We start from the raw sequence: 56,617 nt of genomic DNA, 5'->3' as shown, positions 1-56,617 counted from the left end.
CGCCTGGTCCGGCGGCATCGTGGAGCGTCTCCGGCTGCTCGGCGAGATCCTCACCGCCTCCGTGATGCGCCAGCGGGCGGACAGCGCGGCCCGCGAGGGCGAGATCCTCAATCAGGCGGTCTTGGCGTCGCTGACCGGCGCGGTCGCGGTGGTCGATCGACACGGCAGCATCCTCCGGGTCAACGACGCCTGGTCCAGTCAGGCCCGCGCCCACGCGGGCGCGCTCCTGACCGAGCTGCTCGTAGGCGGCAACTACCTCGAGGCCTGCCGCGGGGTGGCCCGGCTGGGCATCCCGGAAGGCCAGGTCGCGCTCGAGGGCCTGCAGCCGCTGCTCGCCGGGACCAGCCGGGGCTTCTCGATCGAGTACGTCTGGCCGCGCGGCCAGGAGAGCGGCTGGTCCGAGATGCTGGCGGTGCCGCTGGAGCGGCCGGCGGGGGGCGCGGTCATCACGCATCACGACATCACCCGGCGCAAGCGCAGCGAGCTGGAAGCCCAGCAGCACCGGCAGAGCCTCGCCCACGCGGCGCGGGTGCTCGCGGTCGGTGAGCTGGCCGGCTCGATCGGACACGAGCTGAACCAGCCACTCACCGCGATCGTGAGCAACGCGCAGGCCGCGCAGCGGCTGCTCGACCGCGGGAACGCGGACCTGGCCGAGCTGCACGAGATCCTCGGCGACATCGCCAAGGACGGCAAGCGCGGTGGCGACGTGATCCGGGGGCTGCGGAGCCTGCTCAAGCGCAGCGAGTCCCAGCCGGTGGCGGTGGACATGCGCACCGTGGTCGGCGAGGTCGTCGCGCTCCTTCGCAGCGACGCGATCGCCAAGTCCATCGCGGTCCGGCTCGACGTCAGTCCGGTCGCGCCCTTGGTCTCCGGCGATCGGGTGCAGCTGCAGCAGGTCGTCCTCAATCTCTTCATGAACGCCTACGACGCCATGGCCGGCGCGGCGAGCCCGCACGAGCTGCTCGTCCGCATCCAGCCCTGCCCGGTCGGCCTGGAGCTGCTGGTCTGCGACACCGGCCCGATGCTGTCGGAGGGGGCGCTGGAGCGGATGTTCGAGCCCTTCTTCACCACCAAGCCGGAAGGCCTCGGGATGGGCCTCTCGATCAGCCGCACGATCGTGCGCGCCCACGGAGGCGAGATCCGGGCCGCGCGCAATCCGGAGCGCGGCATCACGATGTGCGTGACCTTGCCCGGCTCGGACGGCCGGGCCCCCGCCCGGCCGTGACGCCGGCTCGACGCTGACCGGCCCGTGCGCTCGCGCGCGTGGTCGATCGCGCTGCTGCTCGCGGCGACGCTGGCCCCTCCGGCCGCAGCCGCGGACATCGACGCCGCGCCCGGCCAATCGATCCTCCTCTTGCTCGGCGGACCGATCGGCCAGCCCTCCTCGACCCGGGTGGCCACCGCGGCCCGCGCCGCCCTCGTGGCCGACGAGCCGATCCGGACCACCGTCGAGACGGAGCACGTCGATCTCGCGCGATTCAACCTGACCGACGAGGAGAATCACCTGCGCGAGATGCTGCGCCTCAAGCACACGCGACGACTCGACGCCATCCTCGCGGTGGGGCCCGAGGCCCTCTACTTCCTGCTTCGATCGCGCGACAGCCTGTGGCCGGGCGTCCCGGTCGTCGCGTGCGACGTGGAGGAGCGCACCGTGGCCGGTCTCCGCCTGCTCCCGGGCATGCACGCGACGACCGTCCGGTTCGATTTCGAGGGCACGCTGCGCGCCGCGCTCGATCTGTTGCCCGGCACCCGACACGTCGCCCTGATCGGCGGCACCCACGCCCGCGACCAGCGGAACAACGACCGCGGCCGGCAGGCGGTGTCGTCCTATCGCGATCGGCTCGACCTCATCGATCTGACCGGACTGCCCCTCCAGGCCACGCTGGCCCGTCTCGCCGCGCTGCCGGATCACACCGTCGTGCTGGCGTCGAGCGTCCTCGCCGACGGCGCCGGTCGGCGCTTCTTCGGAGCGGAGAGCACGGCGTCCCTGTCCGCCGCCCGCGTTCCCGTCTTCACCGTCTTCGGCTCGCACATCGGCGGCGGCGCGGTGGGCGGGTCGGTGGTGGACTACGAGGAGATGGGCCGCGAGGCGGGCGCGCTCACGCTGCGGCTCGTGCGCGGGGAGCCGATGCCCCCGGACCCGACGCGGAGCCAGGCCTCCGGCGTGCCCACCTTCGACTGGCGCCAGCTTCGCCGCTGGCATCTCGACGAGGCGCGGCTGCCCGCGGGGAGCCGGGTGCTCTACCGCCAGCCGACGCTCTGGGCACAGTACGGGTGGCAGGTCGCGATCGCGGGCGCCGTGCTCGCCGCGCAGACGGTCCTGATCGCCGGGCTGCTGCTCGAGCGTCGGCGCCGCCGTCGGGCCCAGGCGGATCAGGCGGAGCGCCTGCGCTTCGAGATGCTGCTGGCCGAGGTCTCGACCCTGATCGGAAGCCAGACGCGGGTCGGCCTCGACGAGGAGGTCCAGAACGCGCTCCGTCGCATCGCCACGTTTCTCGACGTGGACCGGGCGACGCTCTGGGAGGTCTCACCCAGCACCCGGTCCATCGTACCCGCGCACATCTGGACCAGGTCGGGCACCGAGGGGCCCCCGTCGGTGCTGCTGCTCGACGCGTTTCCCTTCCTGCGGCGGCTCTGGGAGGCCGGGGAAGTCTACAGCCTGTCCAGCCTGGACGACCTGCCGGCCGAGGCCGCGGACGATCGCCGGGGCCTCGAGCAGATCGGCGTGCAGTCCCTGATCGTGATCCCGCTCGCGCGGGGCCGGCAGATGCTGGGCGCGCTGATGTTCGTGACCGTTCGCGATCCGCGGGCGTGGCCGAAGGATCTGGTGCGCCGGCTGCAGCTCCTGGCCGAGCCCTTCGCGGGCGTGCTGGCCCGCCAGCAGGCGGCGACCGCGCTCGAGACCAGCGAGGCGTTCACCCGCGCCGTCCTCGCCGCGCCGCCCGGAGAGACCGCCATCATCGACGGCGACGGGCGCATCGTGCAGGTCAACGACGCCTGGGCGGCCGCGACCCACCCACTCACCGCGGTGCCGGCCGGCGCCAGCTACGTGGAGACCTGCCGCTCCCTGATCGAGGCGGGCGACCCCGACGCGCCGGCGATGCTCGCGCTGGTCGGCTCGGTCCTGGACGGGCAGCAGCGCGAGGGCTCGCTCGAGCACCCGTCGCGCCAGGTCTACGAGGATCGCTGGTTCGAGATCCGGGTGCGCCGGCTCCAGCAGCCCGCGGCCGGCGCGGCCATCACCCGCCTCGAGATCACCGCGCGCAAGCGGGCCGAGGCGAGGGCCAAGCGTCATCTCGACGAGATCGCCCACATGGACCGGGTCGCCGCGATGGGCGAGCTGGCGTCGTCGTTCGCCCACGAGCTGAATCAACCGCTCGCGGCCATTCTCAGCAACGCACAGGCCGCCGAGCGGTTCCTCGCCTTCGCGCCCCCCGACCTGGCCGAGCTGCGGGCATGCCTGCACGACATCATCGAGGATGATCGGCGCGCCGGCGAGGTGATCCATCGCGTGCGCCGGCTGCTCCGCAAGGAGCCGGCGGAGCTGCAGCCGGTCGACCTCAACGATCTGGCCCGGTACGTGGTCGCCCTGATCCGCAACGACGCGCTCCTGCGCAACGTCACCCTCGAGCTGCGCCCCGCGGTGCCGTTGCCCGCGGCGCTGGGCGATCCCATCCAGCTCCAGCAGGTGATGCTGAACCTGCTCGCGAACGGGATCACCGCGGCCGCGAACGGACCCGCGCAGGTCCGCAAGGTCGCGATGTGGACCGCGGCCCACGACGGCCACGTGGAATTCGGCATCCACGACAGCGGCAAGGGCATCGCGGCAGATCAGCTGTCGCGGCTCTTCGAGCCCTTCTTCACCACGAAGTCCGAGGGGCTCGGCATGGGGCTCACGATCAGCCGCTCGATCGTCGAGGCACACGGCGGCGACATCTCGGCCGAGAACCATCCCCACGGCGGCGCCACGTTTCGCGTGTGGCTGCCCGCCGGCCGGGCCGCCTGACCGGCTCCGCGGTGCGTCTCGATCTCGTGCGCCGCGAGCTGGCCCAGGGCGCGGAGACCATCGCGGCGCTCGTGGCCGGAGTGACGGCGGAGGAGGCGCGTCGGCGACCGGCGCCCGACGCCTGGTCGCTGCTCGAGGTGGTGTGCCATCTCCACGACGAGGAGCGCGAGGACTTCCGGCCGCGGCTCGACGTCGTGCTGCATCGGCCGCAGGAGGCCTGGGTGCGCATCGATCCGGGCGGCTGGGTCACCGCGCGGCGCTACAACGAGCGGGACCTCGCGGAAGCGCTCCCGGGATTCCTGCTCGAGCGGGAGCGCTCGCTGGCCTGGCTCGGCGGACTGATCGCGCCCGACTGGAGCCGTGAGTACCAGGCCTCGTTCGGCCCCATCACCGCCGGGGACCTGCTCGCCTCGTGGGCCGCGCACGACCTGCTCCACACGCGCCAGCTGGTGGAGCTGCGGCGTGCGCGCCTCCTCGCGCAGACCGCGCCGCATCGCACCCAGTACGCGGGTGACTGGTAGCGCGCGGCGCGGCCGGGCCGCCTTCCTGGGCCCGCCGGGCGATCGGTGGCACACTCGGAGTCATGGCTGAGCACAAGGCGGCGATCCGCTGGGCCCTGCAGGGCGACGGCTTCCTCCGTGGCCGCTACTCGCGCGAGCACACCTGGGCCTTCGACGGCGGCGTCACCGTCACGGCCTCCCCCTCCCCCTCGGTGATCCCGGCGCCCTACTCCAATCCGGCCGGCGTCGATCCCGAGGAGGCCTTCGTGGCCGCGATCGCCAGCTGCCACATGCTGACGTTCCTCCACGTGGCCATGAAAGCGGGGTTCGTGGTGGAGCGGTACGAGGACGACGCGGTCGGGGTGCTGCGCAAGAACGACCGCGGCGCGGTCTGGGTGAGCCGGGTGACGCTCCGTCCTCGCATCGCCTACGGGGGAGAGACGCATCCGAGCGCGGAGGAGATCGACCACCTCCACCAGCTGGCCCACGAGCACTGCTTCATCGCCAACTCGGTGAAGACCGAGATCTCGATCGAGGGCGAGTAGCCGCGCCCATGCGCCCCCGGCCGACCGTGCTGTTCGATCTCGACGGCACCTTGACCGACTCGCGCCCGGGCATCACCGCCTGCATCCGGCACGCGCTCGATCGGCTGGGTCACGCGTGTCCGGACGACGAGGCCCTCGCCGTCTACATCGGGCCGCCCCTCCGCGGCACGCTCTCTACCCTGCTGGACACGAGCGACCCCGCGCTCATCGAGACCGCGCTCGGCCACTACCGCCGCCGCTACGACACGGTCGGGCTGTTCGAGAACCGCGTGTACGATGAGATCCCCGCGATGCTCGACGCCCTCGCGCGACGCGGACATGCCATGGCGGTGGCCACCGCCAAGACGCGCCACGCGGCCACCCGCATCGTGGAGCACTTCGGGCTGGCCGGGCATTTCACCGCCGTGTACGGGGCGGAGCCGGGTGGCCGCTTCGACGCCAAGATCGATCTGCTCGCCCATCTGATCGAGTCGGGCGTCATCCGGGCCGAGCAGGCGGTCATGGTCGGCGACCGGGCCAGCGACATCGTGGCCGCGAAGATCAACGGCATCCGATCGATCGGGGCGCTCTGGGGCTATGGCGAGCCGGGTGAGCTGGCGGCCGCGGGCGCCGACGTGCTCTGCGAGACTCCGCCGGCGCTCCTGGACTTCCTCACGCGCGACTGAGTGCGATGCGCGGGAGCCGCGCCGCGCCGATCCCCCGCCACACCCGCTCGGAACACGATTGACACACTGCGAAGCCGCTCCTATCATACCGGCCACCGCTCCCCGCCGGAGGCACGCTCACTCGACGAAGAGGAGGCCACATCCATGGATCGTCGGTCATTTCTAGCAACCACCGCGGCCGGTGCCGCCGCTCTGTCCTTTCCCGCGATCCTGCGCGCGCAGAGCAAGGATCCGCTGCGGATCGGCTTCCCGCTGCCGTTGACCGGGCCGTTCGCCGCGCTGGCCGCCGACCAGCAGCGCGGCGCAACCCTGGCCATGGAGGAGCTGAACGCTCAGGGCGGCGTCCTCGGTCGCAAAGTCGAGGTACTCTTCCGCGACGATCAGCTCAAGCCGGCGGTCGGCGCGCAGCGCACCAAGGAGCTGATCGAGAACGAGAAGGTGCAGTTCATCGTGGGCGGGCTGGCGGCGCACGTGCAGATGGCCATCAACGAGCAGACCAAGAAGTCCAAGGTGCTCTTCATCTCGGTGAGCCAGTCCGACGAGATCAGCGCCAAGCCGGATACGAGTCCGCTGACCTTCCACGAGGCGCTCAATCCGACCATCACCAGCCGCGCGGTCGGCAACTGGATCGCCCAGAACCTCGGCAAGAAGTGGTGGATCATCTACGCCGACTACGCGTGGGGCAAGCAGAACAACATGGTGCTCCAGGAGGTGATCGGCAAGCAGGGCGGCACCGTCCTCGGGTCGACGCCCTATCCACTCGGCAGCGCCGAGTTCTCCGCGCACCTTCCGAAGATCCAGGCCGCCAAGCCCGAGGTCCTGGTCTCCATGACCCCGGGCGCCGACAACATCGCGTTCCTCAAGCAGGTGCAGAGCTTCGGAATGAAAAAGACCATGCGGATCGCCCAGCCCCTGCACTGGTTGCCCCAGCTCAAGGAGGGCGGACCCGAGCTCTACGCGGAGATCTACGGCGGCACCAGCTTCTACTGGGAGCTCGCGGACACCGTGCCGTCCGCCAAGAAGTACGTCGAGGTGTATCGGAAGAAGTACAACGCCCCTCCCGGAGACTACGGGGCCTATGCGTTCAGCGGGGTCATGGAGATCGCGCGCGGCTGCACGCTCGCCAAGTCGCTCGACTCCGAGGCGGTGGCCGACACGCTTCGGAAGAACCCGACCTACGACCACTACAAGGGCAAGCAGTGGTGGCGCACCTGTGACAACAAGTCGTTCCAGGACCTGTGGATCGTGAAGGGCCGCGAGCCCGGGAAGCTGAACGGGGAATGGGGACTCGCCGAAATCGTCGCGAAGATCCCGGCCAACGAAGAGATGGATCGCACCTGCAGGGAGAAGGGCCTAGCCTAGCTCGTGCCCGAGCTGTCGACGCTCCTGGCCCAGGTCTTCACCGGCCTCGTGCTGGGGATGATCTACGTGCTGCTCGCCATCGGCCTGTCGCTCATCTTCGGGCTGATGACGGTGGTCAACTTCGCCCACGGGGCGCTGTTCATGCTGGGCGCGTACTTCGGCGTGTTCCTGCTGTCCTACACCAAGAGCTTCTGGGTGGCGCTGATCGTGGCGCCCCTCATGGTCGGCGCCCTCGGGCTCTTGATGGAGCGCTTCCTGATCCGGCGGCTGTACGGCCGCTCGCCGGACGATCCGCTGCTGCTCACCTTCGGCCTCTCGCTGATGCTCGTCGAGGGCGTGAAGGTGATCTGGGGAAAGATCGGCCTCACGCTGGATCCGCCGCGGGCGCTCGCCGGCGCGGTCAACCTCGGATTCATGTCGTTCCCGGCCTACCGGATCTTCCTGATCGGCGTCACGGTGGCGGTGCTGGTCGGTCTCTACTTCTTCCTCGGGCGCACCAACATCGGCCTGATCATCCGCGCGGGCTCGCGCGATCCGTTGATGGTCCGCGCCCTCGGCATCGACCTGTCGCGCGTCTGGCTCGTGGTCTTCGGCATCGGCACCGCGCTGGCCGGGCTGGCCGGCATCCTGGCCGGGCCCATGCGCGGGGCCTACGCCGAGATGGGCGTGACCATGGTCATCGAGTCCTTCGTGGTCATCGTGGTCGGCGGCATGGGCAGCCTGCTCGGCGCGGTGGTGGCCGGCCTGCTCATCGGGCAGGTGGTGGGGCTGACCACCCTGTTCATCCCCAAGGCCGCCGAGATCATGGTCTTCATGGTGATGGCGGTGGTGCTGCTGGTGCGGCCGAGCGGCCTCTTCGGCGAGGCGGGGCTGGCCGAATGAGCGCGCGGCGCGGGATCGCGGCCCGGATCGCCGCGCACCCGGTGCTCGCGTTCTGGATCGTCTTCGCCGTCTTCCCGTTCATCGTGCCCAACCGCACCATGGCGACCCAGGTGCTGATCTTCGGCCTCCTCGCCATGGGCTTCAACCTCCTCTACGGCTACACCGGCCTGCTCTCGTTCGGCCACGCCGCCTACTACGGCCTCGGCGCGTACGGCTGCGGCATCGCGCTGGCCAAGCTGCACGTGGGCTCGCTCTGGCTCGGCCTCGTCGCAGGCCTCCTGCTCGCCGGACTGGGGGGGTTGATCATCGGCTTCTTCTGCCTGCGCCGGCGCGGCATCTACTTCGCGATGCTGACGCTGGCGTTCGCCCAGATGCTCTACTTCATCGGCTTCCACCTGGCCGACTGGACCGGCGGCGACGACGGCCTACGGGGCATCCCGCAGCTCGCCCTCGGCGTCGGGCCGTGGCACTACCAGATCGACACCACGATCGCCTTCTACTACTTCGCCTACGTCCTGGTGGGCGTCGCGGTGCTGGCCCTCAGGCGCATCCTCAACTCGCCGTTCGGAGCGGTGCTGCAGGCGATTCGCGAGAACAGCAGCCGCGCGGTGGCCTGCGGCTACGACGTCAACCGGGTCAAGCACCTCTCGTTCGTCTTCTCCGCCGGCTTCGCCGGGCTGGCCGGATCGCTCGACGCGCTGCGGCTCACCGTGGTGCCGGTCGAGTCGCTGTACTGGACCACCTCGGGGCAGGTGGTCATGATGACGCTCCTCGGCGGCGCCGGGACCTTCTTCGGTCCGTTCGTCGGCGCCGCCACGTTCCTGGTCCTGGAGGAGCGCCTGAGCCTCGTGCTGGAGTCGTGGCCCCTCGTCATCGGCGCGATCTTCTCGGCGTTCGTCCTCTTTCTCCCCAGGGGGATCTGGGGCACGCTCACTGGAGGTATCCATGGCCGTCAAAGTGCTTGAGCTGCATCACCACGGCATCCGCGTCGGGCCGTCGCCCGCCGACGTCAAGAAAGCCTACGGCTTCTACCACGACGTGCTCGGGCTCAGCGCCGACCAGGGCCGCCCGGTCATCCCGACCATCGACGGCTTCTGGATGGACGTGGGGGGTACCGCGCAGATCCACCTCATGGGCGTGGACGGGCAATCCAAGTTCGCCCAGGGGCCGGACAAGGATCCCTCGCGACCGCACGTGGCCCTCGCGGTGGCCGACATCCAGGAGGCCAAGGCCGAGCTGGACCGCATGGGCATCGAGCACTGGGTGACCCGCGGCGTGGTGGGCCCCGAGTCGCAGCAGATCTTCATGTACGACCCCTTCGGCAACATGATCGAGCTGCACCAGGCGGGCACCTGCCGGTGCGTCACCGCCAACCGCACGCCGGCGGGAGGCATGAGCTAGGCTCGATGCCGGGCTCGGCCCAGCACGCCATCCTCGACCGGGTCGCCCGTCTCACGCACGAGGCGATCGCCCCGCGCGCGGCCGAGTACGACGCGGCCGGCGCGAACCCGATCGACTCGTGGCGCGTGCTCGCTCGGGATGGCGTGCTGGCCTCGTGCATCCCCACCGAGCACGGCGGGCTCGGCCTCGACATGCCGACCTACATCGGCGTGATCCGCACCATCGCCCAGGGCTGCGCCAACACCGCCATGACCGTCCACATGCACTCGACGGTCATGCGCTTCATCGACGCGCTCGGCACCCCCGCCCAGAAACGGCGCTACTTCGACGGGGTGGTCCGCCACGGCCAACTCTTCGGCAGCTGGGGCAGCGAGCCGGCGGTGAGCCTGTCTCGCAGCTTCCTCATGGAGACGGTCGTCCGCCAGGACGGCGACGCCTACGTGGTCGATGGGGTCAAGCACTTCTGCACCATGGCCCTCGGGGCCTCGCACTACATGGTCTGGTGCGCGCTCGAGGGCGGCTCGGACATGAGCAAGGCGCTCCTGCAGGTGCTGGTGCCGGCCGACACCCCCGGCATCGTGACCGACGGAAAGTGGAACACCCTCGGGATGCGCGCGACGTTCAGCCCGTCGGTGTCGTTCCTGGGCGTGCGGGTGCCGAAGGACACCGCGCTCGGCGACCCGGGCGCCGCCCTGCGGGTCGGCGTGGTCGAGAGCTTCGCGCTCGGCTACGCCGCGGTCTACGTGGGTATCGCGGAGGGGGCGCTCGCCTTCGCCATCGACTACGCCAAGCAGCGCATCGTGAAGCCCGAGAACATCCCGGTGTCCCACGATCCCGCCGTCCAGCGCCACGTCGGCGAGCTGGCCGCGCACCTCGACGCGGCCCGCCTGGTGCTGGCCGACACCGCCGAGCGCTGGGAGGGCGCCGACGTGCAGGAGCGCGGCGTGCTCGGGAACAAGGCCAAGTACCTCGCCACCGAGGTCGGCCTCGCGGTCACCTCCAAGGTGATCCAGGTGGTGGGCGGCCGCGGCGCCTACAAGGACTTCCCGGCCGAGCGCGCCTTCCGCGACCTGCGCACCTCGACGCTCATGCCGCCCACGGTGGACCGCATGCTCGAGGGCATCGGCAAGCACGCGCTCGGCATCGAGGGCGCCATGTTCAAGATCGCCGAGTAGCCGCCGGCGGCGCCGACGAATGACCTGGGGTAGTGGCCTGGCGAGGCGCAGCCGAAGGCGAGCCGAGCGGATACGGTGCCTGGCGAGGCGCAGCCGAAGGCGAGCCGAGCGGATACATGATTAGAAGCGACGTCGTCGGCAGCCTCCTGCGCCCCCCCGAGCTGAAGGCCGCCCGCTCGCGGTGGGAGCGGGGCGAGCTGTCGGCGGCCGCGCTCAAGCAGGTCGAGGACCAGGCGGTGGACGACGCGGTGAGCCTGCAGGAGGCGGCGGGCCTCGACGTGCTGACCGACGGCGAGCTGCGCCGCTACGCCTTCTTCGGCCACCTCATCGACGCGCTCGAGGGCTTCGACAAGTTCGGCGGCTGGGCGATTCCCTTCCACAACGAAGCCGGCGAGCGGCTCCTCTTCAAGCGGCCGGTGGTCGTCGAGAAGCTGCGCTGGCGACGGAGCATGTGCACCGAGGAGCTGGTCTACTTGCGCGGCCGCACCGACCGCCCGGTCAAGGTCACGCTGATCAGCAGCCAGCAGGCCGCCGCCTACTACGATCCCGAGCAGTCCACCGGCGCCTACCCGACGCGCGACGCCTACCTGGCCGACATCGTGGACCTCACCCGTCGCGAGGTCGAGGAGCTGGTGCGTCTCGGCGGCACCTACATCCAGATCGACGCGCCCCAGTATGCGGCGCTCCTCGACCCGGAGCTGCGCGAGGGCTACCGCACGCGCGGCAGCGACCCCGACCGGCTGATCGACGCGTGTATCGAGATGGACAACGCGGTGATCGGCCGGCACCCCGGTGTCACGTTCGCCCTGCACATCTGCCGCGGCAACAACCAGTCCATGTTCTACGCCAGCGGCGGCTACGAGCCCATTGCCCGGGTGTTCAGCCGGAGCCACTTCCAGCGCTTCCTGCTCGAGTACGACGACCGGCGCTCGGGCGGCTTCGAGCCGCTGCGCGCGATGCCGGACGACCGCACCGTGGTGCTCGGCCTGGTCACCACGAAGACCCCGCGCCTCGAGACGGTGGCCGAGCTGCGCGCGCGCATCGACGAGGCCGCGCGCTTCGTGCCGCTCGATCGCCTGGCCCTCAGCCCGCAGTGCGGCTTCGCGTCCACCATGGAAGGCAACCGGATCACCCCGGCCGAGCAGGAGGCCAAGCTCCGCCGGGTGGTCGAGACCGTCAATGCCGTCTGGAGAGGAGATACGCGATGAGGATGCTGGCTCTGCTCACGCTCGCCCTGCTCGGGCTGTCCCCCGCCGATGCGTGGGCTCAGTCGATCAAGATGGGCGCGGTGGTCCCGCTCACCGGCCGCTACGGCGCCGGTGGCGCCCAGATCCGCGCGGGCTACGAGTTCGCGGTCGAGCGCCTCAACGCGGGCGGCGGCATCACGGTGGGCGGCGTGAAGATGCCGGTGGAGCTGATCCTGCTGGACGACGAGTCCGACGCGACCAAGACGGTGGCCCGCATGGAGACGCTGGCCGCCCAGGGCGTGGTCGGCTATCTCGGCGGCTTCGGCTCCGATCTGCACGCGGCCGCCGCTTCGGTGGCCGAGAAGAACCACATCGCGTACCTCGGCGTGGCGTTCGCGCTGCAGAAGATCCACCAGCAGAACTTCCGCTATCTCTTCTCGCCCTTCTGGAAGTCGCCCGACATCGGCCACGCCACCGCGGGCCTGTTCGGTCTGATCCCGGCCACCGAGCGGCCCAGGACGGTGGCGATCTTCCAGGAGAAGACGGACTGGGGCCGCGAGATGGCGGCGGCGTGGACGGAAGCCGGCAAGGACGCGGGCTATCAGGTCGCGATGACCGGCGAGTACGCGCCGGGCGCCAAGGACTTCTCGGATCTGATCCTCAAGGCCAAGGCGGCCAACGTCGACGTGGTGCTGGCGCTGCCGAATCCGCCCGACGGCATGACCATCGTCAAGCAGATGAAGGAGCTGGGCTTCACCCCGAAGCTCTCGTTCTTCATCCGCGCCCCCGACGCGCAGATCTGGTCGCAGAACCTCGGCAAGGACGGCGACTACATGGTGCTGGCCGCGGGCTGGCACCACGCCATGAAGGGCGCCGGCGTGAAGGAGCTGAACGACGCGCACCAGAAGAAGTACGGGCGCCCCGCCGATCCGCTGGTGGGGCCGGCCTACGCGTGCGTCGAGATCCTCGCCGCCGCGGTGACGCGCGCCGGCTTCCCGGACCGCGAGAAGGTGCGGGACGCGATCGCGGCCACGAACATGAACACGGTGATCGGCCCCGTGAAGTTCCGCCCGGACGGGACCGGCATCGTGGCCCAGGCCCTGCTGCAGTGGCAGAACGGCAAGCAGGAGCTGGTGTGGCCGAAGGAGTCGGCGACCGCCCGGCTGGCGTACCCGGCGCCTGCGTTCGCCAAGCGCTGAGTGCTCGTCGGTCATCCGGTGACGCCCGCGGCCGGCCGGGCCGCCTGAGCGGGTCGTGGCGCTCCTCGAAGTCGAGCGGCTGACCAAGGGCTTCGGGGGCGTCCTCGCGGTCAACGACGTCGGCTTCACCCTCGAGGCCGGTGAGCTGCTCGGCATCATGGGGCCGAACGGCTCCGGCAAGACCACGCTGTTCAACCTGATCGCGGGCGCGCTGCGCCCCGATCGCGGCTGCATCCGCTTCGCGGGCCGCGACATCGCGGGCCTCCTGCCCCATCGCGTCTGCGCCCGCGGCATCGCCCGCACGTTTCAGCTGGTGCGGCCGTTCGCGGGGCTCACCGCACTCGACAACGTCCGGGTGGGCTGTCTCTACGGGCGCCGGCGCGGCGCGGTCGACGCCCGCGCCGAGGCGCTGAGGCTCCTCGCGCTGGTGGGACTCGACGGGCGGGCGGCCGCGCCGGCGGCCTCCCTCACCCTCATGGATCGCAAGCGTCTCGAGCTGGCCCGCGCGCTCGCCACCGGGCCGGATCTGCTGCTGCTCGACGAGTTCATGGCCGGTCTCAACCCGACCGAGACCGCGGCGGCCATGGACTTGATCCGCCGGCTGGTCGCCGACGGCCTGACCGTGCTGATGGTGGAGCACATCGTGTGGGCGCTCATGGACCTGGCCCGCCGCATCGTGGTGCTGAGCGCGGGCGAGAAGATCGCCGACGGCCCGCCCGCGGCGGTCGCCGCCGATCCGCGAGTCGTCGACGTGTACCTGGGCGCGACGCGGTCGCATGCTTGAGATCCAGGGGCTGGAAGCGTCGTACGGCGACGTGCCCGTGCTCCGGTCGGTCTCGGTCACGGTCGCGCCCGGCGAGATGGTCGCGCTCCTCGGCCCCAACGGAGCCGGCAAGTCCACCCTGCTCGGCTGCGTGGCCGGCCTCGTGCGGCCGCGCGCCGGCGTCGTGCGCTGGGAGGGCCAGGATCTGCGGACCATCAGCCCGCATCGGATCGTCGAGCGCGGGCTCGTGATGGTGCCCGAGGGCCGGCGGCTCTTCGGCGCCATGAGCGTCGAGGACAACCTGGAGCTGGGCGCGTTCTCCCCGCGCGCCCGCGCGGCGCGCCGGCAGAGCCTGGAGCGCGTGTTCGCCCTGTTCCCCGACCTGCACGCGCGCCGGCGCCAGATCGTCCGCGCATTGTCCGGCGGCCAGCAGCAGATGGTGGCGGTGGGCCGGGCCCTGATGGCGCACCCGCGCCTCCTGATGCTGGACGAGCCCTCGCTCGGCATCGCGCCCCTGCTGGTGCGCGCGATCCTGGACGCGCTGGTCGAGATCAACCGCGCGGGGGTGGCCATCTTCCTGGTGGAGCAGAACGTGCGGGCCGCGCTCGGTCTCGCCCACCGCGCCTACATCCTGGAGGCCGGCCGCATCGCGGGCGAAGGGAGCGGAGCCGCGCTGCTCCAGGACGCGCACGTGCGGCGGGCCTATCTGGGCCCGCTCGCGGTGACGGGCCCGCCGTGACCGTCCTCGCGCAGCAGATCCTGCTCGGCCTCCTCCTCGGCGGCCTCTACGGCCTCGCCGCGGCGGGCCTCTCGCTGGTGTTCGGCGTCCTCAAGGTGCTCAACGTCGCGCACGGCGAGCTGATCATGCTGGGCGGCTACGGCGCGTTCTGGCTCTTCGCCCTGCTGGGCCTCGATCCGTTCGCGTCGCTGCTGGTGGTGATCCCGGGCTCGCTGCTGCTGGGCGCGGCGCTCTACCTCGCGCTCTTCGGCTTCGTGGTGCGCGCCCCCGAGGAGGCCCGGATCAAGAACTCGCTGCTGGTCGGCTTCGGCCTCGCCCTGAGCCTGCACGCGCTCGCGGTGCGCCTCTTCACCGCCGACGATCGGTCGATCACCACCGCGTACGGCGGCGCGGTGATCACGCTCGGCACGCTCTCGATCCCGGTCATCCGGCTGCTCAGCCTGCTCGTCGCCCTCGCCCTGATCGGCGGTCTGCACCTGCTGCTCGCCCGCTGGCGCTGGGGCAAGGCCATCCGCGCCGCCGCCGAGGACTGGCAGGCCGCACTGCTCACCGGGATCGACGTGCGACGCGCCTATCTGCTGGCCTTCGCCATCGGCACCGCGCTGGCCGGCGCGGCGGGCACGCTGGTGAGCGTGGGCTACTCGGTGAGCCCGTCGATCGGGCTCGAGTGGACGCTCAAGGCGCTGATCGTGGTCGTGCTGGCCGGGCTCGGCTCCATGCTGGGCACGTTCGTGGCCGGCCTCTTCGTCGGCGTCGCCGAGGCCATCAGCGCCGCCACCTTCGGCGGCCCCTACCGCGAGGTCGTCGGCCTGGTGATCTTCTTCGTGGTTCTGGTCCTCCGCCCCCAGGGCCTCTTCGGGCGCGCCCCCCGATGAGCGCTTGCGCGAAGAGGCCAATCCGCCACGCGATATCTTCCCCCGCCGCGTGCTCAGAATGAGCGCTTGCGCGAAGAGGCCCAACCGCCACGGACCACGTCCGATGAGCGCTTGCGCGAAGAGGCCAATCCGCGACGCGATATCTTCCCCCGCCGCGTGCTCAGAATGAGCGCTTGCGCGAAGAGGCCCAACCGCCACGGGATATCTTCCCGGGGAAACCGCTAAGAATGCCCAGTCCGGGCAGCACGGAGCGCGCGTGGGCCCTCGCCATCCTCATCGCGCTCGCCCTGCTCGCGCCCTTGCCGCTGCTCGTGCACCGCGAGGACGTGATCAACTTCGTCCTGCTCGTGCTGCTCTCGATCACCCTCGCCCAGAGCTGGAACATCATCGCCGGCTACGCGGGCCAGGTGAATCTCGGCCACGCCGCCTTCTTCGGTCTCGGCGCGCTCGCCACCCGCACGCTCTGGATCGGGGGCGTGCCGATCCTGGTCGCGGTCGCGGCCGGCGTCGCGGTCGCCGCCGCGTTCGCGATGCTGATCGGCGCCGCCGCGTTCCGGCTGCGCGGGGCCTACTTCGCCATCGGCACGCTCGCTCTCGGCGAGATCCTGCGCACCACCTTCAACAACGCGCTGCCCGAGATCTCCACGTTGCCCGCGGCCACCATCGCGGCGTACCGGCTGTCATTGCGGTACTACCTGGCGCTCGGCCTCGCCGCGCTCTCGGTGGTCGCGGTGGCGGTGCTCGCCCGCTCGCGGCTCGGGCTCGGCATGCAGGCGATCCGCGAGGACGAGGACGCGGCGGAGGCCACCGGCGTGGCCGCGCTCGGGCTGAAGCTCCGCGCGCTCGCGCTCTCCACCGGGCTGGCCGGGGCCGCGGGCGGGCTCTTCGCGTACTATCACATCAGCTACTACCCGTCGCACCCGTTCGGACCGAGCTGGACGTTCGAGGCCCTGCTCATGACCTTCATCGGCGGCGTCGGCACCCTGCACGGGCCGGTGCTGGGCGCGGTGCTCTACGTGTTCTTGAAGGAGTACCTGACCGTCCGCTGGGTGGACTTCCACCTCTTGATCTTCGGCGTGCTCTTCATCGCCATCGTGCTGCTCTTCCCGGGCGGGCTCGTGCAGGCCGTCGAGGGAGCACGCCGGTGGCTCGGGCGCCGATCGGGGAGACCGACATGACGACCACGCGCATTCCGCTGCTCGAGATCGGCTCGCTCCAGAGCCGGCTGCCGGACCTGATCGCCAAGAAGGGCGAGCCGCCGTGGTCGGAGGCGGTCGTGCTCACCGACGACATCCAGGCCTTCCTGATCTGCCACTCGCCCGGCCAGCCCAACGACACGCACTATCATCATCACGACGAGTGGTGGATCGTGCTGCAGGGCGAGATCGACTGGCACATCGAGGGCCAGGCCGCCCCGATCCACGCCCGCCCCGGCGACTTCGTGTTCGGGCCCAAGCACCTCTGGCACCATCTCGAGCCGGTCGGCACCGGGCCGAGCATTCGCATCGCCATCAACGCGCGCGGCGAGTTCCACCGTTACGACCGCCCCGGTTGCAAGCCTCTCTAGCGATTCGCCGCCGTCAGGCGGCGCCGGGCTGGCCCTGGGCGGAGGAGGGGGCCGGGGTGGCCGAGGCGGAGCCGGCGGAGCGTGCGCTGCCGCGCACGCCCGTGACCAGGCGCATGACGGTGGGGGCCAACCGGGGATCGAGGCTGTCGCGGATGCCGTCGCCCAGCAGATTGAACGCGAGCACGGTCACCGTGATGGCCAGGCCCGGGAAGAGCACGAGCCACCACTGCGGCACGAGACCGGTGATGGCGTCGGACAGCATGTTGCCCCAGGTGGGAGTCGGCGGCGGCACCCCGACGCCCAGGAATCCCAGCGCGGCCTCGATGACGATCGCCACCCCCAGGTGCGTGGTGGCCAGCACCAGATACGGCGCGACGCATTGGGGCAGGACGTGGCGCGCCATCACCCGCAGCGGCGAGGCCCCGGCCGCGCGGCCGGCCTCCACGAACGGCATCGCGCTCACGCTCAGCGCCACCGAGCGGATGACGCGGCCGCCGAAGGGCACGCGGGTGATCGCGATGGCCACGATGACCGCGGGCAGCCCGGTGCCGATGGCCATCGAGATCGCCATGGCCAGGATCAGGTCTGGGAACGACTGGAAGATCTCCATCACCCGCTGACTCATCAGGTCGAAGCGTCCGCCGATGTAACCGCACGCCACGCCCCACAGCGAGCCCACCGTGGTGCCGAGCAGGACCGCCGCGAAGGCCACGAAGAGCGAGGTGCGCGCCCCGTAGATCACGCGGCTCAGCGCATCGCGACCCACCTGGTCGGTGCCGAAGAAGGCCTCCACGCTAGGCGGCTTGTTCATGTGGCGGAAGTTGGCCTTGAGCGGGTCGCGCGGGGCGATCAGGGGAGCGGTCAGCGCCACCAGGACGATGAGCAGGGCGACGAAGCCGCCGGCGGCCGACAGCCAGTTCTGACGAAGGATCGTGTACATCGAGGGAAGGCTATTGGTAGCGGATGCGCGGATCCAGCCACGCGTACGAGAGGTCGACCAGCACGTTCACCGCCACGAAGATCAGCGCGTAGAACAGCACGAGGTTCTGCACCACGATGATGTCGCGCTCGCTGATGGCGGTCACGAGCGAGCGGCCGAGGCCGGGCACCCCGAAGGCCTGCTCCACCGCCACCGACCCGCCGAGGACGAAGCCCAGGAGGACGCCGGAGATCGTGACCACCGGCAGCAGCGCGTTGGGCAGGGCGTGGCGCAGCACCACCGCGCTCTCCACCGCGCCCTTGGCCCGCGCGGTGCGCACGTAGTCCTCGCGGATGACCTCGAGCAGGCAGGAGCGCGACATGCGCGCGATGTAGGCGCCCTGGGCGAGCCCGAGCACCACCGCGGGCCCGATGACGAGCTGCAGGTTCTGCCATGGGTTCTCCCAGACGTGCACGACCAGGAGCGGCGCCTTGTACCCGAACCAGAACAGGAGCGCCAGCACCACCAGCATGCTCAGCCAGAATCCCGGAATCGCGATGAAGAGAATGGACAGCAGGCGCGCCACCGCGTCGGCCCAGCCGTTGGGGCGGATCGCGCTCAGGACGCCGACCGGCAGCCCGATGATCCAGGAGATGACCAGGGACAGGAACGCGATCTCGGCCGACAGGGGCCCGCGGTGCAGGATCAGGTCGCGGACGGTGTCGCCCCGGAAGAACGACTTGCCGAGCTGGCCGGTGGCGATGTCACGCATCCACCGCACGTACTGGACCGGCAGCGAGTCGGAGAGCCCGAGGTCGCGCATGATCACCGCGCGATCCGCCGGCGTCATCTTGGAGTGGCCTTCCACCCCGAGCAGCGCCACCAGCGGATCGCCCGGCAGGATGCGCAGCACCACGAACACGATGATCGAGACGCCGATCACGGTGCCGAGGGCGAAGAGCGCCCGGCGAAGCAGGTACTTCTGCACGTGAGCGAGCCGCTGCTAGGACTGGGCCATCCAGACCGTGTCCCAGCGGGTGACGTCGTAGATGCCGAAGAACTTCGTCGCGTTCTGCCCCCGCACCCGGTTGTAGAACGCGTCGTAGATCTGCTCCCAGGCCACCGGCACCAGCGGCGGATCGTTCTCGAGGATCTCCTCCGCCCTGGGGATCATCGCCTTGCGCTTGTTCTCGTCCACCTCGCGCTCGAGGTTGTGGGCGAGGGAATGAAACTCCTCGTTGGTCCAGCCCGAGTAGTTCTGGGGACCGCCCTTGCCGTACCAGGCGGTGAAGTAGTCGGAGGGATCCATCAGCGACGAGACGATGGCGCTGATGGCCAGGTCGAAGTTGCCGGAACCGGCCTCCTCGAACCACTGCGAAGTCTGCACGACCCGCAGATTCGACTCCACGTTGAGCGTGTCCTTCAGCATGGCCTGGATGGCCACCGCCCACAGCTTGAAGCTGGCGAGGTCGCGCACCACGAAGTCGAGGTTCTTGAGTCCGTTCGGATAGCCGGCGGCCGCCATCAGCTTCTTGGCTTCCTGGATGGCCGCCTTGGGATCCTTCTGGTAGCCCAGGCGCTTCTCCAGCTGGGCCTTCGGCGTCGACCACTCGTGGAACGGATACACGAAACCGCCCACCTGCATGGGCGCGGTGTCCTTCACCACATCGACCATCACGTGCCGGTCGGTGGCCAGGTGCAGCGCGCGGCGCACGCGAGGGTCCGCGAAGGGCTTGCGCTTCATGTTGAAGAAGTAGGCCTGGATGACCGACTGGTTCATCGCGGTCGCGGTCACACCGGGCATCTCCTTGGCCTTGCGCCAGGAGATCGGATCCATGATCCGCGCGTAGTCCACCTTGCCCGACAGGAACGCCGAGCCGAGCTCGGGCGAGAACGCGGGGAGATTGTAGATCTCGAGCCGGTCGACGTACGGCAGGTTCTTGTTCCAGTAGTTGGGGTTCTTCTCCTGGATCCAGACTTCCTTGTCCTTTCGCGACACGTGCCGGAAGGGACCGGTGCCCGGATAATTCATCACCTGGCGCAGGTTGCCCCCGTTGTCGTCGAGCGTCTTCTTCCGCACGATGACGTTCCAGCCGCTCGCGAAGGCGCCGAGCATGTAGGCGCGGGGCCGCGGCTCGGTCAGCCGGAACTCGATCTTGTAGGGGTCGACGACCACGATGTCGCCCACCGCGGTGAAGAGCGAGGAGCGCGGAATGACCACGCCCTTGGGGGGCCGCACGATACGCTCGTAGGTGGCGCGGATGTCCTCCGCGGTCATCTCGGCGCCGTCGTGGAACTTCACGCCTTTTCTCAAGTAAAAGGTGTATCGCTTGCCGTCGGGGGAGACCTCCCACTTGTGGGCCAGGTCCGGGATGATGGTGTTGCCGTCCCGCGGATCGCGACGGATCAGCAGGTCGTACATCGGGGCCTGCCCGCCGAGATTCGAGATCGTGCCGGACTGGTGGACGTCGAAGTGGGCGGGCGCGTTCAGGATGCCGAAGCGCAGCGTCCCGCCCGGCTTGGCGGCAGGATCGGCGGCTTTCAGCATGAACTCCTGCGCGTCGGCCCGCCGCAGGAACGCCGGGGCGACGCCGGCCGCGGCGCCGGCCACGCCGAGTGTCTGGAGGAACGAGCGGCGGCTCACCGGGGACTTGCGAGCCTTGTGGGGTACCGGATCGGCCATGGCGTTCCCCTCCTTTGGGGTCTCCGCACCTGCGGGTCGCCGCCACGCGGCCGAGCACGTCGTCGTGTCCGCGCCGAGGGCGTTGGGTTCACGGAACATACACGAGGGGGCCGGCCCCTGGCAAGGAGGCATTCTGCTAGACTCGACGCAACGCACGGTCGATCGGAGGATCCCCCGCATGGAATTCGGCATCCTGTTCACGTCGCACCCCAATCACGCCACCGAGCCCTACCCGCACCGCGCCGTTCACGCGCGGGTCACCGCCGAGATCCAGGCCGCAGATCGCCTGGGCTACGACACCGCGTGGGTGGCCGAGCACCACTTCTCGAACCAGTACGGCATCATGCCGGACGTGTTCACCTACATGGGTTACCTGGCGGCTCAGACGTCGCGCATCCGCCTGGGCACCGCGGTGGTGACGGTGCCGCTCTACGACCCGATCCGGGTGGTCGAGAACATGGCCTTCGTGGACATCCTCTCGGGCGGGCGCGTCGTGCTGGGGCTCGGCTCCGGCTATCGCCCCTATGAGTTCGAGGGCTTCGGGCGCGACTTCGACGCGCGGCGGGACGTCCAGGAGGAGGCGATCGATCTCATCCTCGAGCTGCTGCACAAGCGCCGGGTGCGTCACTCCGGCCGGCACTTCCGATCGGTCATCGACGGCGACTACGAGATCTTCCCGGTGAGCGAGCAGCAGCCGCACCCGCCGCTGTTCATGGCCGGCGCCACCGATCGCTCGCTGACCTACGCGGCCCGCCACGGATTCGGGCTGATGCTCTCGACGCTGCCGTCGGCCGACACGCTGGCGAAGCAGATCGCTCTCTACCGGAGCCATCTCACGGAGGCGCCGGCGCCGCTCGGCCAGAACCCGGCCGCGGGCAAGGTGGACATCGCGCGCTGGGTCTACGTGGCCGACACCGACGCGGCGGCCCGGCACGACACCGAGCAGGGCATCGTCCGCCACATCGGCCACTTCATGGGCGCGGGCACCGCCGGCTATCTCGGCAACGTGTCCGAGAAGAATCGCGTCGAGGGACTCAACTACGACGACCTCGCCGCCTCCACCCTGCTCCACGGCTCGCCCGCGACGGTCATCGCCAAGCTCCGCGAGCTGCGCCACAAGACCGGGCTCACCTCGCTGCTGCTCCACTACCCGCCCTACTACGGCCACGACAAGGCGATGGCCAGCCTGCGCCTCTTCGCGGAGAAGGTGATGCCCGAGTTCCGGCCGCCGGCTAGCCGGTCGGCCGTGGCCTGAGCGCCGGGCGCCGCCGCAGCCGCCGGCCGTCGATCGCGAGCAGGCCCGCCCCGATCAGCGCCATGCCGGCGAGTGCGGTCGTCGTGACGGGCTCGTCGAGCACGAGCGAGCCCAGCAGCAGCGCGGTGACCGGAATCAGCAGGGTCACCAGCATGACGTTGGTGGCGCCCGCCGAGGAGAGCAGCCGGAAGTAGAGCCAGAAGCCGAGCGCGGTGGTCAGCAGCGCCAGCGCGAGCAGCGCGCCCCACACCGGCAGGCTGGGCCGAGCCGTCCACGGCCGATCGAGCACGAGCGCGATCGGCAGCGCCATCAACGCCGCGGTGGTCAGCATGCCCGCCACCGGCACCACTGCGGGCATCGCGCGGAAGCGCCGGCCGTACGTCCCCGCCAGCGCGTAGGAGACCGCCGCGCCCACGATGGCCAGCTCGCTCCAGGTGTGCACGCCCATCTGCTGGAGCGCGCCCGGCCCGATCAGCACCGCCACGCCGCCGAGCCCGAGCAGCACGCCAACCACGCGATGGGCGGTGAGGCGCTCCTGCCCGAGGGCATGCGCCACCAGCGCGGTGAAGAGCGGCGTGGCCGCGTTCAGGATCGACGCCAGCCCGCTCGTGATGTGCACCTGACCCCACGCGATCAGGCTGAACGGGAGGAAGCTGTTCAGCAGGCCGAGCAGCGCGAAGCCGGCCCACACTCGGAGCGACCGCGGCATGCGCTGTCCGGTGAGCCGCACCACCGCCAGCATCGCGGCGGCGGCCACGCCGAAGCGCACCAGCACCACCGTGAACGGCGGCAACTCGCCGAGCGCCACCTTGCTGAAGAAGAAGGCGCCGCCCCACAGCATCGCGAGCAGCCCCAGCAGCGCCCACTGTCTCCGGGTCATCTCGCAGGGGTATACGCGGCGGGGTGGGGAAATGGGTGGAGCACCACTCCTCCCCCTGCCCTCTCCCCTGAGGGGAGAGGGAGAGCGCTCTAGAGCTGGAGGAAGCGCTGCTGGATGGTGGGGTCCTGGCGGAGGGCATCGGGCGTGCCCTCGAACTGGATGCGGCCTTGATCCATCACGTAGAGGCGATGCGACAGGGCCATCGCCACCTCGAGGGTCTGCTCGACCAGCAGGATGGTGGTGCCGCGCCGATTGATCTCGCGCAGGATGCCGGTGAGGCTCTGCACCAGCAAGGGGGCGAGCCCCTCGGTCGGCTCGTCGACCAGCATGATCTTCGGCCGGGCCACCAGCCCGCGCGCGATGGCCAGCATCTGCTGCTCACCGCCCGAGAGGAAGCGGCCCTTCTGCGCGATGCGCTCGCGCAGCCGCGGAAAGTACTCGAGCGCCTCCTCGAGCCGCTGCTCGGCCCCGGCGCCGTCCGCGGCCATCATGCCCAGCCGCAGGTTCTCGAGCACGGTCAGGTTCGGCAGCACGCGGCGCTCCTCGGGCACCCAGCCGACGCCGCGCCGGACGATCTCGTGCGTCTCGAGCCCCGTGATGTCCGCGCCGCCCAGCTTCACCGCCCCGCGGCGGGCCCGCGCGATCCCCATGATCGACAGCAGCGTGGTGGTCTTGCCCGCGCCGTTGCGACCGATCATGGTCACCACCTCGCCCTCGCGCACCGCGATCGACACGCCCTGGAGGATGTGGGCCTCGCCGTAGTAGGTGTGGAGGTCCTCGAGGCTCAGGAGGCTCATCGCCCGGCTCCGAGGTAGGTCTCCTGCACCAGCGCGTTGTTGCGGATCTCGTCGGGGCTGCCGTCGGCCAGCACCTGGCCCTGGTGCAGGACGGTCACCCGGTCCGAGACGCCCATGACCAGCTTCATCTTGTGCTCCACCAGCACCACGGTGCGCGCGCGCGCCAGCTCGCGGATCAACACCATGGTCTCGTCGGTCTCCTCCGGGCTCATGCCCGCCGTGGGCTCGTCCAGCAGGAGCAGGACCGGCTCGGAGGCCAAGGTGATGCCGATCTCGAGGTGCCGCTTCTCGCCGTGCGAGAGGTGCGCGGCCAGACGCTCGGTCCGGCGGGCGAGACCGACCGTCTCGAGGATCTCGACCGCCCGCTCGCGACATCCCGCGATCCGATCGGCGCGCGACCAGAAGTTGAACGAGCGCGCGTAGCCCTGCACCGCCACCCGCACGTTCTCGAGCACCGTGAGATGGGGGAAGATGTTGGTGATCTGGTACGACTTGGCGATGCCGAGGCGGCACACTCGATGCTGCGGCAGCCCGGTGATGTCGGCGTCCCGGAACTTCACGCGGCCCGACGACGGCGCCATCTCCCCCGAGATCAGGCGGAACAGCGTGGTCTTGCCCGCCCCGTTGGGGCCGATGATCGAGCGCAATTCGCCGCGTCGAATGACCAGCGAGACGCCGTTGACCGCGACCAGGCTCCCGAACGAGCGGGTCAGCCGCTCGGTCTCGAGCAGCACGCCGTCGGCGCCGGTCATACCGTGGCGAAGAAGCGCGCGGGCGCCCCCTCGGTGCCGGCGATCTTGTAGAAGGGCGCCGCGAACTCCACCCGGCGTCGCGGCAGGGCCGCGAGGTTGGTCAGGCCCTCCATGATGACCACGCCCGCGCCGAGGATGACCCGGTGCATCGCGAAGTCCTCGGAGCTGAAGTCGGGCAGGCGCGCGCAGTACTCCTCGAAGAAGTCGAAGCCGATGTTCTTGGGCCCGCGATCCACCAGCCACTGGGCCACCGCGGGCGGGAAGTAGGGCGACCGGGTGAAGTAGTCCGGCCACGTCCCGTACATGCTGTCGGTCCACCCGGTGTGGAGCAGCACGATGTCGCCGCGCTTGACGTCGCCGGCCCCGCCCTTCTTCAGGTCCTCGATCGTGATCTCGTGATTGGCCCCGACCCACGAGAGGTCGACCACGAGGGCGTCGCCCATGACCTGGTCGAGCGTGATCTCGGCGGTGGTGATCCCGTCGCGGAATACGTGCAGCGGGGAGTCGATGTGGGCACCGGTGTGCAGGCTCTGGTTCACGCTGGACACCTGCCAGAAGCCGGGCCCGCGGCGGTGCGGCGTCACCTCGAGGCGCATGTTGGTCGAGGGCGGGCTGAGGGTGTGCTCGTCCACCGTCACGGAGAGGTCGATGAATCGGCTCATGGAGGCCCTATCTCGAGAAGTTCGCGATGGCCCGGGCGGAGCCGGTCGGCTCGACGATGTGCAGCCCGGTGTCGGCGCGGTCGACCAGATAGACGTAGCCCCGGTCGTCCACTTCCACGTTGTTGGTCTGGATGGCGACCTTGCACCGCGGCGTCCCCGACACCTCGACGCAGCGCTTGTCGGTTCGGGCCGTGGTGTCGGGGATGAAGAAACCGGCCTCGACCGGGTGGAACGGGTCGCGGATGTCCACCGCGCGCACCCCCGCGTTGAAGTAGGCGATGAACACGAGCCGCCCGTGGTAGATCGGCGTGAACGATTCGTTGCTCGAGTGCGGCCCGAACCGGCCGCCGCGCCGGCAGAAGTCGCCGGCGGGATCGGGCACCTCGAAGGTGGCCACCGAGTAGGGTGTCCGCTCGGTGGTGACGTCGACCATGAACGAGAGCTGACGGATCTCCTGGCACTCGTTGCGCAGCGACTCGGAGACCAGCACCACGAAGTCGCGGGTGCGGCCCGGCACGCTCGCGCTCCAGCCCGGCACCGTGATGCCCGGCACCGGGAAGCTCGTGTGCCCGCCCCACGCGGGCGCCATGTCGAGCCGGCCGATCTGCGGATAGCGGAGATTGTCCGGGGTGGGGGCGAGCCGATCCGCGGCCCGCGGATCCCCGGCGAGCAGCTTGTCGCGGTCCACGATCTGCAGCACGCCCTTGGCCCCGGTGCCGTAGGCGAAGTAGACCCGGTTCCGGAACGCAATGGGCCCGTGCACGCCCTCCGGCGCGACGCCGGTCGAGCCCGGCTCCTGGCCGACCAGCCCGAAGTCGCGGATGAAGCGCGGCCGCGTCGGATCGCTCAAATCGTAGATCTTGGTCATGCGGGTGGTCCGCCACCCGCCGGGCGCGCCGTCGGAGACGAGATAGGCGATGCCGCTGTCGCACTCCCACCCGTTCTTGTGCGTGCTCCGGAGGCCGTCCAGCACCGTGGTGACCCGCGACGGCTTCGCGGGATCGGTCACGTCCCAGATCTCGTGGGCGAGATTGCCGAGCGTGCGCAGGAGATAGGTCTTCTCGCGCGCCCCGCGCGGCAGGGTCTTGCCGTCGCACACGCGCACCATCGCGGCCCCGCCCGCCTCCGCCTCGCCCGCAGCACCCGGAATGTGATGGAGATACCGTGGCCGCTTGGGATCGGTCACGTCCACGATCGACGTGCCGTTGTCCTCGACCTGGCCGGTGAGCGGGTTCGGGCGCTTGCCCCCGTGGTGGCCGACGTAAGCGATGAAGCGCCCGTTCTGCGCATGGATCACCGGCTGGTAGGCGGAGCGCGCCTGGAGGTCGTCCATGCCGACCAGGCGCATGTTGCGCTGCTCCTCGGCGCCCGCGGGCAGCGCCACGAGCCACGCCATCGCCAGGAGAGCGGCCAGGTGCGCGATCGGGCGCCCGGCGCTCATGGCGCGGTCACCGTCGGCATCGACGTCGCTTCCGTGATGGCGGATGGTGGCATGCGAGGGCCCAAGCCTAGCCGGCCGCCCGCGGGGCGGTCAACCGCCAATCCCGGCGCCCACTTCCGACCGAGGGAGCCGGCCGACTCGGCGAGGTTTACAATCCGAGCCATGGCCACCGGTCTCAACCCGGCGCCCGTCCTGCGCGTGATCAACAGCGTGGGCAACATGCTCGGCGCGAGCATCGCATTCTTCTATTTCCGGGTGATCGACCCCGGCTACTCCGCCAGGATGCGGCTCGGCTGGATCGAGATCGCCTACTCGGCCCTGATCGTCGCCGCGCTGATCGGGATCGGGCAATGGTACAGCGCACGCTGGCTCGCGCCCATCGTTCGCGCCGGGCTCGAGCCCGACACCGTCGACGAGGCAGACCTCGCGGTAGCCCGGCGGCGCGCGCTCCTGTTTCCCTACTTCCTGGCCGCGGTCTCCGCCGCGGGCTGGACGATGGCGGGGCTGATCTTCGGCGTCGCGCTGCCGATCGGCATGGGCCACTTCTCGCTCCCCGAGTCCCTGCGCAACATCTTCGGCGTGACCGTCATCTCCGGCAGCGTCACCTGCGCCTTCATCTTCTTCGCGAGCGAGTACGCGTGGCGCCGCCGCCTGCCCCACCTTTTTCCCGCCGGCGATCTGCGCGCCGTGCCGGGCATCCCGCGCCTGGTGGTCCGGGCGCGGCTGCTCGCGATCTTCCTGCTCACCAGCGTGGTGCCGCTCACCGTGCTCGGCATCCTGGCCTACACCCGCGCCCTCGAGCTGGTGGGCGCCGACCCCGCCGCGGCCGCCGCGATCGTCTCCGGCCTGCGGCTCGCCATCGGCTTCATCCTCGCGGTCGGCGTGATCGCGGCGGTGGGTCTTGCGCTCTTCGCGGCCAACAGCGTGGCCGCGCCACTCAAGCAGGTCGAGAACGCGATGGCGGAAGTCGAGCGCGGCCGGCTCGACGGCCGGGCCCCGGTGGTGAGCACCGACGAGATCGGGGCGGTGGCGGAGGGCTTCAACCGCATGTTGCAGGGCCTGCGCGATCGCGAGCGGGTCAAGGAGACCTTCGGCAAGTACGTGACGCCCGAGATCCGCGACGAGATCCTCTCCGGGCGGATCAGCGGCGAGGGCGAGCTGAAGGAGGTGACGGTGCTCTTCGCGGACATCCGCGACTTCACCCCGTGGGTGGAGGCCACCGCGCCCCGCGACGTGGTGCAGGATCTCAACGAGTACTTCACCGAGATGGGCGAGGCCATCGGTCGCCACCACGGGCTGGTGCTCCAGTTCATCGGCGACGAGATCGAGGCCGTCTTCGGCGCGCCCATTGCCTCCCCGGAGCACGCCACCCACGCGGTGCGCGCCGCGCTGGACATGCGCCGGCGCCTGCGCGCCTGGAACGTGCGGCGAGAGGCGGCGGGCAAGCCCGTCCTGCGCCACGGCATCGGCATCCACACCGGGACGGTGCTGGCCGGCAACATCGGCGGCGGGGAGCGGCTCTCCTATGCGCTGGTGGGCGATCCGGTGAACCTCGCCTCGCGCATCCAGGGGCTCACCAAGAATTTCGAGGTGGACATCCTGATCAGCGAGGCCACCCGCAAGTCCATCGATGCCACGCTCACGGTGGAGGAGCTCTCCGCGGTGCGGGTGAAGGGTCGCGCCGAGGAAGTGAACGTCTACAAGGTCGTGTGAGGCCGCCCCACCGACCTGGGGTCAGGTCTTGCATTACGACATTTCAGCGGGCGCTGAGTCGTCAACCGGCGGAAAAATGTCGTATTGCAAGACCTGACCCCCTCAGCGGAAACGACTCCTGGTACCACATCTCGGCGTCCCTGGCCTCGGCGAGGGCCTGCGCATCGGTCGGCGCCACGTAGATCTGGCGCGACACGCCCCAGCGGTCGAGCAGTGCGACCGCGGAGGCCAGGGTGGTCGGGTCCACCGAGAGCCCGTAGTCGATGAAGTGGTGCTCGGTGAGCCACACCTCGTCGAAGCCGAGCTGCTCCGACCACACCATCTGCTGAAGCTCGCCCTGGATGATGTCGGCGTGGCGGTGGCCGGGCGGGCCTGCAGGAAAAAGTAGGTGCCGAAGCGCATCACGTGACTCCGAGGTAGCGTGTCTTCACGTCGTCGTTGCGCATGAGCTCGGCGGGCGTCCCGGTATGGACGATCTGCCCGCGGCTCAGCACGTGGATCCGGTCGGCCACCGACAGGGCCAGCCCGAGGTTCTGCTCCACCAGCAGGATCGACAGCCCGCCGCGCTTCAGCTCCGCGAGCACCCGGCCCACCTCGCGCACCAGCAGGGGCGCGAGCCCCTCGGTCGGCTCGTCCAGCAGCAGCAGGTCGGGATTCGACATCAGGGCCCGGCCGATCGCCAGCATCTGCTGCTCGCCGCCGGAGAGCTTGTTCGCGCGGTTGCCCGCGCGCTCACGCAGGCGCGGAAACAGAGCGTACACCTGCTCGAGGCTCCAGCGGCCGGTGCCGTGGCGGGCCACGTCCAGGTTCTCGCGCACGCTCAGCGAGGGGAAGACCCGGCGGCCCTGCGGCACCAGCGCCACGCCGAGGCTCACCATGCGGTAGGGCGGCAGCGCGGTCAGCTCGGTGTCCTTGTAGCGCACCCGGCCGTCGCGCGGCGGGGTGAACCCCACGATGGACCGGACGAGCGTGGTCTTGCCCATGCCGTTGCGGCCCAGGATCGCCAGCACCTCGCCGGGGTCCACCCGCAGCGACACGCCGTGGAGCACGTGGCTCTCGCCGTAGTAGGTGTGGAGGCCGTCCACCTCAAGCGCCAAGGTAGATCTCCTTCACCTGCGGGTCGGCCTTCACGCGCTCGCGCGGGCCATCGGCGATGACGCGCCCGTAGTGGAGCACCGTCACCATCTCGGACAGCTCCAGCGCGATGTCCATGTCGTGCTCGATCATCAGCACCGTGATCGACGGATCGAGCCCGCGCAGCAGCCCGGCCATCAGGCGCGACTCCGCCGGCGAGAGCCCGGCGGTCGGCTCGTCCAGCAGCAGCACGCGGGGCCGGCCGGCCAGGGCCAGGGCGATCTCGAGCTGCCGCTGCTCGCCGTGCGAGAGGTTGCGCACGACCGCGTCGCCCAGGCTCTCGAGCGCGAGCGAGGCCAGCGTCATCCGGGCGCGCTCCTGGAGCGCCACGTAGTGTGACACCGGGCGCAGCATCGCGAACCGCGTGCGGCGGTGGGCCTGCGCCGCGAGCAGGCAGTTCTCGAGCACGGTGAGGTCGGGGAACAGGTTGGTGATCTGGAACGTGCGGGAGAGACCGAGCGCGGCGCGGCGATGCGCGGGGGCGGAGGTCACGTCGCGCCCGAACAACGAGATGCGGCCGGTGGTGAGCGGCAGCGCCCCCGAGATCAGGTTGAACAGCGTGGTCTTCCCGGCCCCGTTGGGCCCGATGAGCGCGCGCCGCTCCCCCGGGCGCACCGCGAGCGTCACCGAGTCCACCGCCTGCAGGCCGCCGAACGAGCGGCAGACCGCGTCCAGACGCAGGGCCGCGTGGGCCGTCTCGGCGGCGAGCATCAGCGGCGCCGGCCTCGCAGCGCGCCGACGATGCCGTTCGGGGCGTAGAGGATGACCCCGATGTAGACCGCGCCCAGGATCAGCAGCCACCGCTTGGTGTACACGCTCACGAAGTTCTTCAGGAACACGATGAGCCCCGCGCCGAGGGCGGGGCCGATCAGGGTGCCGGAGCCGCCGAGCGCGACCATCAACAGGGTCTCGACCGAGGTCACGAGCTGCACGTCGTTCGGGCTGACGAAGCCGTTGTAGTACGCCCAGAGCGTGCCGCCGAAGCCCGCGAAGACGCCCGAGAGGACGAACGCGACGTACTTGTGCAGCCACACGTTGTAGCCCAGCGCGAGCATGCGGCTCTCGCTGCCCCGGATCCCGCGCAGGCCGAGGCCGAACGGCGACACCACCAGCAGGCCCATCAGCGCCCACGCCAGCGCCGCGGCGACCAGGCAGAAGTAGAAGAACGGCAGCGGCCCGCTCAGCTCGAGCGGCCCGAGCGCCGGCCGCGGCACGCCCGCGATGCCGTTGTCGCCCTTGGTGAGCGAGACCCACCGGAACGCGAGGCCCCAGATCACCATGCCGAGCGCCAGCGTGATCATCAGGAAGTAGGTGCCGGTGGCGCGGATGGCGAGCAGGCCGAAGATCGCCGCGGTGAGCGCGGCGAGCAGCACGCCCACCACCAGGCAGGAGAGCAGCCCGGCCTGCTTCTCGGTGGCCATGATCGCCACCGCGTAGGCCCCGACCCCGAAGTACGCGGCGTGACCGAGCGACGTGAGCCCGGTGTAGCCCAGCAGCACGTCGAGGCTCATGGCCAGGATGCCCACGATGAGCGCCTGGGTCAGCAGGGTGAGCGGATACGCGGGCAGGAGCGGGGCGATCGCGGCCAGGACCGCGACCGCGACGACGGCCAGCAGGGCGCGGCGGGCGATCACGAGCGGCCGAAGAGGCCGGTGGGCCGCAGGGCCAGGATCACCGCCATCGGCGCGAACAGCGTGAAGTACGACAGCTCGGGGAAGAGCGCCTTGCCGAAGTTGTCGAGCAGGCCGACGAGCAGGCTGCCCGCGACCGCGCCGGGCAGGCTGCCGAGGCCGCCCACGATCACCACCACGAAGGCGTAGGGCAGCACCTCGAAGTCCGCGCCCGGGTAGACCCCGAGGAAGCCGCCGCCGATCACGCCGCCCAGCGCGGCCAGCGCGGCGCCCAGGGCAAAGACGGCCGTTGACACCCGCGGCACGTTGATGCCCACGCCCTGCGCCATCTCCGCGTCGTCCACCGCGGCGCGGATCATCGCGCCGGCGCGCGTGCGGTCGAGCGCCAGCCACATGGAGAGGCCCACCACGATCGCCACCGCCACGATGAAGATCCGGTAGATCGGAAACACCGCGCCGCCGAGGCGCACGGTCCCCGTCAGCACCGCGGGGATCGGCACCGTGTAGGGATCGCCGCCCCAGATCAGCAGCGCGAGGTCCTGGAAGATCAGGGCGAAGCCGATGGTGAGCAGGACCTGGCCCAGGACCTCGTTGCGCAGCCGGCGCAGGAAGAGCCGCTCCATGCCGATACCGATCAATCCGACCGCCACCGCGCCGGCCAGGCAGGCCAGCGTGAACGATTGCGTGCGCAACGCGACGGTCAGCCCCACGTAGCCACCCAGCATGAAGTAGGAGCCGTGGGCCAGGTTGACGATCCGCATGACGCCAAAGATCAACGACAGGCCGCTGGCGAGCAGGAAGAGGAGCGCGCCGTAGGAGATGCCGTTGAAGGACTGCGCGATCCAGAACTCGGTGCTCACGCGCCGAGCCCGACCCTCAGCGCAGGCGTAGCAGCCGCGCGGCGTTGTCGCGGATGACCTTGGCCTGATCGGCCCGCGACAGCTTGACGCTCCGGTCGCGGATGATGTCGAGCGGCTTCTCGTAGCCCATGTCGAAGCAGAAGTCGGTGCCGAGCATCACCCGGTCCGCCCCGACGGTGTCGATCAGGTAGCGCAGGGCGCCCGGATCGTGGCTGATCGTGTCGTAGGTGAAGCGCCGCAGGTAGGCGCGCACCGGCTTGCGGGCCGCCCGGTTCGCCTCCGGGCGCACCTTCTGGCCGCGCTGCAGCCGGCCCCACACCAGGGGCACGGTGCCGCCGGCATGCGGCAGGATCACCTGCAGCTTCGGCAGCCGGTCCAGCACGCCGCCGAAGATGAGGTGGGCCGCCGCGATGCCGGTGTCGTAGGGGTTGCCCAGCAGGTTGGTGAGGTAGTAGGCCCGGAGCCGCTCCGCGCCGTTGACGTTGAACGGGTGCAGCCCGATCGGCAGCCCGAGCGCCTGACAGCGCTCGAAGACCGGGAAGAGCGCGGGATCCGAGAGGTTGCGGCCGTTGACGTTGGTGCCCATGTAGACCGCGCGCACGCCGGGCAGCGTCGCGGCCCGCTCCAGCTCGGCCAGGGCCTGCGCGGTGTCCTGCATCGGCAGGGTGGCGCAGACCACGAAGCGGTCGGGATGGGCCACGTGCGCGGCGCTGGCCCCGTCGTTCCACTCGCGGGCGAGGCGGGCGCCGAACTCGCCCTGTCCCCAGTACACCATCGGGGCGGTGAGCGACAGGGCCTGGACCGCCACGCCCTGCCGGTTCATCGAGGCCACCCGCTTGCCCAGATCGTAGTAGCGCGCCTCGAGCGGCGCGGTGCTGCTCCCCTTCACCACGATCGCGGGGCCGCGCGGGTCCGAGCGATCGATCTGGCCGCCCGAAGACGCGCCGGCCTCCTCGATCGCGCGGAAGAAGCGCTCGGGGAAGAAATGCGCGTGGATGTCGATGCCCTCGGGTGCCGGCACGGCGGGGATTCTACTACGGCTAGTCGCCGCTCCGGTACTGGCTCGGTGGGACCAGGCGAAACTTGGTGGGATCGGCGCGCACCACCGCGTGGGCGTAGTCGCGATCGAAGCTGCCGCGGGCCCCGGAGGGGGTGTGCTCGAGCACCTCGAGGCCACGCAGATAGTAGCTGAACCCCCGGCTGGCGCGATCGAACGCCTCGCGCTGGCCGCGCGCGGCGCTCCTCAGGATCTCGCCGGTCTGGCGCATCGTGGTCGCCGCGTCCTGCATCCGGTCGCGCAGCATCTGCTGATTGAGCGACCACGAGCGCCACACGGCGGCCGAGCGGGCGTTGCCGCTGAAGGTCCCGGCGAGCGTGCGCCCGCCTGCGGTGCCATTGACCAAGGTGAAGCCGGAGGGCGGCGCGCGATCCGGCAAGGGCGCCGCGCTCGCGAGGGCAGGCGGCCAGCCGAAGCCGGCGGCGAGCAAGCGCAGGACGAGGCGGCGCGGCAGCAGGGCGGTCACGGGCGCGCGCCATCCTAGGCCGGGTCAGGGACCGAGTCAATCGGCGCCGCGCGGCCCGAATTGGCGGCGGGCTTCGTGCCCGCGGCCGCGGCGCGATCGGGCGTCCTGCCCGGTCGCGTCTCGGTCCGATTCAGGTCGTCGGCGACGTTACGCGGCTGACTCCCCTGGCGTGTCCCTTGCTCCTTGATCCGACGGCCGGCCGGGTGGCCGGGTGGATGCAAAACGCCGGGAGAACGGCAGGAGGCGGTCATGGTGTGGCGCACAGGGGTCGCAGCGGGACTGGTGGCGCTGAGCGTGATGGCAGCGCCGACGACGGCGTCGGCGCAGGGCGAGGTGACGGCGACGCTCAGCGTGCTGTCCGAGCCGGTCGATCGGATCCCGGCGGGCGCCGGGGCCCCCGAGCCCGGCTTCAACGGCATGAACCTCGTCGAGGGCGACCGCATCCGCGCCGGCGTGGGCGGCATCGCGCTCGTCACGTTCCTCGACGGCTCGACCGTCACCGTGCTGTCGAGCACCGACATCACCGTGAAGCAGATCGGCACGCCGGCCCGGACCGGCATCCGCATCCTCATCCACGCCGGGCGCGTGTGGGCGCGCGTGGTGCAGGTGGCGGGCGCCCGCTCGAGCCTCACGCTCGAGTCCAACGAGTACGCGGCCACCGCGCACGACGGCCTGATCGGCGCCGCGAAGACCGCCGACGGCTTCGTGTGCTGGACCCGGCGGGGCACGCTCGCGATGGAGAACAGCGCCGGCCACGCCGAGGCGAGCCTGATCGCCGGGCAGTGGGGCTGGGCGCGCATGGGACTGCCCGTCAAGTCCGAGCCGTTCGTCCCGAGTGCGAGCCTGCTCGAGATCCGCGCCACCGGCCCCGTCGCGCCGCTGGTGGTGATGCCCGACGGCCGCGTGGCCGCAGGATTCCTCGCCGACGGCGTCGAGGTGAACCAGGTCTTCGGCTCGCTGACCCAGCGCGCGCCGGGCCAGCGCTGGCTGGTGGAGGTGCCGGCCGGCACCGCGGGCGACTACACGCTCGTGCTCACCGGCATCGGCGCGGGGTCCTTCACGGTCGACGTGACCGGACGCTATCTCGGATTCCGCACCGCGCGCCAGACGATCGCCGGCCACACGCAGGCGGGCGAGCGGGTGTTCACGCGGATCAGCCAGCGGGTGAAGGGCGAGGATCCCCGGACCGCGCGGGCGACCGACACGCGGATCGAGGGACTGCAGCCGTGGGAGGGCGAGGAGCCCGCGATCGTGGTGGCGTCGCGGACCGCGCCGCGCCGGCCCGAGCCGAAGTGAGCTAGCGGGCCTGCTCCTCGATCGAGTCGACGCGATCGCCGTAGAACGCCAGGTGGCCCTTGATCGGGGCCATCGCGTCGAACGGCGCCTCGTAGCTCCACACCGCGTTGTCCACGGTGCGCGACCCGCTCCGGATGCTCCAGTACGACGCATCGCCCTTGTAGGGACAGTGGGTGACGTGCGACGTGCGGAGCAGGCTCGCCATGTCCACGTCCTCGCGCGGGATGTACTGGACGTCCGGAGTCCCCGGCGCGCGCATGACCAGCGCGCGGGTGGTGTCGGCGATGATCGCACCGCCGGCGCGGACGATCACCCGGTTCGGGTTGGGCTCGATCGTGATGTGGGGCGCCGGGGTCGGCATGGGGTGTCCTTTCCGCTTCCCATCGTGCACTCGCCTCCGGAGCCGGTCAAGGCGCGGTCGCTCACCCCTGCATGAAGGCCGCGAGATCGGGCGTGGACACCCCGCGGGCGACGTAGTCGAAGGTGCCCTTGTCCTTGACCTCGCGGGCGGCGTCGATCAGCCCGCTCATCGCGCTCCGATAGAGCGAGGTCGCGAGGCTGATCCGCTTCACGCCGGCCGCGGTCAGCTCGGCCACCGTGAACGACTTGCCCGGGATGCCCACCATGAAGTTCACCGGCTTCGAGACCGCCGCGCAGACCGCGCGGACCGCGGCGAGATCGGGCAGGCCGGGCGCCATCAGGACGTCGGCCCCCGCCTGCTCGAAGGCCTGCAGCCGCTTGATCACGTCGCCCAGGTTCGGGTTGCCGCGCAGGAAGCTCTCGGTGCGCGCGGTCAGGGTGAAGGGAAACGGCAGGGCGCGGGCCGCCGCGACCGCCGCGGCCACCCGCTCGGTGGCCAGCCCGATATCGAACAGCGGCTTGTCCTTGTTGCCGGTGGCGTCCTCGATCGACCCGCCCACCAGGCCCACCGAGCCGGCCAGCCGGATCGTCTGCGCCGCCTCCGCGGGCGCGTCGGCGAAGCACTTCTCCAGATCGGCCGAGACGGGCAGGTCGGTCGCCTCCACGATGCCCCGGCAGTGCGCGAGCGCCTCCTCGCGCGAGACCTTGCCGTCGCGGCGGCCGAGGATGCCGGCCTGCGCGCCGCTCGAGGTGGCGAGGGCCGGGAAGCCGAGCGCGGCGAGGACGCGCGCCGAGCCCGCGTCCCACGGGTTGGGGATGACGAAGGCGCCCGGCGCCTCGTGCAGGGCGCGGAAGCGCGCCGCCTTCTCGTGCTGGCTGACGGTCATGGCTGATCTCCTCGTGGCGACGGACGGCGGTCCGTCCACGGCTGTGCGGTCTCGAGCTGTGCGGCGAGTCGGAACAGCGTGGCCTCGTCGCCATATTCTACCGAACTGCCACCGCCGCCGCCCGACTGTCGGCAATTCTGGACATTGTGGCGTCGCGCGCCCGCTCATAGGATGGCCGCGTGATCAAGACGGGCCGCATCGAGTTCTACGACCGCCCCACCGCGTGGGGCCTGATCATGGGCGACGACCAGGAGCTGTACGTCGTGCGCGGGCGCGACGGCCGCGGGATGATGCCGCGCGTGGGCGAGCGGGTCGCGTTCGAGCCGCAGACCGCGGCCGACGGCAAGCGCGCGGCGGAGGTGCGGCTGGTGAATCGAGGGCTCGCGTCGGTGGGACGCGAGCCGGCCTCGGCGGGCCTCAGGCTCCTCCGATGATCTCGGGGACCACCGCGAAGCCGCGGGTCCGGATCGCGTCGTCGACCTGGATCTGCCGGCGCCGCTCGGCGTGCCGGCGCTCGGAAGTCGTGACCTCGTCGCGCTCGCGGCGCTGGCCGTGGCGGCGGTCGAGGATCACCGTGACCGGCTCACCCGCGTACTCGCGCTTGAGATAGTCGTAGAGCTGGATGTTGTGGCGCGCCACCACGAACAGGTGCCCCAGATGCAGCAGCTCCTCGGCGGCCCGCGAGAGCCAGAAGCGCATGTCCATCTCGCGCAGCAGGCCGAGCGCGGTGGCCAGATGATCCTCGGCGCGGTCGCGGTCACCGGCCAGGCGGAGCAGCCGGCCCAGACCGAGCTGGGCGCGCGCCTGGAGCGGCCGCATCTCCAGCTCCTCGGCCAGCGCGAGCGCCCTGGCGAAGTAGCCTTCGGCCTCGCCCACCGCGGGGGGCTCGGCGAGGCCGGCCAGCTCGCCCAGCAGCCGCAGCGCCCACGCCTGGTGCCCGCGCTCCTTGTGGCGCAGGGCCAGGTCGAGCGCGCGCTGGGCCACCGTGCCCGCGCGGTCGAGCTGCCGCCCGGCGGCCAGGCCCTCGGCGAGCTGGACGGTCCAGAGCGCCAGGTAGGCGCGCACCCCGAGATCCTCGGTGAGCGAGACGCCGTCCTCCAGCAGGCGCAGGCCCTCGTCCACCCGTCCCAGCAGCACCAGCGTGAGCCCGAGGAGCGACGAGGGAATCGGCCGCCACACGTCGAGGCTCTTCTCGCGGCAGGCGTCCAGGCTCCGCTGCAGCGCGGGCAGCGCGCGCTCGAGCTGGCCGCGACGCAGCCACGCGAGCCCGGCCATGGTGCGGGCGATGGTCTGGGTGTAGGCGTGGCCGCTCGCTTCGCCGGCGCGCTGGGCGCGGTCCAGCGACATCGCGGCCGCGTCGAACTCGCCCAGCTCGGCCAGCGTGAAGGCGAGCCATCCGCTCGAGGTGACGTAGGAGACGCCGGCCTGACCGCCCGGGGCATCGCCCTGCACCAGCTCGAGCGCCTCCACGTTCTCGCGCAGGATCGCGTGGGCGCGGCGATAGAGCCCCTGGGCGTGGCAGGAGTACCCGAGGTAGCCGCGGGCCAGCGCCTGCAGGGAGGCGTCGCCCGCCGAGTCGCCGATGCGCAGGCAGCGCTCACCGTACTCGATGGCGAGATCGGGCTCGCCCTTCAGATAGTGATAGTTGATCAGGTACGTGTAGACCCGGGCCAGGCGCTGCTCGTCGCCCAGCTTCTCGGCCATCGCCTCCGCTTCCTGCGACAGCGTCAGCACCCGCTCGAGCTGGCCCATCTGAAGAAGAGGCGAGCGCAGGTCCAGGCGCAGATCGATGGCCTGCTCGGTGGCGACCCGGCCTTCGGGCAGCCGGGTGAGCGCGCTCATGGCCTGCTCGAAGAAGATCACCGCCTCCCGGTTGGCCGAGCGCATGGCCGCCTTGGTGCCGGCCTGGCGCAGGTAGGACACCGCCTTGGGCCACACCTCGCCGCGCACCGCGTGGTGGGCGAGCCGCTCGAAGTGCTCGGGCAGCCGATCGGCGTAGAGCTGCTCCATCGCTTGCACGACGCGGCCGTGCAGCGCGCGCCGGCGGTCCTGCAGCAGGCTCGAGTAGGCGACCTCGTGGGTGAGCGCGTGGCGGAAGGTGTACTCCACGCTCGGGAACAGGCTGATCTCGTACAGGAACTCGCCGGATTGCAGCTGGGCCAGGTTGCGGCGCACCGCCTCCTCCGGCATGTCGGCGATGGCCTGGAGCAGCGCCATCGGCACGTCCTTGCCGATCACCGCGGCGGCCTGCAGGAGGCGCTTGCCCTCGATGGGCTGCCGGTCGATGCGCGCGGCCAGCACCGCCTGCACGGTGGCCGGCACCTGGACCTTGTGGACCTCGCGGGTGAGCCGGTAGTGGCCGCGCGTGCCCGACAGCACCTTGGTCTCGGCCAGCGTGTGCACGCTCTCCTCGAGGAAGAACGGATTGCCCTCGGTGCGCTCGATCAGGAGCTGCTTGAGCGGGTCCAGGCCCGGATCGTCGCCCACCAGCGCGCTGAGCAATTCCTCGGCGCTCTGCGGCGGCAGCGGGTCGATGCGGAACTGGGTGTAGTAGCTCTTGCGCGCCCAGCCGTGCTGGTACTCGGGGCGGTAGCTCACCAGCACGAGCGCGCGGGCGAGCGGCAGGCTGTCCACCAGGCTGTCGAGAAAGGCCTGACTCTCCGAGTCGAGCCAGTGGAGGTTCTCGAACACCGCCAGCACCGGCTGCACCTGGCCTTCCCTCAGGATGAGCCGCTTCACCGCGTCGAGCATCCGCTGACGCCGCTGGGGCAGGTCCGGCGTCTGCCACTCCGCGTCGTCCACCGGCACGTCCAGCAGCTGCAGGAACGCGGGCAGCGTGGGCCGCAGGCTCTCGTCCAGGGTCAGGAGCTTGCCGGTGACCTTCTCGCGAACGCGACGGGGATCGTCGCGCTCTTCGAGCTGGAAGTACGACTGGAGCAGCTCCTTGACGGTGAGGTACGAGGTGTTCTTGCCGTAGGACGTGGCCTGGGCCCCCATCGTCAGCCAGCCGTGGGCGCGGTGGGAGTGGGTGAATTCCCAGAAGAGACGCGACTTGCCCACCCCGGGCTCGCCCGAGACGGCGACGATCTGCCCGTGGCCGGCCGCGGCCCGCGCCATCGCCTGGTGCAGGATGTCGATCTCGGCCTCGCGGCCCACGAAGGGGGTGAGCCCGCGCGCGACGCTGGCCTCGAGCCGCGAGTGGACCTGCTCGCTGCGCAGCAATTCGAAGACCTCGACCGGGTCGGGCATGCCCTTGACCGGCACCGGCCCGAGCGGCTTGACCTCGATGTAGCCCTCGGCCAGGCGGAGCGTGTCGCGCGAGATCAGCGTGCTGCCCGGCCGCGCGAGCTGCTCCATGCGGGCGGCCAGGTGCGTGGTCTGGCCGATCGCCGAGTAGTCCATGTGCAGGTCGCTGTCGATCGCGCGCACCACGACCTCGCCGGAATTGAGCCCGATGCGGATCTGCACGTCCACGCCGCGGCCACGACGCAGCTCCTCGGCGTACCATCCCACCGTCTGCTGCATGCGCAGGGCGGCGTGGCAGGCGCGGACCGCGTGGTCCTCGTGGGCGAGCGGGGCGCCGAAGAGGGCCATGATCCCGTCGCCCATCACCTGGTTCACGGTGCCCTCGTAGCGGTGCACCGCCTCCATCATCCGCTCGAGCACCGGATCCAGCAGCCGGCGGGCCTCCTCCGGGTCCTGATCGGCGAGCAGCTCCATCGAGCCCTTGAGATCGGCGAAGAGCACGGTGACCTGCTTGCGCTCGCCTTCCAGCGCCTGGCGCGAGGTGAGAATCTTCTCGGCGAGATGCTTGGGCGTGTAGCCCTGCGGGGAACCGGTCTGACGCTCGACCGGCTGCGTCGTGACCGGCGAGCCGCAGGAGCCGCAGAACTTCTTGTCGGGGGCCAGCTCGGCGCCGCAGCTCGGACAGACCGTCACCAGGCGGCCGCCGCAGTCCTCACAGAACCGGACGCCCTCTCGGTTCTGGGACTGACAGCGGGGACACTTCACCTCGGCCCTCCTCGGGCGGTCGCCGGACGAATAGTTGCGGCAGGGTAGCGTCTCCGGGTACTTGCGTCAAGGGGCCCTCGGCCGGCTCCCATGGCTCAGCGCGGCTCTTCCGGTCCCAGCCGATAGCGCCGCACCTCGGCCTGCACGTCGCGGACGAGGTCATCCTCGAGCTCGATCCGGACTTCGTGACGCTCGACCTCCCAGCGGCGCACCGTGGTGAGCCATCCGAGAATACGGCGCGCCTCCGGCACGAGCCGCCGCCCGCGGTAGATGAGCGTGGTCCGGGCCGAGTCCTGCAGCCGCTCCTGCCGCTCCACCTCCGCGCCGCACAGGCGCAGCACTTCCGCCTGGGTGGTGGTGCCGGGCTTGATGCGCGCGAGCACCTCGCGCGGGAGGATGACGCCCTGCTCGCGCCGGCGCCCGCCGGGTCGCCAGCCGCCGAGCTGCACCCGCGCGGCCGCCACCCCGATCGCGCGCGCGAGGCCGCGTCCCAGCAGCGGGCCCATCGCCTGCCCCAGGGCCAGCAGCACGAGCGGCGCGGCCACCAGCAGCGCGGTCTGGGTGCGCGAGAAGTAGCCGAACTGCACGGCCAGCTGCTGCGGGGTGAGCCCGTCCGAGCGGTCCAGGAAGAGCGAGACGATCTCGGTGGACTCGAGCGTCTCGCTCAGCCGTCGAATGGACGTCGGCGGATAGACCTCGTCGATCTTCAGGCGGTCGGACTGCGGGAACTGCACGACCAGCTCGGCGGGCGCGTCGGCCAGGTGCACCACGCGATCGCGATGGGCGAAGTACATCGGGAAGAGCGGGCGGTCCCGCACCTCGTGAAAGCCGATCGCGATCCGGTAGTGCACGCCGCGGACGAGCCGCTCCGCCCAGCCCACCTTCTGCGGCTTGACGAGCCCGGCGGTGTCCATCGTCAGCTCGATGAGCCAGCTGCGGTCGATGAGCCGCGGCGTCCACGGGATGCGGATGAAGGTGGCGGGCGGGCTCAGGCCGAGGGCGCCGGTCTGCACGAACGTCACGAAGGGCGCACCGCCGGCCTGCGGCTCGAGCCGTCCCTCGTCGCTCAGGTTGCGCGCGGCGAGCGCGACGCGCCCCTCCGCGGTGATATCGAAGCCGCGGTCGGTGACGTAGCGGGCCAGCGCCGCGTCGGGCTTCTGGCCGGGTATCGCGTTCACCACCTCGCCGGGCCAGAGCAGATAGAGGTCCTGCCCCGGGTCCACCGACTTCTGATCCGGCGACGGCTGCAGGCTGAAGGCGACCACGACCGGGACCGGCCCGGTGCCCTCGCGCACGGTGGCCCGGATCGCGAGCGGACCGATGGTGAACGGCGGATCGGGACGGGCCGCGACGAACAGCTGGGCCCGCGCGGAAGCGGGAGTCAGGACCAGTGCGGTGACGGTGAGGAGCCAGGCCAGCCGGCGCATCGCGAGGATCCGATCATACCTGCCTCCGCGCGGGCGCGCGAGGCGATCGGCCACGCCGGGTCGGGCCTTCCTCCGGTGTGATAGGCTCCCGGACATGAACGCCACCACGCTGCTCGCCGACTTCGTGACCAAGCATCGCGCGGACGATTGCCCGGAGGCGGCGATCGACGCCGCGCGCCGGGCGATCCTGGACTGCCTCGGCGTCATGCTGGCCGGCTCGATCGAGCCGGCGTCGCGCATTCTCCAGCAGGTGGCCCAGGCCGAGGGCGGCCTGCCGCTCTGCACGGTGGTGGGCACGGGCCGTCGGACCGGCGCGGTCTGGGCCGCCCTCTGCAATGGGACCGCCGCCCACGCGCTCGACTTCGACGACACCAACTTCGCCCTGATGGGGCATCCCTCCGCGCCGGTCCTGGCCGCCGCCCTCGCCGCGGGCGAGCTGGCGCTGGCCGACGGACGCGCGGTGGTGCACGCCTTCCTCCTCGGCTTCGAGGCGGAGACCACGCTCGCCGAGGTCATCAACCCCGCGCACTACGAGCACGGCTGGCACGCCACCTGTACGCTCGGCACGCTGGGCGCGGCGGCGGCGGCGGCGCGGCTGCTCGGCCTCGACGGCGCGCAGACCCGTCATGCGCTCGCGGTGGCCGCCTCGCAGTCCTCGGGCCTGAAGGAGAACTTCGGCACCATGACCAAGCCGTTCCACGCCGGGCACGCGGCCCGCAGCGGCGTGCTCTCGGCCCTCCTGGCGCGCGGGGGCTGGACCGCGTCGGAGCACGCGCTCGAAGGGCCGCAGGGCTTCTTCAACGTGCTCGGCGCGGGCAAGCGCGCGCTCGAGCCGCTGGCCACCCTCGGCGCGCCGTGGAAGATCCTGACCACCGGCGTCGCGGTCAAGCCGTATCCCTCGTGCGCCTGCACGCACTCGATCATCGACTCCACGCTGGAGATCCGGCGGACGCACGGCGTGCGGCCGGAGGAGATCGAGGAGGTGACGGTCGGAGTGGCCGCGGGCGTCCCGCGCATCCTCATCCACGCGCGCCCCCGCACCGGGCTCGAGGGGAAATTCTCGGCGCAGTTCTCCGCGGCGGCCGCGCTGACCGACGGACGCGTCGGCATCACCACCTTCCAGGACGATCGCGTGCAGGACCCCGCGATCCGGCGGCTCATGGAGCGCGTGCGCGTGACCGTGGACCCGGACATCCCGACCGACCTCGAGCGCCACATGTGGACGCGCGTCACGGTCCGCTGCGCGGACGGCCGCACCGCCACCGTGGGGCCGCGTCCGGTGCCCGGCCATCCCGAGAATCCGCTGCCGATCGAGGCGCTGCGCGAGAAGTTCCGCGAGTGCGCGGGACTGGTCTTGCCGGCGGATCGGGCGGACGCCGTGCGGCAGATGGTCGAGTCGCTCGACATGTGCCCCGACCTGCGGAGCCTGACCGCGATCCTCGACTCCGGACGCTAAAATGTCGAAGGGGGCCTAGACGGCCCCCTCCGAGCCTCCCCCAGGAGCAAGATTGCGCGGGCGAAGCCCGCGCTGGAACGGAGACCCACTCCGGACACGCTCGGACGTCAGACCGGCCGCGACCGCGGTACGCGGGTCATCCACCAGATCGCGACTGCCACGACCGGGGCGCTCGCCACGAGGATCGCCGCGTTTACGCCGCCGCTCTCCGGTGAGCCCACCCACGCCGACAGCACCACCGAGACCGAGTTGTTCGCGGCGTGGCAGATGATCGCGGGCACCACGCTCTCGGCGCGCTCGGTCAGCAGACCCAGGTAGAGTCCCAGCGCGAAGGCGAGCACGCCATGGACCGGCTCGCCGTGGATCACCCCGAACGCCAGCGCGGTGACCACGATCGCCGGGCCCGGGCTCCATGCCCGCCGGAGCCGCGTCTGCAGGTAGCCGCGGAAGAACAGCTCCTCGCCGATCGGGGCCAGCAGGCCGACCACCAGCACCGCGAGCAGCACGCCGAGCGGCGGCGCGTCGGCCATGGTCCGCGCGATCCAGTCCAGTGCGGGCCCCGGTCCCACCCCGAGGAGGATGGTGAGGGACTCGAGCGCCTGGCTGAGCGCGAGGGTACCGAGCACCACGATCGCGAGGCCTCGGCCGACGATCCTCCCGCGGCGGAGGCGCAGGGTGAGGCTCGACGGACGGCCGCCGGCCACGAACGCGATGGCGATCAGGGCCAGCGACGAGGCGGGCACCCCGGCCAGCAGGGTGACCAGCGCATCGCGCTCCACCTCGATCGAGCCGCGCCAGCCGACGAGCGCGGTCACCGCGGCGAGCTGCAGGCCCAGCACGGTCACCACCGCGACGAGGTAGACGAGGAGGGCGGTCCAGACCGGGCGCATCTCTCGGCGCCTCTCCCTCGCGGGAGAGGAGAAACGGTCAGGCTAGTGGTGGCAGGTCACGCACTCGAGCGGGGCGTTGCGGCGCTCGCTCTCGCTGCCCGCCGGCGCGTGCACCGACGGAATGGGCGCGTCCGCGGCGGTCTGCACGCCCTGCACGCCCTTGGCGTTGACGTTGCGGTGGCACTCCACGCACCAGCCCATGGTGAGCTTCGGCGGCGCGACCGGGAGCAGGGCGAGATTCTTCAGGTCGTTGACGATGTTCTGCCCGGTCTCGGCGTGCACCCGCTCCATGGCCTCGATCCGGCCGTGGCAGGTCTGGCACTGCACGCCCGCCTGCACGTGCGGCTTGTGCGGGAACTGAGCGTGCTCCGGGATCTTGAAGATGCGGACCCACGGAATGGGCTCCTTCCGCTCCCAGTAGCCGTGGAGCTTCTGCACCTCGGGATTGCCCTCGGCGGCCACGATCTTGTGGCATCCCATGCAGCGCTCGACCGACGGCACACCCGCGGACGGCCCGCGGCGCGCGTTGGCGTGGCAGTACTGGCAGGCGATCTGGTAGGAGCCCGCGTGGATGACGTGGCTGAAGAAGATCGGCTGCACCGGGCCCTGCCGGGTGGTGGCCACCGGCAGCACCTTGGTCGGATCGTACGGCGGATCCGCGAGGGTCCGAACGTACGCGATCACCTCGTTGATCTGATAGTCGGACAGATACGGGGTGAAATTCGGCATCAGCGGCGAGAGCCCGACCGCCTGCCCGCCGTGGGCGATCACGCTGTGCAGGAAATGATCCGGCAGCGCATTGACGATCCGTCCCTCGGTCAGGTTCTGGGGCTTGATCGGCAGATTCTGTCCGGCGATGCCGTCGCCCTTGGCGTCATCGCCGTGGCAGTTGGCGCAGTACTGACCGAAGAGAGCCTTGCCCCGGTCGATGACGCGCGGATCGACGCCACCCGCGGCCCCGTGTCCCGACGCGGCCTTCTGGCCCGAGGCGGGCGCGGTCGCGGACTTGGCCGCGGATAGGGGAAAGCCGATGAGGATTCCGATCAGGACGGCCGCGATGGCCGCACTACCGAAGACGGCAGGTCGAGTCGTACGCATGAGCTTTCCGAATATACTCAAAAACCCGCGGAAAGCCTAGACCGAAATGACGGTCAGCCGCCCAGGTAGAGGCGCTTGACCTCCGGGTCCTGCAGGAGCGTCTGGCCTCCGCCCTCGAACCGATTGCGGCCCAGCTCGAGGACGTACCCGCGGTCGGCCACCGCCAGCGCCCGGGCCGCATTCTGCTCCACCACCATCAAGGTGAAGCCGGCGCGCCGCATGTCGCTCAGCTTGTCGAAGATCAGCGAGACGAACTTCGGAGCCAGCCCGAGCGACGGCTCGTCGAGCAGGATCAGCTTCGGGGTGGTCATGAGCGCGCGCGCGATCGCCACCATCTGCTGCTCGCCCCCGGACATCGTGCCGGCCTTCTGGCCCCGGCGCTGGGCCAGGATCGGGAACAAGGTGTAGACGCGGTCGAGCGCGTGGCGGATGCGGCCGGCGTCGCGCTCGATGTAGGCGCCCATCTCGAGATTCTCCAGCACCGTCATCTGCGGGAACACGATGCGACCCTGGGGCACGTAGGCCAGGCCGCGGTGCAGCACCTGATCGGGCCTCAGCCCGGTGATATCCTGGCCGTCGAAGCGCACCCGGCCGTGGGTGGGCCGGAGGAACCCCACGATGGTCTTGAACGCGGTGGACTTGCCGGCGCCGTTGGGGCCGATCACGCTCACCATCTCGCCGGTCCGCACCTCCAGCGTCACGTCGTGGAGGATGGCCATCTTGCCGTAGCCCGCGGTGATGGCCTCGGCACGCAGCAGGACCGGTCCGGCGTCGCCGGTCACGCGCGCCGCCGGGCGATGTAGAGCACGTGGGGATACGGCAGCACGTCCACCATCAGGTGTCGGTGCACGTCGAAGCCGACCTCCTCGAGCAGATTCTGCAGTTCCTCGGTGCCCCAGTAGCGGACGGGCGCCGCCGGGTCCATCACCTTGTCGAGCGCGAGGGTGAACCAGCGCTTGTAGGCCGGATGCCGGTCGACGTCCTTCACGAGGAGCCGGCCGCCCTCCGGCAGCGTGCGGGCCACGCGCTCCACGAGGGGGCGCACCGCGTGCGGCGGGATGTGGTGCACGATGTCGAGCATGTAGGCGGCGTCGAACCGCTCGCCGCCGCGGAAGTCCATCACGTCGCCGACCTCGTAGCGCACGTTGGGCAGGCCGAGCCGTGCCGCGGCCGCGCGCGCCATCGCGATGCGACGCGGGTTGCGGTCGAAGCCCTCCACGCTGAGCGCCGGGCGCGCCGTCGCGTAGTAGAGGGAGAACAGGCCGAAGCCGCAGCCCAGGTCCAGCACGCGGCCGCGGGGCGGCAGGTACTGCCCGATCTCGTCGAGGAAGCGCTGGCGCAGGATCCAGAAGCGGCCCCAGCAGTACGCCCGCACGATCGGGTCGTCGTACGCGCGGATGACGCTACGAATCGCTTCGCTTCGCATAGATCCGGTATCCCGGGCCCTCGAGCGGCGGCTCGTAGGCGCGCTCCAGATACTCCTGGAGGCGCGGAAACGTCTCGAGCCGGCCGTAGCCACGGTCCGGGTCGGGCCAGCTTTCCTCCAGGACGACGATGGCGGCCGGGCGGCCGGCCAGGAGCCCGTCGATGAGCTCGGCGCGCAGCGCCTCGATGCGAGGGTCGCCGACGTCGTGGAAGAACGGGAAGTCATAGATGAAGCGCGTGGGCTGCCGCAGGTGCAGCCGCAGCAGCGCATGGATGCCGCCCGCGGTGGTGTCCATGACCTGTACGGTGGCGCCGAGCGGAGCCAGCGGCTGCAGGTCGCGCGTGATGGCCGCGACCCGGTCGGCCTTCTCGGTGATCCCATCTGTGGCGGACATCTTCACCGCTTTGGTTCCGAGCACGGTCACGAGCAGGGCCCACGCCGCGAGGCCCAGAGGGCGACGGGCCCCGAAGAGGTCGAGCAGCCGCGACCACCGGGCGCGGCGAGCGGACACCACCGCCGCGGGAGCCAGGGCACAGCAGAAGGCGGCCAACGGATAGAGCTGGTACTCCCACCCCTTGCCCTGAGCCACGAAGTGGACGAGACCGTACAGCACGCCGCCGAGCGCCAACCCCTTGGCGGCCGGCTCCCGCGGCATCGGCGCGAGCAGGGCCAGCACGACGAGCAGGCCGAACAGAGCGATCAGGCGACGACCATAGAGATGCTGCCCGATCGCCGGCCACGGCGACACTCGGCCCACATGACTGTAGAGGGGAACGACGTACCCGCCGAAGAGATCGAGGAACGGCCGGAGCCCGCCCCGCCAGGCCAGCCAGCCGAAGACCGCGGCCGGCACCACGAGCCCGGCGGCGAGCACGAGCCCGGCGGCCCGCCAGGGCGAGACCGCGCGCGATCGATCGCGCGCGGCGACCGCGGCGCAAACGATCCAGTAGAGCGCGGCGTGCGGCTTGATGGTCATGGCCGCGCCGAGGGCGAGGCCGCCCCAGGCGAAGGCGCCAGGCCCGGGCTGCTCCGTGCCGCGCGCGACGCCCCAGGCGCCGAGCAGGAGGAAGAGGCAGAGCAGGTAGTCGCGCTGCCCCGCATGCCAGGCGCCGCCGCTCAGGTGGTAGACCGCGAACAGCAGCGCCGCGGCCGCGGGCCCCCAGCCCTCGCCGATGCGGCGGCAGTAGACCGCGAGCACACCGCAGGTGACGGCGAGCCAGCCCAGATCGAACAGCCGCCACGCCACGTCGCCCGCTCCCCCGACGCGCAGCACGGCCATGTGCAGCAGGTAGACGCCGGGCAGGTTCATGTCGAACGCGTCGCGGTACGGCACGCCGCCCTGATCGATCAGCCAGGCGATGTAGTGCATGAGGGGCGCGTCGTGGATCAGCGGCCAGCCGCGCGAGGCCCAGAGCAGGTACGCGAGCACCAGCGCGCTAGCGGCCGAAATAGGCCTCAATGACCCGCTCGTCGGCCTGGATGACGCCGGGCGCCCCCTCGGCCAGCTTCTCGCCGTGATCGAGCACGAACACCGTCTCGCAGAGGCCCATCACGACCTTCATGTCGTGCTCGACCAGCAGCACGGTCTTGCCCTGGTCGCGCAGCCGCCGGACCGCGTCGAGCAATTCATTGAGCAGGGTGCGGTTGACCCCGGCCGCCGGCTCGTCGAGCAGGATCAGATCGGGATCGGTCATGAGCACCCGGGCGAGCTCCACGAGCTTCTGCTGCCCGTACGAGAGATTGCCCGCGAACTCGTCGGCGAGCCGCTCGAGCTTCACCAGCCCGAGCAGGTCGCGGGCGCGGCGGCGCGCCTCCTCGTAGCCGCTCGTGGTGACGACCAGGAGGTTCTCCAGCGCGGTCAGCTCGGGGAACACGCGGATCACCTGGAAGGTGCGCCCCATCCCGAGGTGGAAGATCCGGTGCGGCTTGAGCCGGTCGATGCGGCGGCCCTTGAACCAGATCTCGCCCTCGTCGACCCGATCCACGCCGGTGATGCAGTTGAACAGCGTGGTCTTGCCCGAGCCGTTGGGGCCGATGAGCCCGTAGACCCGGCCCGGCTCGAGCGAGAGCGACACGCGGTTGACCGCGGCCACGCCGCCGAATCGCTTGACCGCCTCCCGAACCTCGAGCACCGGCGGCATCGCGCTCAGATGGTGCGCGGCAGGTTGTACTTCTGCTGGAGCACGCCCAGGATCCCGCGCGGCATCAGCAGCACCACCGCCACGATGATGGCGCCGAAGAGCAGCTGGTGGAGATAGATGAAGCGCGCCCACACCGCCTCCTGGAACGCGAACAGCACGGTGGCGCCCAGGACCGGCCCCCAGATCGTGCCCTTGCCGCCGAAGAGCACCATCACGATCATGGTGATGGTCATGATCAGCGGGAACACCGAGATGGGCTCGATGTAGCCCTGGTCCCGGGCGGAGAGCCCCCCCACGATGCCCGGTCCGATCGCGGAGAGCAGGAACGCGTAGAGCTTGTAGCGGAGGGTGTCGATGCCCATCGACTCGGCGGCCACCTCGTCCTCGCGGATGGTCATGAGCCGCAGGCCGAAGCGCGAGGTGAGGATGACGTAGGCCACCAGCGTCACCGCGGCGGCCACAAGCCCCATCGCGTAGTAGATCTGCACGCTCGCATACAGCGTGGGCAGCGAGAGGCCGTTGCCCCCGCCGGTGAGCCCCTCGTAGTAGGACGCGATCACCCGCAGCACCTCGTTGAGGCCGAGCATCGCGATGGCGAAGTACGGCCCCTTCAGCCGCAGGCACGGCCAGCCGATGACCAGGGCCACGCCCGCGGCCACCACCCCGCCGCCGAGGCAGGCGAGCGGCCACGGCCATCCCGCCTTCACGATCAGCAGGCTCGAGGCGTAGGCGCCCGTGCCGAAGAACGCGACGTGGCCGAACGAGACGTAGCCGGTGAGCCCGGAGATCAGGTTCCAGGACTGGGCCAGCGCGATCCACATGAACAGCTGCAGCATCACGCGGATGCCGTACCCGGTCGCCTGCACTGGATAGAGCGTGAGGCCGATCGCGGCCAGCGCGAGCGCGATCGGGAGCCCGCGCTTCACACGCGCCCCTTGAGCAGGCCGGTCGGCCGGATCAGCAGCACCAGGACGAGCAGCACGTAGGCCACCGCCTCGTTGACCTGCGTGGTGAGGAAGAGCGAGGCGAGCTGCTCCACCAGCCCGAGGAGGAGACCGCCCAGCAACGCGCCCGGGTAGTTGCCCGCACCGCCCAGCACGATGACGAGAAACGACTTGAACGTGTAGACCTGGCCCATCTCGGGCTGGATCGCGACCATGACCGCGACCAGCGTGCCCCCGGCCGCGGCCAGCGCCGAGCCGATCCCGAAGGCGAGCAGGTGGATGCGCTGCACATCGATGCCGCACACCTGCGCCACCTCACGGCTCTGGGACACCGCGCGCACCGCCTTGCCGAGCCGGGTGGACCGGAGGAACACGAACGCGCCGATGGTGATGGCCACCGCGAAGGCGCACGCGGCCAGCCGCGGCTTGGACAGCGCGTAGGGGCCCGCGATGAACGAGCCGGTGAGGAACTCGACCGAGCGCAGGTCGGAGGTGAAGGCGAGCTGGGCCAGGTTCACGAGCGCGATCGACACGCCGAACGTGAGCAGCAGCGAGGACAGCTCGGGGGCGTCGACCACGCGGCGCACCAGGAAGTGCTGCAGCACCACCCCGACCAGGAACAGCAGGGGCATGGTGATCAGCAGCGAGAGGTAGGGATTGAACCCCCACCAATGGAAGAGCCAGAAGGTGGTGTAGGCCCCCAGCATCATCAGCGGGCCGTGGGCGACATTCAGCACGCGCATCACGCCGAAGATCAGCCCGAGGCCCAGGGCGACCAGCGCGTAGAGCGAGCCGGCGAGCAGGCCGGAGATCACGACCTGGCCGATCATGGTCGGCGTGATCAGGACGCCCACGAGGCCTCCGGCGCCCGGCGGCGCCCGCCGAGGTCTCGGCGGACGCGCGCGGCGGGACGGCTCAGCAACGGCGGCGGGCTACCGCTTGTTCCACTCCGGCGTCGGGTAACGCGGCTTGCCGCTGGCCAGATCGTCGGGCCACACCACCACCCGCTTGCCGTCCTGCCATTGCAGCATGACCATCTTGTGGGCGACCTGGAAACCGTCGGCGTCCACCTTGTAGTCGCCGAACGCGGTCTTGGTCTCGAGCTTCAGCAGCTGCTCGCGCACCTTGTCCGCGTCGAGCGAGCCGGCCCGCTTCACCGCCTCCGCGTAGATCAGGCAGCCCGCGTAGCCGGCCGCCGCGTGATACGACGGCTCGTGCTTGAACTTCCGGGTGAAGGCGGTCAAGAAATCCTTCGCCCCCGGATACGGCAGCGCGTCGTCCCACTGGGTGGAGCCGTAGACGTATTCCGCATTCTGCTTGAGCAGGTCGTGGAACTCGGGCAAGTCTCCGCCCACCGTGAGCCCGAACATCTTCGGGTTGACGTTCAGCTCCTTCATCTGGCGGGTGATCGCCACCGCGTCGTCGAAGTAGGTGCCCGCCGCGATCACGTCCGGATTGAGCGCCTTGATCTTCACGAGGAGCGCCGAGAAGTCGGTGTTGCCCTTGGGATAGGATTCCTGCAGCACCACCTGCAGGCCGCGCTTCTTGGCCGCCTCCGCGGTGCCGGCGGCCGACGCTTTCGGAAAGAGGGTGTCCTCGTTGATGATGGCCACCGTCTTCAGTCCGCGCTTGGCCGCCATGTCCACGAGGCCTTCGAGGTATACCTCGGCCGGCGAGATCACCATGAAGATGTACTTGCGGCCCTTCTTGAAGATGGACGTGGTCGCGGCGAGCGGCGCCACCATGACCTTCTTGTACTTCTCGGTCACGTTGGCCACCGCCTCGCTCACCGCCGAGGAGTACGGCCCCATCACCGCGTCGACCTTGTCCTCGGTGATCAGCTTCTCGTAGAGCTTCACCGCGGTGGCCGGCATCGACTGGTCGTCGTAGACCACGAACTCGACCTTGCGGCCGAGCAGACCGCCCTTGGCGTTCAGCTCGTCCACGCAGACGTCATAGCCTTCCTTCTGCTGGGTGCCCGGCTTGGCGTAGGTGCCCGTGACGGACAGCGAGGCGCCGATGCGGATGGGCGTCTGCGCGGGAGCGGGCAGCGGCAGCGAGACGAGCACGACGCCGGCGAGGGCGGCCGAGACGGCGCGCTTGAGACACCTGGTTGTCATGCGATTCCTCCTGAGAGGACAGGATCGGGCGGAGCGGCCGAAGTGGGTCTTTCTTCTAGCAAACATACCGGAAGGTGTCAAGGTTCCGGCCCCGAAAGACGCTTGACGGCGGCGGGGCGAGCGTCAATCATGCCGTGTCATGCGAAAGGACGTTCAGGCCATACATCATCCGGACAAGCGGCACGTGGAGATGCCCTACGCTCCCGCGCTGCTGGTCCGGCGCGGGAGCTTGCTCTTCCTCTCGGGCCTCACCGCCGCGCCCGTCTACCACAGCCATCCCCACCGCGAGGAAGAGTTCGATCTGCCGACCAGCATGCGCGAGCAGGCGGTGCTGCTGATGCAGAACCTCGAGACCACGCTGGCCGCCGCGGGCTGTACGCTGGCCGACGTGGTCTCGGCGACGCGATTCCTGACCGACGTCGCCGAGCAGGACGATCTCAACGCGGTCTGGGGCTCGTACCTGGGCGCTCATCGGCCGACCACCACCACGGTTGAGGTCTCGCGGCTCGCGACCCACGCCAACTGCAAGATCGAGATCAGCGTGATCGCGGTCGGCAGGGCGAGGCGCAGCCCAAGGCGAGCCGAACGAACACGAGAACAGTCCAAGGGACGCAGACGACCCACCAGGAGTAAGAGGCTGTCCGCCCGCCGCAAATGACTGCGCCCCTCGGCTTCGTCGGCCTCGGCGCGATGGGCGGCCGGATGGCGCGACGGCTCCTCGACGCCGGCTACACCGTCCACGGCTACAACCGGACCGCGTCGAAGGCCGCCGACCTCGTGCGCGCGGGCCTGCGCCTGGCCGCGTCCCCCCGCGAGGTCGCCGAGCGCGCCGCCGCGGTGTTCACCATGGTCACCGACGACGCCGCGCTGGAGGCGGTGACCCGCGGGCCGCAGGGCCTCGTGGCCGGGCTGACCCGCGACGGCATCCTGATCGAGATGAGCACGGTGAGCCCGGCGGTCGTCGAGCGGCTCGCCGCCGACGTCTCGGCGCGCGGCGCCGCGCTGCTCGACGCCCCGGTGTCGGGCAGCCCGGTCACGCTCGAGTCGGGTCAGCTCTCGTTCATGGTGGGAGGCGACCCGTCGGTGCTGGAGCGCGCGCGGCCGTTCCTGCTCGCGATCGGCCCCACGATCACGCACGTCGGCCGGGTCGGGCTGGCCAAGAGCATGAAGATCGCGGTCAATCAGGCGCTCGCGGTGCAGATGCTCGCGTTCTCGGAGTCGGTGCTGCTGGCCGAGAAGGCCGGCATCGCGCGGGAGCGCGCGGTGGAGGTCGTGCTGAAGAGCGTGGTGGCCTCACCGATGGTGAAGTACCGCGCGCCGTTCGTGCTCGGCATGCCCGCCGAGGCCCTCTTCGACGTCGACATGATCCAGAAGGACATGCGCCTGGCCCTCGATCTCGCGCACGCGACCGGCGTGGCGCTGCCCTCGGTCGCCCTCACCCACGAATTGCTCACCGCGGCCAAGGGCCTCGGCCTCGCCAAGTACGATTTCGCCATCCTCTTCGACCTCCTCGCCCACCTCAGCAACCTCCCCCCCAGCAAGAAGCTCTAGAGAAATCAGGCGCACCCCTGCGCAACATTCCAACGCGGAGCACGCACGCATAGGCGCCGCCGAAGGGGGCGGTGCCGCGCCACTGTTTCCGGGACGCTGATCAGGTACCGGCAACGCCTCGGGCGGGGTTGGGGGGCGGGGGCCGCGCGCGGAGACCGTGGCTTCTGCGCGCCAGCGAAGCGCAGCGCTCTCATCTCGTGGCTCCGTCGAGTGGTCACGGCCGTCGCGACTCAGCGTGTCTCCGCGCGCGGCCCCCGCCCCCCAACCCCGCCCGAGGTCTACGGCTCTTCCGTCGCGTCGTACCGGAGACGCCGCTCCTGCATCCACCGCACCGCGAGCAGATCCTCGAACGCCACGAACGCGCGATTGCGGATTCCGTAGTGCGACACGCCGAACCGCCGCGCGCGGTGGCCCACCGGCAGCTCGAGCACGCGGCAGCCGGCCATCCGCAACAGCGTGGGCACGAAGCGATGGAAGCCGCGGAAGCGCGGCAGGCAGGACAGGCAGCCGTGCCGCAGCACGCGCAGCGTGCACGCGCTGTCGTGCACGCTCTCCCGCGTGACCGCGTTGCGCACGCCGTTGGCGATGCGGGAGGAGATGCACTTCAGCCAGGGATCGTCGCGGCGCTGCCGCCAGCCGGTCACCGCGTCGTAGCCCTCGAGGGCGTCGAGCATGCGGGGAATGTCACGCGGATCGTTCTGCAGGTCGCTGTCGAGCGTGATGACGATGCGCCCGCGCGCCCGCGTGAAGCCCGCGTCCAGGGCGGCCGAGAGCCCGGCGTTGGCCGCGAGGCGGATCAGGCGGACGCGCGAATCGGCCGCGCGGAAGGACCGCACGATGTCGGGGGTGGCGTCGGCGCTGCCGTCGTCCACGAAGATGACCTCGGCGGAGCGGCCCAGGGCGTCGAGCACTCCGGACACCTCCGACCAGACCTGCGGCAGGCTTTCCTCCTCGTTGAACGCGGGCAGGACGACCGACAGCTCCGGGGCGGCGACGCTCATCGCCGCGGGCCGAGCAGGACCATCGGATGGTTCCCGACCTGGCCGGTCAGCCGCACCTCCCAGCGCGACTCCGCGCGCGGCCGCGCCGCGGCCCAGGCCGCCTCCCGCATCAGCAGCACGTCGCCCGGCTGCGGGGAGGCCAGGAGCGTGTCCAGCTCGGCGGCGGTGCCCAGCTCACGCACCGGCCGTCGCAGGTAGAAGTCGTAGTAGAGATTCGCGTCGGGATACGCGAGCACCCGCTCGTCGGCCGAGAGCGTCGCGGCCATCGCGGCGGTGAAGCCGCGGATGTTCAGGCGCTCCGCGTAGCGCACCGGATAGCTCCATCCTTCGACGAACAGGATACCGCCGAGGGCGGTCGTCACCGCCAGAGTCGCGGCGATGCCCGAGCCGCGCCTGGCCAGGATGACGAGGGCCGCCACGAGTCCGCCCAGCATCAGGAGGCTCACCAGCCACCGTTCCCACCCGGCGGCCGGCGTGAACACATCGACGCCGAGCGCGCCCCGGCCGGACGGACCCAGAAGGCATGCGATCGCCGCCACCGCCGCGAGCAGCAGCGCTCCGTACGTGGCCGTGATCGCCCGGCGTCCGAGGCGGCCGCCCTCACGCGGCGCCCGCACCAGCACCTCGGCGACCAGCACCGCGAGCGCGGGCAGCGCGGGCAGGAAATAGCGCGCGCGCTGCTCGCCGGAGAGGCTCACCGCGACCGCGATGGTCACCGTCCACGCGAGCAGCGGCCGCCGACGCGGATCGCGGTCGCGCCACCACCACCAGAGGCCGGGAACCAGGAAGAGCGTCCACGGCAGGAAGCGGCCGAGGTTGTCTCCGACGGCGGCCAGCCGCGAGCCGGGCTTCTCGCGGAAGTACCACTCGCCGTAGTGCCCCACCACCACGCCGCCCACGTAGCTCCGCTCGGTCTGCAGCAGGTAGAGCAGCACCCACGGCAGCGTGCACAGGGCGAGGAGGCCGAGGCCCATGGGCAGGCGCAGCCAGCGCAGCCCGCGCCAGCCGTCCTCGATCAGCACCACCGCCAGGGCCGCGGCCAGCCCCATCAGCGCGGCCGGGCCCTTGGTGGCGAGCGCGCCGGCCAGGCAGAGGTAATAGCCGGCCAGCAGGCGGCCGGGCGACGCGGCCTGTCGCGCGCGCAGCAGGAAATAGAGCGCCCAGGCGAGCCACGCGGTCAGCATCATGTCGGAGAGGACCTGGTGCGACATGAAGTAGAAGAACGGCGCGGTGGCGAGCACCAGGCCCGCGGTCAGCCCGATGTCCACCTCCCACTGCCGGCGTCCGAGGGCGACCACCGCGAGCAGCGTCACCAGCGCGCACAGGATCGAGGCCAGCGGGGCGGTGGCGTCGTCGACCACCCCGAAGGGCAGCGCGAGGAGGCCGACCGTCCAGAAATAGAGCGGCGGCTTGTTGAGGTAGATGACGCCGCGGACGCGAGGCAGGAGCCAGTGGCCGTGCTCCACCCCCTCGCGGGCGAGGAGCGCGAAGCGGGCCTCGTCCTGGTTGGCCAGCGGACGGCGCCCGACGGGTAGGCTGAACACCACCAGCGACGACACGAGCAGCAGCGCGAGCAGCGCGGCGGCTCGGCGACGGCTCAGATCACCCCCGCCCGTCGCGCCTGCTCCGCGATCTTGCGGGCGCGGGTGAGATGGGGCATGTCCATCATCTGGCCCTTCCACGCGAAGGCGCCCGCGCCGCGGCGGGCGTGCTCCTCGAACGCGGCGATGAGGGCGACCGCGTCCTCCGCGTCGGCCTTCGACGGGGTGAACGCGGCGTTGATCACCTCGATCTGGCCCGGATGGATCGAGATCTTGCCGCTGAAGCCCATCGCCACGCCCTCGAGGCACTCGCGCCGCAGGCCGTCGAGATCGGGGATGTCGGTGTAGACGGTGTCGAGCGCCTCGACCCCGGCCGCGGACGCCGCCACGGCGCACATCACCCGCGCGTAGCGCGGGATGTCGAGATAGCGGCCGTGCTCGTCGCGCGTGCGCGGCAGCCCCATCGCGGCCGACAGGTCCTCGATGCCCCACGAGACCGCGGCGACCCGTGGGCTGGCCGCCGCGATCTCCTTGATGTTGAGCAGCCCCTCCGGCGTCTCGGTGGCGATCAGCACGAGCCGGGTCGAGCCGAAGGGCAGCCCGTGCTTCTGCTCGAGGGCATCGAGGCGATCGGTCACCCGACGGACGTCCTCGGCCCGGCGCGGCTTGGGCATCACGTAGCCGTCGGGGCGGCCCGCGATGGTCTCGGCCAGATCGGCCTCGGCGTGCTCGGTGAAGATGGGATTCATCCGGACCCACCGCTCGCGCCCCCCGAAGTCGAGGGTCTCGAGCCAGCGCCGCACGACGGGCCGGGTCGCCGCCTTGCGATCGGGCGTGACCGCGTCCTCCAGATCGAGGATGAGACCGTCGGCGGGCAAGGTGAGCGCCTTGGCCATCATCTTCTCGTTGCCGCCCGGGACGAAGTGCAGCGATCGGCGCATCGGGCTCAGGACGCGCGGCGCCGCATCATGGCGGCGCGGCGGCAGCGCATCACCACGTCGCCGTGCTGGTTGCGGGCGCGGTGCTCGAAGATCACCACGCCCCATTGCGGGCGCGACTTCGACTCGCGCTTCTCCACCACCTCGGTCTCCGAGTAGATGGTGTCGCCGTGGAAGACCGGCTTGGGGAACTCGACCTTCTCGAAGCCCAGGTTGCCGACGGTGGTGCCGAGCGTGGTCTCGCCGACGCTCAGGCCCACCGCGATGCCCAGCGTGAGCAGGCTGTTCACGAGCGGCTTGCCGAACTCTGCTTTCTGGGCCGCGTGGAAGTCGATGTGCAGCGGCTGCGGGTTCATGGTGAGGCAGGTGAAGAAGACGTTGTCGGATTCGGTGATGGTGCGCCCGGGCTGATGC

At 70.8% G+C, this 56,617-nt stretch carries 55 protein-coding genes and 1 pseudogene (1 of these 56 cut by a window edge); 24 read left to right on the top strand and 32 right to left on the bottom strand.

Features of this window, described 5'->3' with window-relative positions:
- The 17 genes from VKN16_07420 to VKN16_07340 all read left to right on the top strand — a co-directional run.
- Nucleotides 1-1,225, top strand: the 3' end of a protein-coding gene (locus tag VKN16_07420; protein HME94027.1) for an MASE1 domain-containing protein. The gene continues 1,397 nt to the left of window position 1, outside the view; only the last 1,225 of its 2,622 coding nucleotides appear in the window; its start codon lies off the left edge, out of view; the stop codon is at nt 1,223-1,225.
- 24 nt (nt 1,226-1,249) lie between these two features.
- Entirely contained in the window at nt 1,250-4,006 is a 2,757-nt protein-coding gene (locus VKN16_07415) for an ATP-binding protein (GenBank protein ID HME94026.1), read from the top strand.
- The gene (locus VKN16_07410; protein HME94025.1) at nt 3,979-4,527 is read left to right on the top strand and encodes a DinB family protein; all 549 of its coding nucleotides are present in this window, start codon (nt 3,979-3,981) and stop codon (nt 4,525-4,527) included. Before VKN16_07415 ends, VKN16_07410 begins: the two co-directional genes overlap by 28 nt.
- Nucleotides 4,528-4,589: 62 nt before the next feature.
- Nucleotides 4,590-5,051 (top strand): OsmC family protein, encoded by a 462-nt coding sequence (locus tag VKN16_07405; GenBank protein HME94024.1) that lies wholly within the window; start codon nt 4,590-4,592, stop codon nt 5,049-5,051.
- An 8-nt stretch (nt 5,052-5,059) separates the two neighbouring features.
- Nucleotides 5,060-5,716 (top strand): HAD hydrolase-like protein, encoded by a 657-nt coding sequence (locus tag VKN16_07400; GenBank protein ID HME94023.1) that lies wholly within the window; start codon nt 5,060-5,062, stop codon nt 5,714-5,716.
- Nucleotides 5,717-5,860: 144 nt separating this feature from the next.
- Entirely contained in the window at nt 5,861-7,078 is a 1,218-nt protein-coding gene (locus VKN16_07395; GenBank protein HME94022.1) for an ABC transporter substrate-binding protein, read from the top strand.
- Nucleotides 7,079-7,081: 3 nt separating this feature from the next.
- Nucleotides 7,082-7,960, top strand: a complete 879-nt coding sequence (locus VKN16_07390) for a branched-chain amino acid ABC transporter permease (GenBank protein HME94021.1) — start codon at nt 7,082-7,084, stop codon at nt 7,958-7,960.
- On the top strand, nt 7,957-8,925 hold the full coding sequence (locus tag VKN16_07385; GenBank protein HME94020.1) for a branched-chain amino acid ABC transporter permease: 969 nt from the start codon (nt 7,957-7,959) through the stop codon (nt 8,923-8,925). Before VKN16_07390 ends, VKN16_07385 begins: the two co-directional genes overlap by 4 nt.
- Nucleotides 8,906-9,361, top strand: a complete 456-nt coding sequence (locus VKN16_07380; GenBank protein ID HME94019.1) for a VOC family protein — start codon at nt 8,906-8,908, stop codon at nt 9,359-9,361. The genes VKN16_07385 and VKN16_07380 overlap by 20 nt, the downstream gene beginning before the upstream one ends.
- Before the next feature lie 5 nt (nt 9,362-9,366).
- Entirely contained in the window at nt 9,367-10,536 is a 1,170-nt protein-coding gene (locus tag VKN16_07375; GenBank protein ID HME94018.1) for an acyl-CoA dehydrogenase family protein, read from the top strand.
- A 116-nt stretch (nt 10,537-10,652) separates the two neighbouring features.
- Nucleotides 10,653-11,744 (top strand): cobalamin-independent methionine synthase II family protein, encoded by a 1,092-nt coding sequence (locus VKN16_07370; protein ID HME94017.1) that lies wholly within the window; start codon nt 10,653-10,655, stop codon nt 11,742-11,744.
- A complete protein-coding gene (locus tag VKN16_07365; protein ID HME94016.1) occupies nt 11,741-12,922 on the top strand; it encodes an amino acid ABC transporter substrate-binding protein in 1,182 nt (393 codons plus the stop codon). The genes VKN16_07370 and VKN16_07365 overlap by 4 nt, the downstream gene beginning before the upstream one ends.
- A 55-nt stretch (nt 12,923-12,977) precedes the next feature.
- Nucleotides 12,978-13,706, top strand: a complete 729-nt coding sequence (locus tag VKN16_07360; GenBank protein ID HME94015.1) for an ABC transporter ATP-binding protein — start codon at nt 12,978-12,980, stop codon at nt 13,704-13,706.
- Complete coding sequence (locus VKN16_07355; GenBank protein ID HME94014.1) at nt 13,699-14,424, top strand: ABC transporter ATP-binding protein; 726 nt, start codon at nt 13,699-13,701, stop codon at nt 14,422-14,424. The genes VKN16_07360 and VKN16_07355 overlap by 8 nt, the downstream gene beginning before the upstream one ends.
- A complete protein-coding gene (locus VKN16_07350; protein HME94013.1) occupies nt 14,421-15,299 on the top strand; it encodes a branched-chain amino acid ABC transporter permease in 879 nt (292 codons plus the stop codon). Before VKN16_07355 ends, VKN16_07350 begins: the two co-directional genes overlap by 4 nt.
- A 227-nt stretch (nt 15,300-15,526) precedes the next feature.
- Complete coding sequence (locus VKN16_07345) at nt 15,527-16,477, top strand: branched-chain amino acid ABC transporter permease (GenBank protein ID HME94012.1); 951 nt, start codon at nt 15,527-15,529, stop codon at nt 16,475-16,477.
- The gene (locus VKN16_07340) at nt 16,474-16,866 is read left to right on the top strand and encodes a cupin domain-containing protein (GenBank protein HME94011.1); all 393 of its coding nucleotides are present in this window, start codon (nt 16,474-16,476) and stop codon (nt 16,864-16,866) included. The genes VKN16_07345 and VKN16_07340 overlap by 4 nt, the downstream gene beginning before the upstream one ends.
- Before the next feature lie 13 nt (nt 16,867-16,879).
- Here VKN16_07340 and VKN16_07335 read toward each other — a convergent pair whose 3' ends face one another.
- Genes VKN16_07335 through VKN16_07325 form a run of 3 tightly spaced genes read right to left on the bottom strand, consistent with a single transcriptional unit; the run spans nt 16,880 to nt 20,468 of the window.
- Nucleotides 16,880-17,806 carry an ABC transporter permease gene (locus tag VKN16_07335; protein ID HME94010.1) on the bottom strand — a complete coding sequence of 309 codons (927 nt, stop codon included), beginning with the start codon at nt 17,804-17,806 and terminating at the stop codon, nt 16,880-16,882.
- A gap of 10 nt (nt 17,807-17,816) precedes the next feature.
- A complete protein-coding gene (locus tag VKN16_07330) occupies nt 17,817-18,773 on the bottom strand; it encodes an ABC transporter permease (protein HME94009.1) in 957 nt (318 codons plus the stop codon).
- A gap of 15 nt (nt 18,774-18,788) precedes the next feature.
- Nucleotides 18,789-20,468, bottom strand: coding sequence for an ABC transporter substrate-binding protein (locus VKN16_07325; protein HME94008.1), 1,680 nt, complete (start codon nt 20,466-20,468; stop codon nt 18,789-18,791).
- A gap of 178 nt (nt 20,469-20,646) precedes the next feature.
- On the opposite strand from VKN16_07325, the gene VKN16_07320 reads away from it, so the two are divergent.
- Nucleotides 20,647-21,723, top strand: a complete 1,077-nt coding sequence (locus VKN16_07320; protein ID HME94007.1) for an LLM class flavin-dependent oxidoreductase — start codon at nt 20,647-20,649, stop codon at nt 21,721-21,723.
- Here the strand turns inward: VKN16_07320 and VKN16_07315 are convergent.
- The 5 genes from VKN16_07315 to VKN16_07295 form a co-directional block, all read right to left on the bottom strand.
- Nucleotides 21,701-22,603 carry a DMT family transporter gene (locus tag VKN16_07315; GenBank protein HME94006.1) on the bottom strand — a complete coding sequence of 301 codons (903 nt, stop codon included), beginning with the start codon at nt 22,601-22,603 and terminating at the stop codon, nt 21,701-21,703. The two genes, VKN16_07320 and VKN16_07315, sit on opposite strands and share 23 nt — an antisense overlap.
- Before the next feature lie 89 nt (nt 22,604-22,692).
- Nucleotides 22,693-23,400: an ABC transporter ATP-binding protein gene (locus VKN16_07310; GenBank protein ID HME94005.1), complete on the bottom strand. Its 708-nt coding sequence runs from the start codon at nt 23,398-23,400 to the stop codon at nt 22,693-22,695.
- Entirely contained in the window at nt 23,397-24,152 is a 756-nt protein-coding gene (locus VKN16_07305) for an ABC transporter ATP-binding protein (protein ID HME94004.1), read from the bottom strand. The genes VKN16_07310 and VKN16_07305 overlap by 4 nt, the downstream gene beginning before the upstream one ends.
- Entirely contained in the window at nt 24,149-24,814 is a 666-nt protein-coding gene (locus VKN16_07300) for a cyclase family protein (GenBank protein ID HME94003.1), read from the bottom strand. Before VKN16_07300 ends, VKN16_07305 begins: the two co-directional genes overlap by 4 nt.
- A gap of 7 nt (nt 24,815-24,821) precedes the next feature.
- A complete protein-coding gene (locus VKN16_07295) occupies nt 24,822-26,255 on the bottom strand; it encodes a hypothetical protein (GenBank protein ID HME94002.1) in 1,434 nt (477 codons plus the stop codon).
- Between the two features lie 162 nt (nt 26,256-26,417).
- Here VKN16_07295 and VKN16_07290 point away from each other — a divergent pair, with 162 nt between their 5' ends.
- Nucleotides 26,418-27,968, top strand: coding sequence for an adenylate/guanylate cyclase domain-containing protein (locus VKN16_07290; protein ID HME94001.1), 1,551 nt, complete (start codon nt 26,418-26,420; stop codon nt 27,966-27,968).
- Nucleotides 27,969-28,029: 61 nt separating this feature from the next.
- Here the strand turns inward: VKN16_07290 and VKN16_07285 are convergent.
- From VKN16_07285 to VKN16_07255, 7 genes and pseudogenes are all read right to left on the bottom strand, one after another.
- Nucleotides 28,030-28,341 (bottom strand): annotated as a pseudogene (locus VKN16_07285) (LLM class flavin-dependent oxidoreductase).
- Nucleotides 28,342-28,369: 28 nt separating this feature from the next.
- The gene (locus tag VKN16_07280) at nt 28,370-29,065 is read right to left on the bottom strand and encodes an ABC transporter ATP-binding protein (GenBank protein ID HME94000.1); all 696 of its coding nucleotides are present in this window, start codon (nt 29,063-29,065) and stop codon (nt 28,370-28,372) included.
- Complete coding sequence (locus VKN16_07275) at nt 29,055-29,813, bottom strand: ABC transporter ATP-binding protein (protein HME93999.1); 759 nt, start codon at nt 29,811-29,813, stop codon at nt 29,055-29,057. The genes VKN16_07280 and VKN16_07275 overlap by 11 nt, the downstream gene beginning before the upstream one ends.
- Entirely contained in the window at nt 29,813-30,736 is a 924-nt protein-coding gene (locus VKN16_07270) for a branched-chain amino acid ABC transporter permease (GenBank protein HME93998.1), read from the bottom strand. Before VKN16_07270 ends, VKN16_07275 begins: the two co-directional genes overlap by 1 nt.
- Nucleotides 30,733-31,593, bottom strand: coding sequence for a branched-chain amino acid ABC transporter permease (locus VKN16_07265; protein HME93997.1), 861 nt, complete (start codon nt 31,591-31,593; stop codon nt 30,733-30,735). The genes VKN16_07270 and VKN16_07265 overlap by 4 nt, the downstream gene beginning before the upstream one ends.
- A gap of 16 nt (nt 31,594-31,609) precedes the next feature.
- Nucleotides 31,610-32,614 (bottom strand): amidohydrolase family protein, encoded by a 1,005-nt coding sequence (locus tag VKN16_07260; protein ID HME93996.1) that lies wholly within the window; start codon nt 32,612-32,614, stop codon nt 31,610-31,612.
- A 19-nt stretch (nt 32,615-32,633) separates the two neighbouring features.
- Entirely contained in the window at nt 32,634-33,116 is a 483-nt protein-coding gene (locus tag VKN16_07255) for a hypothetical protein (protein HME93995.1), read from the bottom strand.
- Nucleotides 33,117-33,365: 249 nt separating this feature from the next.
- Here VKN16_07255 and VKN16_07250 point away from each other — a divergent pair, with 249 nt between their 5' ends.
- Nucleotides 33,366-34,412, top strand: a complete 1,047-nt coding sequence (locus tag VKN16_07250) for a hypothetical protein (GenBank protein HME93994.1) — start codon at nt 33,366-33,368, stop codon at nt 34,410-34,412.
- A 1-nt stretch (nt 34,413) separates the two neighbouring features.
- Here the strand turns inward: VKN16_07250 and VKN16_07245 are convergent, their stop codons facing one another.
- Together VKN16_07245 and VKN16_07240 are read right to left on the bottom strand one after the other, a co-directional pair.
- Nucleotides 34,414-34,773: a DUF427 domain-containing protein gene (locus tag VKN16_07245; protein ID HME93993.1), complete on the bottom strand. Its 360-nt coding sequence runs from the start codon at nt 34,771-34,773 to the stop codon at nt 34,414-34,416.
- Nucleotides 34,774-34,834: 61 nt separating this feature from the next.
- Nucleotides 34,835-35,659, bottom strand: coding sequence for an isocitrate lyase/phosphoenolpyruvate mutase family protein (locus VKN16_07240; protein ID HME93992.1), 825 nt, complete (start codon nt 35,657-35,659; stop codon nt 34,835-34,837).
- Between the two features lie 179 nt (nt 35,660-35,838).
- On the opposite strand from VKN16_07240, the gene VKN16_07235 reads away from it, so the two are divergent.
- Entirely contained in the window at nt 35,839-36,093 is a 255-nt protein-coding gene (locus VKN16_07235; GenBank protein ID HME93991.1) for a hypothetical protein, read from the top strand.
- On the opposite strand, the gene VKN16_07230 is transcribed toward VKN16_07235, so the two are convergent.
- Together VKN16_07230 and VKN16_07225 are read right to left on the bottom strand one after the other, a co-directional pair.
- Nucleotides 36,077-39,670: an adenylate/guanylate cyclase domain-containing protein gene (locus VKN16_07230; GenBank protein ID HME93990.1), complete on the bottom strand. Its 3,594-nt coding sequence runs from the start codon at nt 39,668-39,670 to the stop codon at nt 36,077-36,079. The two genes, VKN16_07235 and VKN16_07230, sit on opposite strands and share 17 nt — an antisense overlap.
- 95 nt (nt 39,671-39,765) lie before the next feature.
- The gene (locus tag VKN16_07225; protein HME93989.1) at nt 39,766-41,097 is read right to left on the bottom strand and encodes a hypothetical protein; all 1,332 of its coding nucleotides are present in this window, start codon (nt 41,095-41,097) and stop codon (nt 39,766-39,768) included.
- A gap of 94 nt (nt 41,098-41,191) precedes the next feature.
- On the opposite strand from VKN16_07225, the gene VKN16_07220 reads away from it, so the two are divergent.
- Nucleotides 41,192-42,553, top strand: coding sequence for an MmgE/PrpD family protein (locus VKN16_07220; GenBank protein HME93988.1), 1,362 nt, complete (start codon nt 41,192-41,194; stop codon nt 42,551-42,553).
- A 107-nt stretch (nt 42,554-42,660) separates the two neighbouring features.
- Here VKN16_07220 and VKN16_07215 read toward each other — a convergent pair whose 3' ends face one another.
- From VKN16_07215 to VKN16_07175, 9 genes are all read right to left on the bottom strand, one after another.
- Entirely contained in the window at nt 42,661-43,443 is a 783-nt protein-coding gene (locus VKN16_07215) for a type II CAAX endopeptidase family protein (GenBank protein HME93987.1), read from the bottom strand.
- Between the two features lie 42 nt (nt 43,444-43,485).
- The gene (locus tag VKN16_07210) at nt 43,486-44,541 is read right to left on the bottom strand and encodes a cytochrome c3 family protein (protein ID HME93986.1); all 1,056 of its coding nucleotides are present in this window, start codon (nt 44,539-44,541) and stop codon (nt 43,486-43,488) included.
- 53 nt (nt 44,542-44,594) lie between these two features.
- Nucleotides 44,595-45,260 carry an ABC transporter ATP-binding protein gene (locus VKN16_07205; GenBank protein ID HME93985.1) on the bottom strand — a complete coding sequence of 222 codons (666 nt, stop codon included), beginning with the start codon at nt 45,258-45,260 and terminating at the stop codon, nt 44,595-44,597.
- A 59-nt stretch (nt 45,261-45,319) separates the two neighbouring features.
- Nucleotides 45,320-45,967, bottom strand: a complete 648-nt coding sequence (locus VKN16_07200; protein ID HME93984.1) for a class I SAM-dependent methyltransferase — start codon at nt 45,965-45,967, stop codon at nt 45,320-45,322.
- A complete protein-coding gene (locus VKN16_07195; GenBank protein ID HME93983.1) occupies nt 45,945-47,396 on the bottom strand; it encodes a glycosyltransferase family 39 protein in 1,452 nt (483 codons plus the stop codon). Before VKN16_07195 ends, VKN16_07200 begins: the two co-directional genes overlap by 23 nt.
- A gap of 7 nt (nt 47,397-47,403) precedes the next feature.
- Nucleotides 47,404-48,108, bottom strand: a complete 705-nt coding sequence (locus VKN16_07190) for an ABC transporter ATP-binding protein (GenBank protein HME93982.1) — start codon at nt 48,106-48,108, stop codon at nt 47,404-47,406.
- 5 nt (nt 48,109-48,113) lie between these two features.
- Nucleotides 48,114-49,034 carry a branched-chain amino acid ABC transporter permease gene (locus tag VKN16_07185; protein HME93981.1) on the bottom strand — a complete coding sequence of 307 codons (921 nt, stop codon included), beginning with the start codon at nt 49,032-49,034 and terminating at the stop codon, nt 48,114-48,116.
- On the bottom strand, nt 49,031-49,906 hold the full coding sequence (locus VKN16_07180; GenBank protein HME93980.1) for a branched-chain amino acid ABC transporter permease: 876 nt from the start codon (nt 49,904-49,906) through the stop codon (nt 49,031-49,033). The genes VKN16_07185 and VKN16_07180 overlap by 4 nt, the downstream gene beginning before the upstream one ends.
- A gap of 78 nt (nt 49,907-49,984) precedes the next feature.
- Nucleotides 49,985-51,172 (bottom strand): amino acid ABC transporter substrate-binding protein, encoded by a 1,188-nt coding sequence (locus VKN16_07175; GenBank protein ID HME93979.1) that lies wholly within the window; start codon nt 51,170-51,172, stop codon nt 49,985-49,987.
- Nucleotides 51,173-51,311: 139 nt separating this feature from the next.
- Between VKN16_07175 and VKN16_07170 the strand changes: the two genes are divergently transcribed.
- Both VKN16_07170 and VKN16_07165 read left to right on the top strand, forming a co-directional pair.
- Nucleotides 51,312-51,830 (top strand): RidA family protein, encoded by a 519-nt coding sequence (locus VKN16_07170; protein HME93978.1) that lies wholly within the window; start codon nt 51,312-51,314, stop codon nt 51,828-51,830.
- Nucleotides 51,827-52,723 (top strand): NAD(P)-dependent oxidoreductase, encoded by an 897-nt coding sequence (locus tag VKN16_07165; protein HME93977.1) that lies wholly within the window; start codon nt 51,827-51,829, stop codon nt 52,721-52,723. The genes VKN16_07170 and VKN16_07165 overlap by 4 nt, the downstream gene beginning before the upstream one ends.
- Before the next feature lie 278 nt (nt 52,724-53,001).
- Here the strand turns inward: VKN16_07165 and VKN16_07160 are convergent, their stop codons facing one another.
- The 4 genes from VKN16_07160 to VKN16_07145 form a co-directional block, all read right to left on the bottom strand.
- Nucleotides 53,002-53,724: a glycosyltransferase family 2 protein gene (locus tag VKN16_07160; GenBank protein HME93976.1), complete on the bottom strand. Its 723-nt coding sequence runs from the start codon at nt 53,722-53,724 to the stop codon at nt 53,002-53,004.
- Nucleotides 53,721-55,283, bottom strand: coding sequence for a glycosyltransferase family 39 protein (locus VKN16_07155; protein ID HME93975.1), 1,563 nt, complete (start codon nt 55,281-55,283; stop codon nt 53,721-53,723). Before VKN16_07155 ends, VKN16_07160 begins: the two co-directional genes overlap by 4 nt.
- Before the next feature lie 38 nt (nt 55,284-55,321).
- Entirely contained in the window at nt 55,322-56,206 is an 885-nt protein-coding gene (locus VKN16_07150) for a CoA ester lyase (GenBank protein HME93974.1), read from the bottom strand.
- Nucleotides 56,207-56,211: 5 nt separating this feature from the next.
- Nucleotides 56,212-56,617 (bottom strand): MaoC family dehydratase (locus VKN16_07145; protein ID HME93973.1); only part of this gene is annotated, 406 nt, incomplete at its 5' end.

This window comes from Candidatus Methylomirabilota bacterium, assembly GCA_035315345.1.
Lineage (GTDB): Bacteria > Methylomirabilota > Methylomirabilia > Rokubacteriales > CSP1-6 > CAMLFJ01.
The sequence above is the reverse complement of the archived record's forward strand: the minus strand, read 5'-3'. Positions and strand labels throughout refer to the sequence as shown.

Excerpts from the sequence above, each read along its gene's own strand:
- VKN16_07405 (HME94024.1), top strand. The coding sequence starts at position 4,590 with ATGGCTGAGCACAAGGCGGCGATCCGCTGGGCCCTGCAGGGCGACGGC.
- VKN16_07400 (HME94023.1), top strand. The coding sequence starts at position 5,060 with ATGCGCCCCCGGCCGACCGTGCTGTTCGATCTCGACGGCACCTTGACC.
- VKN16_07395 (HME94022.1), top strand. The coding sequence starts at position 5,861 with ATGGATCGTCGGTCATTTCTAGCAACCACCGCGGCCGGTGCCGCCGCT.
- VKN16_07385 (HME94020.1), top strand. The coding sequence starts at position 7,957 with ATGAGCGCGCGGCGCGGGATCGCGGCCCGGATCGCCGCGCACCCGGTG.
- VKN16_07380 (HME94019.1), top strand. The coding sequence starts at position 8,906 with ATGGCCGTCAAAGTGCTTGAGCTGCATCACCACGGCATCCGCGTCGGG.
- VKN16_07375 (HME94018.1), top strand. The coding sequence starts at position 9,367 with ATGCCGGGCTCGGCCCAGCACGCCATCCTCGACCGGGTCGCCCGTCTC.
- VKN16_07370 (HME94017.1), top strand. The coding sequence starts at position 10,653 with ATGATTAGAAGCGACGTCGTCGGCAGCCTCCTGCGCCCCCCCGAGCTG.
- VKN16_07365 (HME94016.1), top strand. The coding sequence starts at position 11,741 with ATGAGGATGCTGGCTCTGCTCACGCTCGCCCTGCTCGGGCTGTCCCCC.
- VKN16_07355 (HME94014.1), top strand. The coding sequence starts at position 13,699 with ATGCTTGAGATCCAGGGGCTGGAAGCGTCGTACGGCGACGTGCCCGTG.
- VKN16_07345 (HME94012.1), top strand. The coding sequence starts at position 15,527 with ATGCCCAGTCCGGGCAGCACGGAGCGCGCGTGGGCCCTCGCCATCCTC.
- VKN16_07340 (HME94011.1), top strand. The coding sequence starts at position 16,474 with ATGACGACCACGCGCATTCCGCTGCTCGAGATCGGCTCGCTCCAGAGC.
- VKN16_07335 (HME94010.1), bottom strand. The coding sequence starts at position 17,806 with ATGTACACGATCCTTCGTCAGAACTGGCTGTCGGCCGCCGGCGGCTTC.
- VKN16_07325 (HME94008.1), bottom strand. The coding sequence starts at position 20,468 with ATGGCCGATCCGGTACCCCACAAGGCTCGCAAGTCCCCGGTGAGCCGC.
- VKN16_07320 (HME94007.1), top strand. The coding sequence starts at position 20,647 with ATGGAATTCGGCATCCTGTTCACGTCGCACCCCAATCACGCCACCGAG.
- VKN16_07315 (HME94006.1), bottom strand. The coding sequence starts at position 22,603 with ATGACCCGGAGACAGTGGGCGCTGCTGGGGCTGCTCGCGATGCTGTGG.
- VKN16_07310 (HME94005.1), bottom strand. The coding sequence starts at position 23,400 with ATGAGCCTCCTGAGCCTCGAGGACCTCCACACCTACTACGGCGAGGCC.
- VKN16_07305 (HME94004.1), bottom strand. The coding sequence starts at position 24,152 with ATGACCGGCGCCGACGGCGTGCTGCTCGAGACCGAGCGGCTGACCCGC.
- VKN16_07300 (HME94003.1), bottom strand. The coding sequence starts at position 24,814 with ATGAGCCGATTCATCGACCTCTCCGTGACGGTGGACGAGCACACCCTC.
- VKN16_07295 (HME94002.1), bottom strand. The coding sequence starts at position 26,255 with ATGAGCGCCGGGCGCCCGATCGCGCACCTGGCCGCTCTCCTGGCGATG.
- VKN16_07290 (HME94001.1), top strand. The coding sequence starts at position 26,418 with ATGGCCACCGGTCTCAACCCGGCGCCCGTCCTGCGCGTGATCAACAGC.
- VKN16_07275 (HME93999.1), bottom strand. The coding sequence starts at position 29,813 with ATGCTCGCCGCCGAGACGGCCCACGCGGCCCTGCGTCTGGACGCGGTC.
- VKN16_07250 (HME93994.1), top strand. The coding sequence starts at position 33,366 with ATGGTGTGGCGCACAGGGGTCGCAGCGGGACTGGTGGCGCTGAGCGTG.
- VKN16_07245 (HME93993.1), bottom strand. The coding sequence starts at position 34,773 with ATGCCGACCCCGGCGCCCCACATCACGATCGAGCCCAACCCGAACCGG.
- VKN16_07240 (HME93992.1), bottom strand. The coding sequence starts at position 35,659 with ATGACCGTCAGCCAGCACGAGAAGGCGGCGCGCTTCCGCGCCCTGCAC.
- VKN16_07225 (HME93989.1), bottom strand. The coding sequence starts at position 41,097 with ATGCGCCGGCTGGCCTGGCTCCTCACCGTCACCGCACTGGTCCTGACT.
- VKN16_07220 (HME93988.1), top strand. The coding sequence starts at position 41,192 with ATGAACGCCACCACGCTGCTCGCCGACTTCGTGACCAAGCATCGCGCG.
- VKN16_07215 (HME93987.1), bottom strand. The coding sequence starts at position 43,443 with ATGCGCCCGGTCTGGACCGCCCTCCTCGTCTACCTCGTCGCGGTGGTG.
- VKN16_07210 (HME93986.1), bottom strand. The coding sequence starts at position 44,541 with ATGCGTACGACTCGACCTGCCGTCTTCGGTAGTGCGGCCATCGCGGCC.
- VKN16_07205 (HME93985.1), bottom strand. The coding sequence starts at position 45,260 with ATGGCCATCCTCCACGACGTGACGCTGGAGGTGCGGACCGGCGAGATG.
- VKN16_07200 (HME93984.1), bottom strand. The coding sequence starts at position 45,967 with ATGCGAAGCGAAGCGATTCGTAGCGTCATCCGCGCGTACGACGACCCG.
- VKN16_07190 (HME93982.1), bottom strand. The coding sequence starts at position 48,108 with ATGCCGCCGGTGCTCGAGGTTCGGGAGGCGGTCAAGCGATTCGGCGGC.
- VKN16_07175 (HME93979.1), bottom strand. The coding sequence starts at position 51,172 with ATGACAACCAGGTGTCTCAAGCGCGCCGTCTCGGCCGCCCTCGCCGGC.
- VKN16_07170 (HME93978.1), top strand. The coding sequence starts at position 51,312 with ATGCGAAAGGACGTTCAGGCCATACATCATCCGGACAAGCGGCACGTG.
- VKN16_07165 (HME93977.1), top strand. The coding sequence starts at position 51,827 with ATGACTGCGCCCCTCGGCTTCGTCGGCCTCGGCGCGATGGGCGGCCGG.
- VKN16_07160 (HME93976.1), bottom strand. The coding sequence starts at position 53,724 with ATGAGCGTCGCCGCCCCGGAGCTGTCGGTCGTCCTGCCCGCGTTCAAC.
- VKN16_07150 (HME93974.1), bottom strand. The coding sequence starts at position 56,206 with ATGCGCCGATCGCTGCACTTCGTCCCGGGCGGCAACGAGAAGATGATG.